A 56,379-nucleotide genomic window follows, 5' to 3' on the forward strand; every position below is an offset into this window, starting at 1 on the left:
GGGTCATGCCGCTGCGTGCGAGGTCGAGGATCACCTCCAGCACTTCCTTGACCATCTCCGGGTCAAGGGCAGCGGTCACTTCATCGAACAGCATGACTTTGGGGTTCATGCACAGCGCGCGCACGATGGCGATGCGCTGTTGCTGACCACCGGACAGCTCGCGGGGAAAGGCATCGCGCTTGTCCAGCAAACCGATGCGCGCCAACAGGGATTCCGCCTGCTGACGGGCCTGAGCTTTGGGACGTTTTTGCACGCTAACCGGGCCCAGCAGAATGTTGTCGAGCACGCTCATGTGCGGGAACAGGTGGTAACTCTGGAAGACCATGCCGACCTGCTGGCGAACGACGCGCCAATCAGTGTTGGCCGCAAGCTCCCGACCCTCGAAGCGGTAGTGCCCGGCGTGGCCGGTTTCCAGCCCGTTGAGGCAGCGCAGCAATGTGCTCTTGCCGCAGCCGCTGGGGCCGAGAATGACCAACACTTCGCCCTCCCTGACCTTGAGGTCGACCTCGTGCAGCACCGGAACTTCGCCAAATCGTTTACTGAAACCGGACAGCTCTATCAATGCGCTCATGAGTGACTCCAGCGTCGCTCAAGCACACGGGAGGCGGCCGACAACGGGTAGCAGACGAGAAAGAAAAACAGGAACAGAAAGCCGTAGATCAGCACAGACTCATAGGTTCGTTCGATGATTTGCTGGCCGATCTTGATCACCTCGACCACGCCGATCAGCACCGCGAGCGAACTGGTTTTAATCAGCCGGGTGAACACGTTGATCATCGGCGGCGTCATGCGTTGCAGCGCCTGAGGCAACAGGACCCGGCCATACAGCCCCGGCAACCCCAGACCGATGGCAAGCCCCGCTTCGCGCTGACCGCGAGGGATGGAACGCAGCGCACCGCGCACCACTTCACCCACCTCGCTGATGCCCCACAGGGACAGCACCAGCACCGCGCACCAGAACCCGGGAATGCTCCAGCCGAAGAAGATCGGCAACCCGAAGAAGAACAGGTACAGCCAGACCAGCACCGGAATCGCCCGGAAGGCTTCCAGATAGATCAGCAATATCGTGTCCAGCCAGCCAATGCCCAGATTGCGCAGCACCCCGTACGCCAGGCCGCCGATGCTGCTGAAAACGATGGCAAGCAAGGAAATCCCCAGCGTGCGCCCCATACCCGTCAGCAATTGCGGCGCAGACACCCACAGCAACTCAAGACCCGAACTGGCCATGCTGGAGCCTCCTTTCGACAACCCGCAGCAACAGCGAAAGCGGGACGAACAGCAGCACGCAAAGCCCGGTCATGACTGCCAACATTTCGTAGGTTTTGTAGTACAGGGCGATGTAGCTCTTGGTGGTGTAGAGGATTTCCGGCACTGCGACGGCAGAGACCACGGTGGTCTCCTTGAGCAGGAACACGAAGTTGGCGAACAGCGCAGGCAGGCTGAGGATTCCTGCCTGAGGCAGGATCACGTAACGCAGCAACTGCCAGCGCGACAGCCCGATGGACAGCCCCGATTCGATCTGCGATTTGGGCACCGCAGCGACGCCCGCACGCAGGATCTCCGTCAGGTAAGCCCCGCCGAGAAAGGTCATGGCAATGATCGCCGAGGCGAACCCTGAAATCCGGATGCCGATGCCCGGCAGCGCGAAGTAGATGAAAAACAGCTGGATCAGCAGCGGCGTATTACGCGCCAGTTCGACGTAGACCCGCACCAGCCGCTGCAAAACGGGCACCTCGAACGCAGCGATGGCGGCGTTGATCACAGCCACGCAAAGCGATGTTGCAATGGCGATCAGGCCTACTTGCAGAGTGACACCCACAGCGACGAGAAACGCCGGCAATGTGGAAAGCGCAAAATCGACATCGAAGTTCATGTCGACGCGCGTCCTGGCAAATGGCCCTGTGGACGATGGGTTGTGAACACTGAAACTCCTGAACGATCGGGTGTGCTGCTCGTACATGAGCGCCACTGGCCACTTGAAGGTTCAGGAGCGATTGCAGGCTTTGTGCCACACCTCGACGTCAGCGTTTGCGCTGCCCAGCAGGCGAAAGCCTAGTCGTAACTGTTTGTTTTCAGGCGGTTTTGCAGGTCCGTTGTTGCTCCAGCAACAGCGATTCGGTCGGGCTCGGGCATCTCGGTTTTCAGCCACTCCAGAAAGGCCCGGGTCTCTGGAGTCTTCTCCCTTCCCGCTGCGCACAAGAAGTAGTAACCCGTCGTGGTCGCCAGTTCGTCCATCACCGGCTTTTGCAGTGCACCTGACTCCAGCTCATCGAAAATATGCGACGTTCGCGCCATGGCCACACCCAGGCCGCGAAGCGCCGCCTGCACGGCAACGCTGGTGTGCGGCACCGTCAGCGCGCAATCGAACGCCTCGCCGGACAGGCCATGCTTGTCCAGCCAATAATCCCACGACGGCGACGCCACCCGTTGACCACTGAGCGTGCTGCGTGAGCGCACGATCAGGGGATACTTCAGAATCTCGGCAGGCGTAGCAGCGACACCCAGGGCCTCGACCAGCGCAGGGCTACACACTGGAAAGATCCGCTCCTGCAGGATCAGTTCGGCATACAGGCCCGACCAACTGGCACCCTGCTCCGCGAGCCGGATCGCAACCTGGGCATTGGGATTGCCGAAGCGGGAAAACTCGTCGGTGTTGAGCTTGAGCCTGATGTCCGGTCGAGCGTGGTAAAACTTCGACAGACGTGGAATCAGCCAGGTCTGGGCAAACGAGTCATGCACAAATACCTCGAGTACCGAACCTTGATCCCGGCTGTGCTCGAAGCGATCGACCAGACGGCCCATGTCCTTGAGAAACACCCGCACCACCGGTAATAGTTCGGTGCCGTGGGGCGTGAGCTTCATGGTCCCTGCCGTGCGCTCGAAAAGCGCCACGCCCAACAATTCTTCCACTTGCCTGATCTGGTGACTGATCGCGCTCTGAGTGACATGCAGTTCGGTCGCCGCCTGAGAGAAATTCAGGTGCCTGACGCAGGCTTCGAATCCTCTCAGCGCAGCAACCGATGGAAATCGTTTAAACGCCATGCGGTGCTCTCTCAAACATGCTCATAGGGGATGAAATGCTTTCATTGGCGACTGTTTCAAAGGGTACGCCACAATGGCCGCAACTCCTTTGCGTTGCAAATCCATGACACCCTCCACGACCCTGAACAAAAAACTCGCTGCCCCTGACGCCACAGCGAAAAAGAAGACCCTGATCGCGGCCTGCACTGCACACGCCACCCATGATGGCCTGAGCGATCTGGTGTATGTCCTGCTGCCGGTCTGGCAGGAGATGTTCATGCTCAGCTATGTGTGGCTCAGCGTCCTGAGAAGCGCCTACGCCCTGACCCTTGCGGCGTTGCAAATCCCGGCGTCGAGCTTGTCCGGTCGCATGAAACCCGCTTATGTACTGTCGATTGCTACAGCCATGACCGGCCTCGGCTGGCTGGCAGCGGGGTTTACCGGCAGCGCACTGGCGTTGGGCGCTGCGCTTGTTTTCGCTGGCATGGGTGCCAGCGCCCAACACCCCATCGCCTCGGCCATGGTCTCGAGAGCCTATACCGGCAATGCCAAGCGTCCCTTGGGGGTGTACAACTTCGCCGGCGACATCGGCAAATCGCTGCTGCCGGCGAGCGCAGCGTTTCTTTTGACCTTTACCACCTTCCACGTCACCGCTACGGTATTCGCGATCGTCGGCCTGCTGGCTGCCGTACTGATCTGGGCATTGCTCAAAGATGTCCCGACCCACATCGAAACCGAGCCCAGGGCATCAGCTTCGCGCCCTGTAGAAACAGTCGTCAACGGCAGTTCCGGCGCGTTTCGCGTGCTGTTGTGTACCGCGGTGCTCGACAGCGCGGTGCGCATGGGCTTGCTCACGTTTCTGCCGTTCATCATCAAAGGCAACGGCGGCTCGCTGCCACAGGCAGGTCTGGCGTTGACGCTGGTGTTCATCGGAGGGGCCGTCGGCAAGTTCGCGTGTGGCTGGATGTCGGACAGATTTGGCACGCTCAACACCATCATCGTCACCGAACTGGCCACCGCCTTGCTGATCGCGGTGGTGCTGGTTTCGCCGTTGCCTGTCGGCTTGGCAGCGTTACCGTTCCTCGGGGCGGTGCTGAACGGGACATCGTCGGTGCTTTATGGCGCAGTAACCGATGTGGTTGAATCCACCCGCCTGGAAAAGGCGTTCTCGGTGTTTTACACCGGTACCATCGGGTCGGGTGCGCTGGCACCAGTGTTGTACGGGTTTGCGGGTGACCATGCCGGCGTAACGTCGGCCGCCATGATCGTGGTAGCCACGGCAGCGTTGTCGGTAGTACCTGTATGGCTCTACGCGCTACGCCATCCTGGTACGTTCAACGATTGATTCGAGGTTTGGCGGGCGCCTGCGCACCGCTTGCAGAGCGCCGAACAATCTTGATCGAGTACTTCAGATTCGGCTTGCGTGTGACGCTGATCGGTCGTTGGGTCACCGTATCGATGGTGATGTTCCAGAACCCGCTGTCAGGCGCCATGATCCTGGCCGGAAACCGGTCAAAGGCCCCGCCGTGATACGTGTGCCGTCCGCCATTCTTGAAACTGCGGAAATTCGCATCGCTCATCAGGCGGATATTGCAGGTGTTTGAAGATTCGATAACGACGATGTCACCCTCGTTGAGATGCTCGCGCTGATGGATGAACTTCATGGGTTCTCAAGGGCTGGACAGAAAAACGCGAGGATATCACGGCGCCGGACAGGCGATGGATCTGCAACCCGAGCATTGCAGATCAACACACAACCCGCAGGCTTAACATGAGGAAACAGCGCAACGGCGTAGCAGCATGATCTACCAACGCAGACCTTATCAACGTCTGATCGAACGCGAATCTGCACCCTCGTCCCGGACCATGAGCATGATCGCGTCGCGCTTCTCCAGTAGATGATGACGCAGGATACTGCTCAGCCGTTTGCCGTCGCGGGCTTCAAGCGCCTCGATCATCTGTTGGTGATCATGCAGTGCGCGTTCCCATTTGGGCGCCTGTTGGTTGGAAAGAAAACGTAGGGCCTGAATGCGTCGATTGAGCGTCAGATAGACCTGACGCAGAGCGGTATTGCGCGCCGCTTGGTTGATCAGCTCATGAATGGCGCGATTGCGCTGATAGTAGCCGGGTAGATCCTGTTGGTTCTTGCACACCACCATCGCGTAATGCAGGGCTTTGATCTCGTCGATTTCTTCGGCCGTAATGCGTTCGCATGCCAACTCCCCGGCGAATGCTTCCATACCGCTCATCAGTTCGAAGGTCTCGCGGATGTCCAGTTCCGACATACGCGCCACCGTGGCGCCGCGATTAGGGTTGATCTCGATCAGGCCCTCTACCGCCAGCACTTTGAGCGCCTCGCGCAGTGGCGTGCGTGAAATGCCGAGGGTTTCGCACAGCTCGCGCTCATTGAGCTTTATGCCAGGCGCCAGCACCCCTTCGGTAATGAAAGTGCGCAAGTGTTCGACCACCACGTCGTGCAGCCGCTGACGCTCGACCTTAAGCATTGGCGCGGCATTGCGCTGCTCAGGTTGCGCTACGAAATTTTGCATGCAAGATCCTCTAATACGGCAGCCAAATGCCAATTCCTTGTGCTTCAAATATTCACCTGATGCCGGATATTAGCCCAGTTCAGCCGTTTGACACGGTCGGACCGAGTGCTACTGTATTTTGCATTCAAAGTACAAAAACAATAAATGGAGACACCGAATGCTCAAGCTCGATTACCACCCGGCTGGCCGGCACTTCCTGCAGATCCCCGGCCCAAGCCCGGTCCCGGATCGTATTCTTCGCGCCATGAGCTACCCCACCATCGATCACCGTGGCCCTGAATTCGGTGAGCTGGGGCTCAAGGTTCTCTCAGGCATCCAGCAGATCTTCAAGACCCGACATCCAGTGATCATCTATCCGGCTTCCGGGACCGGAGCCTGGGAGGCGGCGCTGTGCAACACCCTGAGCGCCGGGGACGAGGTGCTGATGTTCGAGACCGGTCACTTCGCGACCCTCTGGCAGAAGATGGCGCAGAGCCTTGGCCTCAAGCCGCAGTTTATTGGCAAGCCAGGCATCGAAGGCTGGCGCGCAGGGATCGATGCCCAGATGATCGAGTCGCACCTGCGTAGCGACAGCGCCCACCGCATCAAGGCCGTGTGCGTGGTGCATAACGAGACCAGTACCGGCGTGACCTCGGATATCGCTGCGGTGCGCAAAGCGATCGATGCAGCGGGCCACCCTGCACTGCTGTTGGTGGATACCATTTCCGGGCTGGCGTCGGCTGACTATCGTCACGACGAGTGGGGCGTGGACGTTACTGTCTCCGGTTCGCAGAAAGGTCTGATGCTGCCTCCCGGGATCAGCTTCAACGCACTCTCGCCCAAGGCCATCGAGGCGAGTAAATCGGCCCGCCTGCCGCGCAGCTTCTGGGCCTGGGACGACATTATCGAAATGAACAAGACCGGCTACTGGCCCTATACCCCCAACACCAATCTGCTGTATGGCCTGTCCGAAGCGCTGGACATGATCCTGGACGAAGGTCTGGATAACGTGTTCAGTCGTCACAATCGTCTGGCTCGGGCCTGTCGCACGGCGGTCAATGCTTGGGGCCTGCCTATCCAGTGCGCCGACCCTGCGGTCTACAGCCCGGTGCTGACCGGGGTGATGATGCCTGAAGGCATCGATGCTGACGCCGTGCGCAAGACCATCTATGAACGCTTCGACATGTCGCTGGGCACAGGCCTGGGCAAGATGAAAGGGCGCATGTTCCGCATCGGCCATTTGGGCGACTGCAACGATCTGATGCTGATGGCGACCCTGACCGGCTGCGAAATGGGCCTGCAGATGGCCGGGATCAAATTGCAATCCAGCGGTGTTCTGGCGGCCATGGACTATCTGGGAAGCCAATCCGTACCCCTGCGCCGCGACTGATCCGAAAGGCACTGCGCCGCTGCAGTGCCTTGCAGCACACACGCACTATCCCGACTCAATCGCCAGCCCCGGCGTGAACAATAAGAAACTGGAGATAGAACATGAAGCGGTTACGTCTGCGCCCCCCTGCGGTGGTGCTCTTCATGCTGTGCGCCATGTATTTCATCACCTACCTGGATCGCGTCAACGTCAGCACTGCCGCAGTCGGTTTCGGTGCCGAATTCAACCTCAGCAAAACCCAGATCGGATTGGCATTTTCCGCCTTCGCCTATCCCTACCTGGTGTTCCAGATCATCGGGGGCTGGGTCAGCGACCGCTTTGGCGCCAAACGCACGCTGGTGTTCTGCGGCCTGATCTGGGCGGCAGCCACGGTATTGACCGGCCTTGCGGCAGGCTTCGCTTCCCTGCTCGTGGCCCGCGTGCTGCTGGGGCTGGGTGAGGGAGCGACCTTTCCTGCAGCGACCGCAGCGATGTCGCGCTGGGTCGCCAAGGATCAACGCGGTTTCGCCCAAGGCATTACCCACGCATTTGCGCGGCTGGGCAATGCCCTGGCTCCGGCGGCGATGATCGCAGTCATGGCGGCGTATGGCTGGCGGGAATCGTTCTATGTGTGCGCAGGGATCAGCTTCGTCTGGGTCATGTTGTGGATGCGGGTATTCAACGAACACCCGAAGGATCACCCACGCATCACCGCACGGGAGCTTAACGTGTTGCCGCCCCCCAAGCCCAAGAGCAGAACCGGCCTGTCCTGGGGGCGTCTGTTCAAGCGCATGGTCCCGGTCACCGTCGTGTACTTCTGCTACGGCTGGACCCTGTGGCTGTTGCTCAGTTGGGTCCCGATGTACTTCATGAACATGGGACTGGACCTGAAAAACACAGCCATTTTCTCCTCGACCGTATTCTTCGGCGGCGTGGTCGGTGACACCCTCGGAGGGGTGATCAGCGACCGGATCTATAAACGCACGGGCGACCTGAACAAGGCCCGCAGCCGCATGGTTGCCACATGCCTGGCGCTGACCCTGGTCGCGCTGGTGCCGTTGATGTTCACCCACGACATGTACGTGTCGCTCGGTTGCCTGGCAGTGGCGTTCTTCTTCTCGGAAATGACCATTGGGCCGATGTGGGCCATCCCCATGGACATCGCTGCGGACCACTGCGGCACCGCCAGCGGCATGATGAACACCGGGTCCGCGATGGCCGCCATCGTCAGCCCGGTGGTGGCTGGGCTGTTGATCGACCGGTTCGGTAACTGGCAGCTGCCGTTTCTGGTCAGCATCGTGCTGCTGGCGATCGGCGTGATGCTGTCGTTCCGCATGCGCCCACAGAACAAGTTCAACTGCGGCGACGCCGTCAGTACTCAGCTGCCTGAACCGCCTGTGGCCGTCGTTGCCATCAAGTAAACGAACCGTTGGCGCCGCAGCCGCTGGCACGCTGTGCGGCTACGCGCGTTACGCGTCCCCATCCCGCTTCCGAACCAGCCCCTCCAGTGTAAATCGCGCCTGGGTCAGCACCACGTCCCGCACCAGCTCCATTTCCTTTTGATCAATCGCGGTCCACCCCAGCGCCTCCAGCAGCTTGAGTTTCTGTACCCTGAACGCGAGGCCCTGGGTGAACAGTGCCATTGAGTGAATCACCGTGCGCTCGTCGTGGATCGCCAGTCCGGCCAGACGTGCGATCAGTTGGCGAACCACGTTGCCAATGCGTTTTTTGAATCGATCCTCGAAGGCGGTGGTGGCGCTTTCAGGACACAGGCCCGCCTGGTGCCGGTCGAGGAATGCGCGCCAGGCGGTGGTCTGCGGGCTGTCCTGGATGGTCGCGACCACCGCGCCCAGTATGCCCAATGAAGCCGTTATCAACGCCTGATCAACGCTATCGGCGTCGTCCAGGGCTTGCTCCGCCGCTTCCACGGCTTCGCCCATTTTCTGCCACAGCAATGCGATCAGGTGCTCGACGCACGCCAGATAGATGCCTTCCTTGCCGTCGAAGTAGTACTGCAACGCAGGTGAATTGACCCCGGCGGCGTTGGCGATGTCGCGGGTCGATGCGCCGTCGTAGCCTCGTTCGCCGAATACCGTTACGGCCGCTTCGATCAGTCGGGCGCGGGTTTCTTCACCGCGCTGATAACCACCTTCGGCGGCAGGTTTGTGTCGTGCCATGTGCAGCTCCCTTTTAGTACCCGGGCAAAAATATACCCGTTGACAAAAATTCGCCAAAAAAGGAATTTATTCCGCCTGATATAAATTTGGAGCGACCTGATGTCCGCTGCACACCCCTCCCCTCAGGTCCAGCCTGAAGAAACCGTTAACGGCCAGCGCGGCAAGGCTCGCCGGATATTGCTGATACTGGGCGTGGCTGCATTGCTGATTGGCCTGGGCTGGGGCATGTGGTGGTGGCTTACCGGCCGCTTCATCGAAACCACCGACGACGCTTATCTGCAGGCCGACAGCATCAGCGTCGCGCCGAAGATCAGCGGCTATGTCGGTGAGGTACTGGTGGCCGACAACCAGAGTGTCAAGCGTGGCGCCATTCTGGTTCGACTCGACGCCCGCAAATACCAGGCGGTCAGCGACGAAGCATCGGCGACCATCGCGGCGCGCAATGCTGATGTGTCCAAGGCCGAAGCCGACCTGGTGCAGCAGGATTCAACGATTGCCCAAGCGCGGGCGCAACTGCAAGGCGCACAAGCCGACGCCCGACACGCACAGGCTGAAGTGGCGCGCTATGCGCCGCTGGCTCGCTCTGGCGCCGAACCGGAAGAACGCCTGGCGCAACTGAACAACGAACTGGCTCAGGCCAGCAGCACCGTGGCGGCAAAACAGGCTGCCTTGCGCTCCAGCCAGACGCGTTACGGCACCTTGCAAGCGCAGCTCAAGCAAGCACAGGCGCAATTGGGCGTGGCGAAGGCCAGCGAGGCGCAGCGCCAGCTGGATGTCGACGATGCGGTGATCCGCAGCCCGCTCGATGGCCGTATCGCCGACCGTGGGGTGCGGGTAGGTCAGTACGTCCAGCCTGGCACCCGGCTATTGACCGTGGTGCCGGTGAGCGCGATTTATCTGACGGCCAATTACAAGGAAACCCAGATCGGCGACATGCGCGCTGGCCAGAAGGTGACCGTGCATGTCGATGCACTGCCGGGGCGCGACCTGCAGGGTCACGTCGACAGCTTGGCGCCTGGCACTGGTGCCCAGTTCGCCCTTCTTCCGCCATCCAATGCCACCGGCAACTTCACCAAGATCGTGCAACGCGTGCCGGTGCGCATCGCCCTGGACATCAACGACGACGTTCGTCAGGCGCTGGTTCCCGGCCTCTCTGCAACGGTGGACGTCGACGTGCGCAGCGGTGCGACGGATGCCAGCCATGGCTGAAGCGATGCTCAATGACGCACCCGCCGGCACGCCGCGCAATGCCTCGGTGACTGACTGGATCGCGGTCGCCGCAGGCTCATTGGGGGCCTTGCTGGCGACGCTGGATGTTTCGATTACCAACTCGGCGCTGCCGCAGATTCAGGGGCAAATCGGCGCGACGGGCACCGAGGGCACCTGGATCGCTACCGGTTACCTGATGTCGGAAATCGTCATGATCCCCCTCGCCGCCTGGCTAACCCGTGTGCTCGGCCTGCGCCGGTTTCTGATCGGCACCGCGCTGATGTTCACCTTTTTCTCACTGTTCTGCGGGTTATCGTCGAGCCTGGGGGCCATGATTGCCGGCCGCATCGGTCAGGGATTTGCCGGCGGCGCGATGATTCCCACCGCGCAGACCATCGTTCGCACACGGCTTCCTCCTCATCAGCTGGCGATCGGCACCACCCTCTTCGGCATGACGGCGATTCTGGGGCCACTGATGGGGCCGGTGGTCGGCGGCTGGCTAACGGAGAACATCAACTGGCGCTGGTGCTTCTTTTTGAACCTGCCGGTCAGCGTCGCACTGATCACCCTGCTGCTTACGGGGCTTGCCCCCGAGCGGATGAATCTTGAGCGTTTCATCAAGGCCGACTGGCTCGGGATTATCGGGTTGGCGATGGGACTCAGTTCGCTGACGGTAGTGCTCGAAGAAGGTCAGCGCGAACACTGGTTCGACTCGCTGCTGATCATCTGGCTAAGCATCGCCATGCTGATCGGCTTCTTTCTCATCGCGCTCGGTCAGGTCCGCTCAAGCACGCCCATCCTGCGCCTGCAACTGGTGCTCAACAGCAGTTTTGGCAGTGTCTTGCTGATTGCCACCGCAGTGGGTGCGGGACTGTACGGCACGGCCTATCTGGTGCCGCAGTTCCTGGGCATCCTCTCTGGCTACAACGCCGAACAGTCGGGTTCGATCATGTTGCTGTCGGGTATTCCGGCGTTTCTGTTGATGCCGATCCTGCCGAAAATGCTGAGCCGCATTGACCTGAGGCTGATGGTCGGCGTGGGACTGCTGCTATATTGGGCCAGCTGCGTGCTGGACACCGAACTGACCGCTCAGAGCGTGGGCCATGATTTCGTGGCGTCGCAGTTGTTGCGTGGCGTCGCACAGATTCTGGTGATGATGCCGCTGAGCCAATTGTCCATGCGCGCGGTTCAGACCAAAGATGCAGGGGATGCTTCCGGGCTATACAACATGTCTCGCAACCTGGGTGGCACGTTGGGCCTTGCGCTGCTCGGGGTGCTGATGGACCGGCGCAGCCACTTCCACGACGACGTATTGCGCGAAGGCATCCTGGCCAACAGTCAATTGGCACAGGATCACATGGCGAGCAGTACCGCGAGTTACCTGGCGCAGACTGGCGACCCCTCCACCGCGCAGTTGCAGGCCTTTACGCAACTGGCCAGCGATATTGCGCAGCAAGCCTCGGTGCTGGCCTACAACGACGCGTTCCATGTGCTGGGACTGGCCATGCTGGTGTGCCTTCCCCTGATCTTCATCCTGAAAACGCGCGCAGCGCAGGCAGGCTCACGAAAATGATTGCTCGCTCATTCCCGCTCTTTCTGCTGACCGCCGCTTTGCTATCGGCCTGTACCCTCGGCCCGGATTACCGGGGTGCACCCGACGTCGCGCCAACGACCCTGGCTGCCGGGCGTTTGCCCCATGCCGACGAGGCCGCGTCGAAGGCACCGGCAGTCGCGCAATGGTGGCAGTCGCTGGACGACGTGCAGCTCAACGAACTGGTCAGCCAGGCGATGCGCAACAGTCCGGATATCGCCACCGCGCAAGCACGGCTGAGGCAGTCGCGGACCAGTCTGAACAGCGCCAACGCCGACCTGATGCCCAAGATCAGCGGCGATTCAGCCATGCTCAAGCTTCGCTCCCCCGACACTTCTGCACTTGGCGGAAGCGGCGGCGGCCGTGGTCCATTGACGCTGTATCTGGCAGGCTTCGATGCCAGCTGGGAGGCCGATCTGTTCGGCGGCAACCGGCGCGCCATCGAAGCGGCGCAGGCAGAGGCGCAATCCTCTCAAGCCCGCTTGGCGGACGCGCAGGTTCAGCTGGCCGCCGAGGTGGTGCAGACCTATGCCGACCTGCGCGATCAGCAGGCGCGGCTGGCGCTGGTGGAGGCCAGTGTCGATATCGAAGAGCAGGCACTGGACCTTACTCAGCAACGTCGCAGTCGCGGCGTGGCCTCACAATTGCAGTTGGAGCAGGTGCTGACCCAGGCGGAAAACACCAGCGCCCAGCGCTTGCCGCTGCAAGCCTCCATTGTCGAATCGATGGACCAACTCGGGCTGCTGTGCGGTCTGGAGCCCGGCGAACTGGATGCCCGCCTGGAAACAGCGCGTCCCCTGCCGTCGATCCCTGCGCAGGTGCCGTTCGCCAACCCAACGGCGATTCTCAAGGCGCGCCCTGACATCCGCGTGGCCGAGCGCGCCCTGGCTTCCAGCAATGCGCAGATCGGTGAAAAGGAAGCCGACTGGTTCCCCAAACTCAGCCTCATGGGTGATTTGTCGTTTTCCGCTGGCGACCCGGGCCACCTTGCACGCAAAGATAACGGCACCTGGCTGCTGCTGCCGCGGCTGACCTGGAACATCCTGGATTTCGGGCGTGTAGCGGCCAGCGTCGAGGGCGCCGAGGCCGGACGAGACGAAGCATTGGCGCAGTACAAGAGTGTGGTCTTGAGTGCACTGCGCGATGCCGACGTCGCCCTTGCCCGCTATGGCCATCAGCGGCAAAACGTCGTGCTGCTGCGCAATGTCGAGGCGTCAGCAGTACGCGCCGCCGATCTGACCCGGCAACGCTATCGCGCGGGCACTGCCAGCACCCTGGACTGGCTGGACGCCGAACGCACCCGATATCAGGCGCAGGAAAGCCGGATTTCAGGCGATGCAGCGCTGCTCAAGGACTTCGCCTCACTGCACAAATCGCTGGGGCTGGGCTGGACGTTGTGACACTGCTCCTTGATTGCGCGCAAACAGAAGGCTGGCCCGAGCACCAAGTGGGAGATCCCAGCACTCCCTGAAGTTGTGAAACCTGTGGGAGGCATTCATTCGCGAAGCGGGGGTTCAACCGGTAAATATGCGTAAAAGTGCTGGTCTCTGGCGAGCCCAGCACTTGAGCCCCTTAACGCCGGTCCAGCCAGACCGTTTGTGCATTACAGAATTCGCGAATGCCGAAATGCGACAGTTCCCGACCGAAGCCACTCTTTTTCACCCCACCAATCGGCACACGTGCATCAGATGCGGTGTAGCCATTGATAAAGACTCCACCGGTCTCAAGCCGCGCCGCGACGTGACGGGCTTTTTCCACATCCGCGCTCCACACACTGCCCGCCAGACCAAACTCGCTGTCGTTGGCCAGTTCCACAGCATGTTCGGCGTTACGGGCGGCAATCAGGGAAGCCACCGGGCCAAACAGCTCTTCCTTGAACGACGTCATGCCCGGGCGCACATCGGCAAGAATCGTCGGCGCGTAGTAATTGCCCTCACCTTCAATTTTTTCGCCGCCGTACAACAAGGTCGCGCCTTCGCTGAGGGTTTTGCTGACCTGTTCGTGCAGCTCGTCACGTAGGTCGTAACGGGCCATCGGGCCGAGGTAATTTTCCTCGACGAGCGGATCGCCAATCTTGAGGGCCTTGACCGCCGCCACGAATTTCTCGGTGAACGCCGGCAGCACACTCTCTTCCACGATGATGCGCTTGGCCGCTACGCAGATCTGCCCGCTGTTCTGATAACGACCGACCGTGGCCGCTTTTACTGCTTCATCCAGATCAGCGTCAGCCAGGACGATGAATGGATCGGAGCCACCCAGCTCCAGTACGCATTTCTTCAAGGCTGCCCCCGCCTGAGCGGCGATGGCAGAACCGGCGCGCACACTGCCGGTGACTGCAACGGCGGCGATTCTTGGATCGGCGATGGCGCTGGAAACACCTTCGTTGCCCACGTTGATGACTTCGAACACGCCCTCCGGTAAGCCGGCTTCAGCCCAGGCATCGCGCAGCAGATAAGCGCTGCCCATCACATTAGGTGCGTGTTTGAGCACATAGGTGTTACCGGCGAGAATCATCGGGATCGCGCCGCGCATTACCTGCCAGATCGGAAAGTTCCACGGCATCACTGCCAGGATAGGCCCCAGTGGCAGGAAATCGATCCAGGCCTTGTCGTTCTCCACCGAAGTCTTTTCCGAAGCGAGCATGGCCGGCCCGTTCTCGGCGTACCACTCACAGGTCGCCGCGGTCTTTTCCACTTCCCCACGGGACTGGGCAATCGGCTTGCCCATCTCGGCGGTCATCATCTGTGCCAGCGATTCAGCATTTTTACGCAGCGTTTTCGCAACCCTGCGCAGTTGTTCGGCACGCACGCTGACAGGCTCTTTGCGCCAAACGTTGAAACCTGCAGCAGCACGGCTCAGCGACTGTTCCAGATCGGCGGCTTGCTCGAAAGGATATTGCGCAAACACCTTGCCGGTTGCAGGGTTAAGCGAGATGGCATGAGTAGGAGATGCGTGTGGTGACATGACGAAATGCCCTCGAAAGTGATTGACCCTCACCACCGGGCGGAGACCCGTTGCTGAAGTGATGTGTCCACGATAGGCTTTCTCCCGACTTTTCGATAATGAATAATTATCAACAATACATTCTCTATTCGTGAAAGACAGAGGCAAACCATGGACCTCACTCAACTTGAACTGTTTAGGGCCGTTGCCGAAGAAGGCAGCATCACCGCCGCCGCCCAGCGCCTGCATCGCGTGCCGTCGAACCTCACCACGCGGATCAAGCAGCTGGAGCAGGAATTGGGCGTCGATCTGTTCATCCGCGAAAAACTGCGTCTGCGCCTGTCGCCTACCGGCTGGACCTTCCTTGAGTACGCCCGACGCATTCTGGAACTGGTGGAGGAAGCCCGGCAGGCCACCTCCGGTTCCGAGCCACAGGGCGTGTTTTCCCTGGGTTCGATGGAAAGCACGGCAGCGGTGCGCATCCCTTCCCTGCTCGCCGAATTTCATCAGCGTTATCCCAAGGTCGAGTTGGACCTGTCGACCGGACCTTCCGGTGATATGATCGACGGCGTGCTCGCGGGACGGCTCAGCGCTGCGTTTGTCGATGGCCCGCTGCGCCATCCGGAGCTTGAGGGCATCGAACTGTTTGAAGAGGAAATGCTGCTGATCACCGCCGCCAGCCATGAGCCGGTGACCCGGGCCCAGGAAGTGAGCAGCAAGACGGTGTACGCCTTTCGTCAGAACTGCTCGTACAGGAAGCATTTCGAAGCCTGGTTCAAGGCCGACATGGCCACGCCCGGCAAGATTTTCGAAATGGAGTCGTACCATGGCATGCTCGCCTGCGTCACCGCAGGCGCCGGTGTGGCGATGGTGCCGCGCAGCATGCTTGAAAGCATGCCGGGCAGCCGGAATGTGCACGCCTATCCGCTGAGCGAAGACTTTCGCTACCTGAACATTTGGCTGACCTGGCGGCGCGGCGTGCGCTCACCGGCCCTCCATGCGTTCATCGATCTGGTGCAGACGGCGGCCAAGCGTGACGTCGCGCCACGCCTGACAGGGTCAGCGGTTTAGCGCTTTTTGTAGCGCAGCCAGACCGCACCGTCTTCCTGTACCTCGGCCGAGGACAGCGTCAGGTGGGCGGGTTGCTTCCAGGCCTGTGCCGGGACTTCAAAGGACGCTGGATGCTCGCCCCGCCCATCGATCAGCGGCAGGATCAGCACACTGACTTCGTCCACCAGGCCGGCGTTGACGAACGAACCACTGACATGAGGACCGCCTTCGACAATCAGTCGCTTGCAGCCCAATTCCTTGCCCAGGATATCGACCACTTGCTTGAGATCGATATCGGTTTTACCGGCGAAGATGTAAGAGACACCGACCGACTGCAGATAAGCGAGGTAATCGTCTGAAACACCCTCGGTCAGTACCTCGACCACATGGGAGTCCAACGCCTGGTTTTTCTTCCAGCCGACCTTGCCCTGTGGATCGATGGAAACCGCGTAGCTCTTGGCATTACGCTCGACGAAGTGATGGGTTCGCGCGATGGGCGTTTTAGCTAGACCTTTGGGATAACCCTCGTCGTGAGCGATTTCCTGCATGGTCACCCGGCCACAGATCCACGCATCGAACTCGAAAGTCTGGGCCAGCTTCTCGTAAAGATCCCCGGCGGCTTTTTTGAACGGGCGATCCCAGCCGTCAGTAAGGGCGTGGCCGTCCAGTGACGACATCATGTGGCAAATGACATAAGGCTGCATGCTTGACTCCAAAGATGGATGAGCGATGTAGAACCGACCGGACCTGAGCGTCTATAGTTCAGCGCTTTTCGACAGCCCCAGCACCAGTCGGCGCAAGCTCGACAAGCTTTTTCATCGCCAATGCAACTGTGACCTCCTGCGCATACCGGGTGACACCGTGACAGGAAGCCACCAGCGGCATGGCCACTTTGTTTATCCAAGTTCGACATCGCCGGCGTCGGTGGTTCTGTCACGCCGCCGCACATGATTGGCGTACTGCGCACGCAATGCCGCACCGGTGGTCACCACCACATTGTTGACACCGTGGGCAGCCGACTGCGCTACGGCCCTGGCGCCCTCCACGGTTTTGCTGCCGACTGCGGTCGCCGTTTGTGCTGCGACCCGCGCCCCTGCTGCAGTCTTGTTGCCTGCAACCACCGCCGCGTGCGCTGTCGCCTTGGCGCCTTCTACGGTCTTGTCACCGACGAATGTCGCCGAGCTCGACGCTGCGTCCTTCACTGTTTTCTGCAGAAAGTCTTCCGCAGCGCGGGTCGCCGGGTCGGTCACCACACTGGCGGTGGTCCAGCCAGCGAACACCGCTGCCGAGGCAGCAGTGTTGGTCAACTGGCTGACGGCACTCTTGGCATAGGGGTTGGTGAGATTTTTGGTCGCCAATTCCTGTAGCTTGCCCACACCGGCAAAGCCTCCGGCCAGCGCCAGGCCGTTCTGGGTCAGGCTGGTGGCCGAGAACAGACTGCGCACCGCTTTGCTGCTGTCGGTCAGGATGTCCAGCGGCATGCCGGCCACGCGCTTGCCGGCATTAAGTGCAGCGCTCGAATAAGTGGCGTTCTTGATGGCTTTGTAAGCATCGAGCCATTCGGTTTCGTCGTCCAGCGGTTTGGCCTCAGCGTCTTTGCGGCCGAACACATAGGCACCACCGCGCAAGTGATCGCGGTTCTCGGTAGTTTGCAGGCGGTTGCCGAAAATCGCATTGGCGCCCAACCCACCGAGCGTTGCGATAGAGGTATCGACCGCCGCCTGAGTCTTTGGACTTCCAGCCAGCGCCGTGCCCGCCACTGTGCGCACCGCGTTACGCGCGGTATAGCCCTGGATCGCTCCACCCATATCGACGCTCTGCTGAACAAGGCCCGGGGCGTGGCGTTTTTGCGACGCAGCCATGGCGTCATGCAGGTTGTCGGGGGAGGTTTTCAAAAACTGGTTATCGCCGGTGACGCGGTTCATCACGCCAGTGCCCACCTGATCCATGACTCCGGACACGATCCCGGGAATCAGCGGCGTCAGGGGTTTGAGCGGTGCAGGCAGCCAGACGCCCTTGTTGATCGCAGGTCGCATGTATTGCAACGCGGTGGCAGCGGCAAACGGCATGGCGCGGAAAGCACTTGAGGCACGGGTCGCCCCTCGGTCGAACTTTTCGCCTTTGGCCAGGGTTTCGGCGATATCGTCAGGGGTCTGATTCTCTCGCTGGAGCACGCGCGCGCGACTGTCAGCAATGGCGTCGAGCTGTTGATTGTTCCGAGTGACACCCTCGTTATGCTGATTGATTTCGTCCAGGTCGGCCTGACTGACGTCCCGGGGAACCGGCTTGAGAGTTTGATAATGGGCGTCGAATACATGTTGCTTCAGGAAGTCAGCAATCTGTCTGACTTGTGTCTGGATCTGTGGCGCAGACAGGGCGGCGGCCTGGGCAGGCGCATGACTGGCCCCGGCGCCCTGGGTCGTATCGGTCGGCAGGGTCGGCGCTGCCCCTTGAATGTGTCTTGGAAGGACGTTCATGCAAAACCTCGCGTCAAGATGCGACCGTCCCCCCTTCAGCGGGCGACGGCCGATAACCCTCCCGGCTGATGCACAACGGCGCACCGGGCGTTTATAAAACGGATGATCAGGCCGGCAACTCCCCCTGCCCACTCTCGATGATTTTTGCGAAGTTCATTACGTTCTTCACGTAGTCCGGATCGCCGATCCCGCCTGCGTTGGACAGGTCGCTTTTGTCCACTTTGTCGGGACCTGAGTTGTAGGCGCGCAAGGCCGAGCCCACATCGCCAAACTCTTTTTGCTGGTCGCGCATATAAAGCGCGCCCGCCATGATGTTGTCGTGGGCGTTGTTTACATCGGCATTGCCCAGCAGGTCGGGATTGTCTTTTTTAAGGCCGGCGAAGGTGTCAGCGTTGACCTGCATCAGACCCGCATCGGTCTTGCCGTTGACGTTGGTGGTGTCATCACCCAGCTTGCCACGCGACTCGGCCCAGATCTGCCCGGCCAGCACACTCGGCGAAACCCCGGTTGCCTTGGAGGCGTCCATGATGTCGGCGCGGTAAGGTTCGAGCTGCTGGGGCAGATGCAAATCACCGGATCCGCTTAGCGAAGTATCCCCCGACACGCCGCTGGCGGTATCGCTGGTGGGTGTACTCATCCCGGACTCACCGTCCGCCGAAGCCACGGCATCGCCACCACTACCCGCGCTGTCGACGCTGCCCTCTCCTGCGCCACCTGAGCTACCGACGCCGCCTCCACCGCCACCCTGAGTCGCCAGATTATTGGTGGCCGGTTGACTGCTGTTGGAATTGGACTGGTTGGGGTTGTTCTGCATGAGCATCTGCATCAGTTGCATCAACAGGCTCATGATCTGCTGGGCCACACCAGACTGATTCTGGGTGTTCTGGCTGTCGTTGCCCGACAGTGGATTGCTTGCATCCGTTTGCGAGTCCTGGCTGTTCGGGGGGGCGAAATTGACCTGCGATTGCGTGGAATTGGCAAACAACAGACTGCTCGGGTCAATGCTTTGATTGCCGCCGCCGTTCGACGCGTTTTGCTGCCCGGGTTTGCCACTTAGCGACGAAAAATCCGGGTGGCTGGCGAGATCCTGCTGCGGACGAACTGACGAAACACCAATATTCATGATCGTTTACCTCATTCAGGTCAGGTGGCTTCAATGGGCCTTGGGGATGCCGAACTGGTCCAGAACCGGATCGACGTTATGGTCGAAAGCTTTTTGCGCCTTGTGTTTCTTTACCGCCTCGATGATGGCCGAGATGCCGAAACCCAGGCTCATGGCGGCGTCGGCGATCCAGCCCACCACCGGGATCGAAGCACCGAGTGCAGCACCGGCGGCAAGACCGGCTGCTTCACCGGCGACCATGCCTGCGACACGTCCACCCACCTTGGCGGCAACCTCGCCCAGCCCGGCGCGACCTGCGGATTTGGCGACCGCGTCGTAGCCATGCTTGGCGGCCGAGAGCCCGGATTTGGTACTGTCGTAGATGCCCTTGGCGGCATCGGTCTTGTCGCCGCGGGCAAGCATGTCCGAAACGGAGGCGAAGCCTGCGACCGAGCGCAACGCCGCCGGGCCCATTTTCGAGGCGACCTGCGCGGCCATAGAAGGCGCGTGGTCCTTGTCTCCTTCAGCGTTTTCCAGCACTTTGCGACCGGCTTTCGAATCCTGAAGCTGAGCAAAAGTGGCCTGGACGTAATTCGATTGCTGGCCCTGCACGAAGTCCTCAGGCAACACACTGTCGTACGCCGCTTTCTGCGCATCGGCGCCGTTCAGTGCGTCTTCACCGTCGGCTTTTTTCTGGTGCAGCAACTGCTTGATGGCGCCGCCTTCGCTGAAGTTCTGCTGGTAGGAGTCCTGAACCTTGCTCTGCAGGTCCGGCCTTTGCCCCACAACCTGTTGCGCCGTCGGCACATTGGCATCGGCGCCGAGCAGATCCTTTTGCATCTGCAACTGCGCAGACAGTCCGCCCAAGGCGCTGCTGTAGTCGGCGTTGGGTTTGTCCTTGCTGGTCGCCTTGTCAGCGGTGCTCATATCGGTCTGCAGCGCTTCTGCGCTGTTGACCTTTTGCATCTGCTCGTTGACCGCCTTCTGCAAGCTTGGCGTGCTGTTGACCAAGGCGCGGGATTGCTCAGGGATCTGCTTGTCCAGAAATGCCTGTACATCCGGGTCGGCTTGCAACTGGCTTATTTTTTCGTTCAAGGCATCTTCGGTTTTTTCCGTTTTACGCAGGTCCTTCCCGGCCTCCACACTTAGCTGGGTCTGCTGCAACTTGACCATCACCGCGGCCTTCTGCTCGCCGCTGTATTTGGACGGGTTGTCGAACACGTCCTTACCCAGCTTGCTGATATCGGTGTTCGCGACGCAATTGAGGGTTGCTGCGTCGCTGAGCACGCTGGCAAATTCGCCGCCGTTGGTGGGCGCCTGTTTCTTGATCCAGTCGCTGATGTTGCTGGCGCTGAACTGCTTGTCGGGGCTGTGCGCGGCCAATGAACGCCCTTGCAGGCCACCCTGATCGATCTGGGTAAGAAAGCCCGGCTGCGACCAGGTCTTGGCTGCCTGTTTGAGCGGTCCGCCCAGTCCCGGATTGTCGTTCTGAATGGCTTTGAGGCCCTCGGCGTTGGTCAGGTTATTAACCTTGCTTTGGTCCTCGGCACCCTGGGCATGTTTCGGATCGGCGGCCCGGGTCATCGGCTCATTGGCGCGCATCAGCGCGGCACTGCGCACCAGTTCAAGGGACTGCGGATCGGCGTCCGGGTGATCTTTTTGGTAGCTCGCGATGTCCTTGTCGCCACTGTCGGCCGCTTTCTGCATGTTCTTGGCGAACGACTTGAGATCGCCGTCGGTGATCTTGCCGTCAGCCTTGCCGCCGTGCTTACCGGTGTCCACTGCGGCTTTGAGTGAAGGGTTAGCGTTGATGAACTCCATGGCCTTGGCCGCCTCGGGGCCTTTCTCGGCGGCCATGCGCGCGGCGGCGATGGGTCTGTTGAGCTCTTTTGCCGCCTGCTCGCGCTGATCGGCCGGCAAGTTGGCGACCATCGGCGCCCAGCGCTCCAGCTCCTTGGGTGATGAGTATTCGGAGTCATCGAGAAAACTGGCTTCGGTAGCCTTGGGCTGGTCGGCGGTTTTGGTGGCGTCGCTGGGAACGCTTGGCTGGGCCGAGTTGACGTCGTTGACCGCAGCGGGTTTCTGCGCAGGAGCCGGCGCTTGGGCAGGCGTCTGGGTCGGGACGTCCACCGCAGGGGTCTGAGTAGCGTCCGGTTGCGACTGCCCATTGCCTTTGAACAACTGCGCGAGCTGGTTCAGCAACAACAGCAGTTGTTTTTCCGTGGACTGCACATTGCCGGATGGCTGCGCCGTATTCGCACCGAACTGCACATTGCCAGCCGAGGCGCCCCCTTGGGCCAGCGCCTTCGCAGCGTCAGGTGCAGCCTTGGCGAGGGGCGATTGCTTGATCGAGTCGCTACCCTCCGATTGAGGTGCGATACCGCTGTAAGGGCTGTTCGAAATACGCATGGGAGTCGCCATCCGGGAATGAAGGATGGCAACTGTGTGGTCCGCAATGAAAGTCAGTTCCGGGAAATGTTTCTGTTTGTGTCCCCTGATCCCGTTTTCTGCCCATCAATCCTGTTGATGAGCACCATAAAGCCAATTGTCTTCAGCTTCTCAAGGGCGCGCGTACCATCACGCCATTGCTTGCAACATCCTCTCGCCGCGGACTACCTGCCATGACTTTCCACCTGATCAATGCTGCCGCCCTGACGGGGGCCACCGTCTTTTTGGTCAATCGCGCCTTTGCGCTCTACGACCTGATCAACGCGGCAACGGTTTCCGAGCACATCTGAAACGGTCCTGCCGTTTCGGCTGCGCTCGACTGCGCCTCAATCAACTTCAGGCGAACGGGTCCATCTGCCGCTTCAATTGCTCCCGTGCCCGGGACAAGCGTGAACGCACGGTGCCGATGGGCACGCCCAGCGACGTTGCCGTTTCCTGATAGTTGCCGTCCATTTCCAGCGACACTTCGATCACCCGCTGCATGTTGGAAGGCAACGCATCGATCGCCCTGGCCACCCGTACCAATTGCCGAAAACCGTCCACTTGATGGCCGATGTCGCCATGGCTGTCGAGCTCTGAGTGAGTATGGTCTTCCCAGCTCTCCTGATAAGGCTGGCGGTACATCTTGCGAAAGTGATTACGGATCAGGTTAAGCGCAATGCCGCACAGCCAGGTCTGCGGTTTGCTCGCGTTCTGGAACTTGTGCTCGCTGCGCAACGCTTCGAGAAAGGTGCATTGCAGGATGTCATCGACATCGTCCGGGTTCATCACCCGCTTCTGGATAAACGCACGAAGCATCTTGACCTGATCACTGGACAGCTGACGGATACCTGAAACCGGTTGACGGCGAGTGGACGGATCAATATCGAGTATCGCAAGGCTTGGAAACATCAGGGCTCTTCCTTGTTTGAAGTGTATTAGCCCTATAGCGAGATGCATGCCAGTTAATTTATATATTTAAGCCCTTGATTAATAAGGAAATTTATTTGATAACGCTTTCAGCTTGTGCAAAAACTTGCGCGAGGACACTGAATCGTCAGCAGTTTTTGGCACAGATGCATCTCTTGCCGGATTGATGGAACCGTAAACGCTGCACGACCCACTCAGAGCGCATGACCACGCTCAGAATCGTCCTATGAAGATCTCCGCTCCCGCCGTTACCCAAGCGATGCACGCTATCGAGACCGCTGCTGTCAATGCTGTGAAGAACGCGGCGATCCCGACTGCATCGCTGCGGCCCACAACTGCGAACCCGGGTGGGACCTCACCGCAACAGGTGTCGCGGTTCGCCTCTGCGCTGGTACAACAGAGTCGCAGCCTTGGTCAGCGCGAACTGATCGCCAGCAGCAATGCGCTGCAGTCGCGGGCAGTGAAGCTGGGTGAGTTGTATCAGCTGTTGATGGGCAGCCAGAACACCGGGCTGGACGATGCGGCGCGCAAGATGCGCAAGCAATTGCAGAGCCAGCGGGCGGCCAGCCTTGAACAGATTCTGAGCTTCTCGGAAGGCGATCCGGCTCAGGCTCATGTGGTGCTGCAGGCGGCCAGAAAGCAGGCGCAGGCCGACGGTGCCACCGGTGAACACGTGGTCCTGACCCAACAGCTGAAGCTGCTGCGGCGCAAATACGGAAAACGCGCCCGGGCCGGCATCAACAGCGCCAAGGCGTTCGCCAGGTCGGGCATCGACAGCAAGCGCCGCGGTGCGCTGCGCGGTCTGTACGACGTTGCCATTGCCGGCCAGCAAAACATCACCGGGCTGATCGACGCCTTGCTCAGTGAACAAGAGGAAGTCGGCCAATTCGAGCTCAACCTGCGTGACATGCGTTGCGCCATTGCCGACGACCTGTCGGCACTCACACCGTCCACCTCGCCCCAGCAACTGCGCACGTTGATGCACGGCCTCAATACCGCGCGTCACGTCGCCACCCTGCTGCAGAGCTGCGAACACCTGCTGGGGCGCATGCGCAACAAGAACCCGGGACTGCAAGTGGACACGGCGTCATTTCTCAAACACCTGCTGGCCCTGTCCGGCAAGGGCATGAGCCTTAATGAAACCCTGCAATTGACCCAGCACATCGGCGGGAAAAAGCTCAAGCATCAGCTGGCCTTCCTTAACGGGCTGCGGCCCATGCTGCAGCAACTGCCGATTCTGCTGTGGCGCGACATTAAAAGCCGACAAAGCGCTTTGGGCAACCTGCTCATCCTTATGGCCGAACTGACTCGGCTGGAACAGAACCAGCTGCACGGGAGCCTCGCCTGATGGATCGTGTCATCAACCTGCTCAACCAGCTCGCTCTGGCCGCGATGCGGCGTTCGGAAATCGTCGGTGCCTTCGTGGTCATCGCCATTGTCTTCATGATGATCACGCCGCTGCCCACGGGTCTGGTGGATGTGTTGATCGCCATCAACATCTGCATCTCCTGCCTGTTGATCATGCTTGCCATGCACCTGCCCAGGCCGCTGGCATTTTCGACCTTCCCGGCGGTGTTGCTGCTGACGACCATGTTCCGGCTGGCGCTGTCGATTTCAACCACACGCCTGATCCTGCTCAATCAGGACGCCGGGCATATCGTCGAAGCGTTCGGGCAGTTCGTGGTAGGCGGCAATCTGGCCGTGGGTATGGTGATCTTCCTGATCCTTACCGTGGTCAACTTTCTGGTGATCACCAAGGGGTCGGAGCGGGTTGCCGAAGTGGGTGCGCGCTTCACGCTGGATGCCATGCCCGGCAAGCAGATGTCCATCGACAGTGATTTGCGGGCCAACCTGATCAGCGTTCATGAAGCCCGTAAGCGCCGTTCAGAACTGGGCAAGGAAAGCCAGCTGTTCGGGGCCATGGACGGGGCCATGAAGTTCGTCAACGGCGACGCCATCGCCAGCCTGATCATCGTTGCGATCAACATGATCGGCGGCATCGCCATTGGCGTGGTGCAGCACAACATGAGCGCAGGCGATGCGCTGCAGGTCTATACCGTACTGACCATCGGTGACGGCCTTATCGCGCAGATCCCGGCGCTGCTGATCTCGGTGACCTGCGGCATGATCATCACTCGGGTGCCGGACGAGGAGCGCGCCGAAGCCAATATCGGCCGGCAGATCGCCGAGCAGATCACCAGCCAGCCCAAGGCCTGGATCATTGCTGCCGTGGCGATGCTCGGTTTCGCCGCCCTGCCCGGCATGCCGACCGCTGTGTTCATCGTCATCGCGGTCGTCTGCGGCACCGGCGGTTTCCTGCAATTGCATCGGGCCAAGCCCCAGGCTGAACAGGGTCAGGCGATCGCGGTAGCCCCCGAGATGAATGGCCGTGAAGACCTGCGCACATTCTCCCCCAGCCGTCAGTTCGTGCTGCAGTTTCACCCCAGTCAGAGTCCGGCACTCATCGAAGCGCTGGTCAGCGAAATCCGCCAGCGCCGCAACCGTCTGGTGGTGCAGTACGGCTTGACCCTGCCCTCCTTCATCATTGAACAGGTCGAGCACCTGTCGCCGGACGAATTCCGCTTTACGGTCTACGAAGTTCCATTGCTCAAGGCGACGCTCACTCAGAGCCACGTAGCGGTGGAGGCGCGCCTGCTCGAGGAGTCGCCCGACACTGGTGTGTACGGCAGTGTCGAGCGTCAGGAAGGCCAATGGGTATGGCTGCCGGCCGACGATCCGCAGCTGCATGAGCATGTCGAACGGGTCGACGCCATGACCCTGATCATCGAGCGCATGGAACGCGCGCTGCAGTCCTGCGGCCCACAATTCATCGGGCTTCAGGAGACCAAGGCGATTCTCGGCTGGCTGGAAAACGAACAGCCGGAGCTCGCACAGGAAATGCAGCGGGTGCTGCCACTGGCCCGGTTTTCTGCGGTGTTGCAGCGTCTGGCATCGGAATGCGTGCCGCTGCGAGCGATCCGCGTGATCGCCGAAACCCTGATCGAACATGGTCAGCACGAACGTGAAGTGACCGTGCTGGCCGACTACGTGCGCATTGCGCTGAAGTCGCAGATTTATCACCAGTATTGCGGTGCCGAAGGCCTGTTGGTCTGGGTGCTGACCCCGGAGAGCGAAGGCATTCTGCGCGACGGCCTGCGCCAGACCCAGACTGAAACCTTCTTCGCCCTGGACAACGAAACCAGCCAGTTACTGGTGCAACAACTGCACATCGCTTTCCCGGTGCGTACCGCCGACCGAGCCGTGCTGTTGGTCGCACAGGATCTGCGCAGCCCGCTGCGCACCTTGTTGCAGGAAGAGTTCTACCACGTGCCGGTGCTGTCCTTCGCCGAGATCAGCAACGCGGCGCAGGTCAAGGTGCTTGGCCGCTTCGATCTGGAAGATGACCTGGATGAGCTGGATAACGAGTACGCCGCTTGAGTTCCTGGAGAGCTTCGCATGTTTGAATTACGGGTATTGACCGGCCTGCACCAGGGCGCCGCGTTGCCGCTGGTCGGTGAGCAATGGGCAATCGGGTCAGATGCCGAACAGGACTTGGCCCTGCTTGATCCGGGCGTCGAGCAACTGCACTGCCGTTTGCAACGCCAGGGCGAGCACTGGTTGCTCAATGCCGCCGATGGCCGTATCGGCGATCAGGAAGGCCACCGTCATGAAGCGGCCGAACTGACCACCAACACGGCCTTCGTGCTCGGCTCGGTATGGCTGTGCGTATCAGCGGCAGAAGATGCATGGCCTTCCGTGCCCGTGGTAATTCAGCCACCGCCGACCGAGCCACAGGCACAGCCCGAACCGCAGTCCCAAGCCCAGTCCAGTGCGCCGCCGCTGGAGAAAGTCACCTCCCGTTCCCGGGTACTCAATCGCACCACTGGGGTAATCGTCGGCGTTCTGCTGGGCATCGCCGGCAGCGCCTGGAGCCTGACGCGCAGCAGCGCGCCTGACTCAATGGCCGCAACCGTCGCCGTCCACCCTTCTGCACAAACCGCACAGACCGCGCAGAAGTCGAAACCGGCAGCCGAACCGGCGCACAAACGTATTCAGCTGAGCAACGTCGAGGATACCCGACGCCAGCTCAACACCATGCTCAGCGAGCGCCTGCTCAGTGGCATCAATGTGCAGCAGACACCTGAAGGCCTGGCACTGAGTGGCAACCTTAAGGCTGAATCGCAAGTGGTGTATCAGCGCATGCTGCAGCGCTTCAAGGATCGCTACGATTCACCGGTAGCCTTGATCGACAACGTGACCACTTCGAACAACGGCTTGCCCTTCACCATCGTACAAATCATGTCCGGGCCACACGCGCATCTGGTCACCGCCGACGGGCGTCGCCTGTACGTCGGCGATGAGCTGGCGGGATTGCGCCTGACCCGCATCGACGATAATCGCATCCAGTTCGATGGCGAGCGGCATTACGAGGTGAACTGGTGAACGCCGCACTCGACCAGTGGAAAGCCGGTCATGCCAGGCGCCTGAGCAGCTTTTCGGCGGTGCAGGTCAGTGGCCGGGTGAGCGCGGTCAACGGTATCTTGCTGGAGTGCCAGATTCCGGCCGCCAAGGTCGGCGATCTGTGCGAGGTGAGCAAGGCTGATGGCAGCACCATGCTGGCCGAAATCGTCGGTTTCACTCGCGACTGCACGCTGCTCAGCGCGCTGGGTACACCCGATGGCGTGCAGGTGGGCGCGCATATCCGGCCATTGGGTATGGCTCACCGCATCGGCGTCGACGACAGCCTGCTGGGCAGCGTGCTCGACGGCTTCGGCAGACCGCTGCTGGGGGATTCACAAGGTGCGTTTGCCGGCCCGGGTGATCGACGAGTGACGTTGCCAGTGATCGCCGATGCTCTGCCGCCCACCCAGCGCCCGCGCATCAGTAATGCACTGCCCACCGGCGTGCGCGCCATCGACAGCGCGATTTTGCTGGGCGAAGGCCAGCGGGTCGGGTTGTTCGCCGGTGCCGGTTGCGGCAAGACCACGCTGATGGCAGAACTGGCGCGCAACATGGCATGCGATGTGATTGTTTTCGGCCTGATCGGCGAACGGGGCCGTGAGCTGCGAGAGTTTCTCGACCACGAACTGGACGCCACCCTGCGCAGCCGCTCGGTGCTGGTCTGCGCCACGTCGGACCGTTCGAGCATGGAGCGCGCCCGCGCTGCCTTCACCGCCACCGCCATTGCCGAGGCCTATCGGGCCCGCGGCATGAAGGTGCTGTTGTTGTTGGACTCCCTGACCCGCTTCGCCCGAGCGCAGCGCGAAATCGGCATCGCAGCTGGCGAGCCCCTGGGCCGCGGCGGGCTGCCGCCGTCGGTCTATACCCTGCTGCCGCGCCTGGTCGAGCGTGCGGGGATGAGCGAAACCGGCTCGATCACCGCGCTTTATACGGTACTGATCGAGCAGGATTCGATGAACGACCCGGTGGCCGATGAAGTGCGCTCGCTGCTGGACGGCCATATCGTGCTGTCTCGCAAACTGGCCGAACGCGGCCACTACCCGGCCATCGACGTGCAAGCCAGCATCAGCCGGATTATCAGCAACGTCACAGGCCGCGAGCACCAGCAAGCGAACAACCGACTGCGGCGGCTCATGGCGGCTTACAAACAGGTGGAAATGCTCCTGCGGCTGGGCGAGTACCAGCCCGGCGGCGATCCAGTGACCGACTGCGCGGTACAGCTCAACGAGCCGATCAATGCTTTTCTGCGTCAGGACCTGCGCGAGCCAGTGCCGCTGGAGGAAACCCTGGACGCCTTGATGCGCTTGACCTCGCAATTGCCGGAGTGACGTGTCGGTCATGACGCCTGCGAACGTTAGCGGGGTTGCCAACGGGCTATGAAGCTTGCAAATGCATTCCCGTTGGACCTGCAGGAGCTGTGCGACAGCCGCGAGGCGGCGAGTCGGTCACCTTATGCAGTGGCTGGAATAATACCTGCGCGTAAAGGTGCGAAGTCGTCGGCTAACAAGGGGCCTGTCTGATGGAAGAAGAACTGGAAGTCGATCCGCAACAGCTGGCCATGGAACAGGTGATCGGCGTGCTAACGCCGCTGCGCCAGCACCGCCAGGCCAGTGCCGAGCGTGCGCAGCGCAAGGCTCAGCAAGCGCTTTTGGACATGCAGGCGCATCTGCAGGAAACCCGTGAAGCCTTAAGCCAGGAGCGAGTCAACCAGCGCGAACGACGCCAGGTTCTGAGCGAGGCGAATCTGTGCAAAACCATGTCGCTCAATGACCTTGATCGCTGGCATGAAAAGGAAAATCGCATGCTTGATCGCTTGGCCTACATCCGCCAGGACGTCGAGCAGCAACGGCTGGGTATCGATGACCAGCAACAGCGTCTGGAGCAGGCAAGGGCGGCCGCCAAAGCCTCGCTGCGTGCCGTGGAAAAGCTGGCCTGCCTGGCCGAAGCCCTCAATGAACAAGGTTGAGTTCCGATGAATACGCCGATCAAAGCACCACCCCGCCCACCTGCCCAGCCTGCGCAACGCCCGGTACCTGCCGAGCCGGCAGCACCGAGCGCCAACCGTCCGGGTCTGGGTACCCTGCGTCGTGGCGACGTCGAGCGCTTGCGTTCGGCCTTCAGTCAACCCGATCAGCACGAGACGCTAAGCGCAGACGGCATGTTTTTTTCTCAGCTACTGGTGCCTGCGGTCGGCGAACAGCCCGACCAATCCGGCTTCGGCGGCAGTGGTGTGAACCTGTTGCCGCCTGGCGACGGCGTACCTGCCGGTTTGATCGATGAGCTGGCGGAGCGCCTGCCCTCGCAACCTGAGGGGCCGTTCAGCGTGACGCTGCTGATGCCCAACCTGGGTCGGGTCCAGGTCAATGCCAACAAGCGCGATAACCAGTGGAACGTTGAATTGGGGTTTGCCCGGCGCGGCGTGCTCTCACGGTTGAGGCCGCATCAGCGTGCCTGTGAAAGTGCCCTGGCCGATGCCTTGGGCCATGACGTCGGCCTGTCTTTTCATGAGGAGTACGCAGCATGAGTGCATTGGCGTTGCGCAAAGTTGATCCGATGACAGCCCGCTTCAGTCGCCGACTGGGTGCCGGGGCGAGCCTGGCATTCGAGGCCCAGGGGATGCGTGGAGAACTGAGTCTGCGCCCGTTGACACCCGACAGTGCCTGGGAGCCCCCCGTGTACTGGTTCAACAGCAGCATCGGTGTGTTTGGCCTGAGCGACGCCGAAGCGATGCTCAGTCTGATGGGGGAATTGCCCGTCACGCTCTCAGGCCAATCCCAGCCCTGGTATTGGCAAATGCTCAATCAGCGATTCAGCCCAGCCATTGCGGAACTGCTTTCGCCCCTTGAGCCACTCAGCGATATGACTGCACTGTCTGCCACTGCGCTGACCTGCCGGATTCAACTGCGTCTTGGCGAAGAATCGCTACATGGGTTGATCCGTGCCGATGCCCAGGTGCTGCTGCGATTGCTCGAAGGGCCTCAATGGGAATTCCGTTTGCAGGCGCTCGATGAGCAATTACCGCTCGCTCAGCCACTGGAGCTTGGTCAGCTGTCGTTGAGCCTTGAGCAACTGGCCTCACTGCAACCGGGTGATGTGCTGCTGCCGCCGCACTGCAACTTCGGCAGCGACGGCAATGGCCGCCTGCAACTGGGTGGACGGCAATGGGCAGTGCAGACCGACAGCCACGAACGACAGCTGTATGTACGGCTCAGCCACGAGGAATACCTGGAACATGGCCAATGAAGCGCTCTATGACGAAGAGCTGGACACCTCGGACGACGATGACTACCAAGAGTCGCCCCCAGGCTATGACGCCTACTCGGATGCCGAGCAGCCTGCAGCCGATGAGGCTCAATGGCTGCAACCTGAGTCGCCACCCGAATCCACATTCGAAGAAGGTCTTGCCGCAGCCGATGCTCAGCCTCTGCAAGGTCTCGATCAGCTGCCAATGGCGCTCACGCTGCGCTGTGGCAGCCTCAATCTGACCCTGGGTGACCTGCGTCGGATAGCGGCCGGTACGGTGCTCGAAGTCAGCGGCGTCACCCCGGGTTTTGCCACCCTCTGCCACGGCGATCGTGTCGTTGCCGAAGGTGAACTGGTGGACGTCGACGGTCGGCTGGGCCTGCAAATCACCCGAATGGCGTCGCCCGCATGATGACCGACGGGATGAACCCGGTATTCCTGGCGCTGTTTCTCGGCGCTTTGTCGTTGATTCCGTTTCTGCTGATTGTCTGCACGGCTTTTTTGAAAATTGCCATGACGCTGCTGATCACCCGTAATGCCATCGGTGTGCAGCAGGTGCCCCCGAACATGGCCATGTACGGTATCGCCCTGGCGGCGACCATGTTCGTCATGGCACCGGTGGCCCACGAAATTCAGCAGCGGGTGCATGACCGTCCGCTGGAAATGGGCAGCACCGAAAAGCTGCAAGCCAGCGCCAATACCGTCATCGAGCCCCTGCAACGCTTCATGACCCGCAACACCGATCCCGATGTCAGCGCCCACCTGCTGGAAAACACGCAACGCATGTGGCCCAAGGAGATGGCCGATCAGGCGAGCAAGAGCGACCTGCTGCTGGCGGTTCCGGCGTTCGTCCTGTCGGAGTTGCAGGCCGGTTTCCAGATCGGCTTTCTGATTTACATTCCGTTCATCGTCATCGACCTGATCGTCTCCAACCTGCTGCTGGCGCTGGGCATGCAGATGGTCTCGCCCATGACCATTTCCCTGCCGCTCAAGCTACTGCTTTTCGTGCTGGTGCAAGGCTGGACGCGACTGCTCGATAGCCTTTTCTATTCGTATATGTGAGGCGGCGATGGAAGCGTTGGCGTTGTTCAAGCAGGGCATGTTTCTGGTGGTGATCCTGACCGCCCCACCACTGGGTGTCGCGGTGCTGGTGGGCGTCATCACCTCGCTGATTCAGGCATTGATGCAGATTCAGGATCAGACGCTGCCCTTCGGTATCAAACTGGCAGCGGTCGGCCTGACCCTGGCGATGACGGGGCGCTGGATCGGCGTCGAACTAATTCAGTTCATCAACATGGCGTTCGACCTGATCGCGCGCTCCGGGGGCGCCCACTAGATGCCGTTCGACGCCCAGGGGCTGTTCGAGCTGATGCTGGGCATGGGTCTGGCCGCTGCACGTCTGCTGCCGTGCATGATTCTGGTGCCGGCATTCTGCTTCAAATACCTCAAGGGCCCGTTGCGTTATGCCGTCGTGCTGGTGGTGGCCATGGTGCCCGCACCGGCCATCAGTCGGGCGCTGTCTTCGTTCGAAAATGACTGGTTTTCCATCGGTGCGCTGCTGCTCAAGGAGGCCGTGCTCGGGACACTGCTGGGGCTGTTGCTGTATGCGCCCTTCTGGATGTTCGCCTCGGTGGGCGCGCTGCTCGACAGCCAGCGTGGCGCTTTGAGTGGGGGCCAGCTCAACCCCGCGCTGGGGCCTGATGCCACCCCGCTGGGCGAGCTGTTTCAGGAAACCCTGATCATGCTGGTGATCCTCTCCGGCGGCCTGTCGTTGATCACTCAGGTGATCTGGGACAGCTATCAGGTATGGCCACCCACTGCTTGGCTGCCGGGCATGACCGTGGAAGGTCTGGATGTATTTCTGGAACAATTGAACCAGACCCTGCAGCACATGATGCTCTACGCGGCGCCCTTCATTGGTCTGCTGCTGCTGATCGAAGCGGCGCTGGCGATCATCGGGCTGTATGCGCAACAACTGAACGTATCGATTCTGGCCATGCCTGCGAAAAGCATGGCCGGCATTGCGTTTCTCTTGATCTATCTGCCGACGCTGCTGGAGCTGGGCAATGGTCAGATCATGCAACTGGCTGATCTCAAGCACCTGTTGACGCAACTGGTGCCAACGCCATGAGCGAGAAAACAGAAAAGGCCACACCCAAACAGCTGCGCGATGCGCGCGAGAAAGGTCAGGTCGGGCAAAGTCAGGACCTGAGCAAACTGCTGGTCCTGATGGTCGTCAGTGAGGTCACGCTGGGGCTGGCCGATGAAAGCGTGGCGCGTTTGCTGAGCTTGCTGTCGCTGTCGTTTCAGGGCATCGGCAAGCCGTACATGCACACCATCGAGCAGGTGGCCAGCGAAGGCGCCACGGTGCTGGTTGGCTTTATTCTGAGCAGCGTCGGGGTGGCCATGCTGATGCGCCTGGTCGGCAGCTGGATGCAGATCGGGTTTCTGTTCGCGCCCAAGGCGTTGAAGATCGACATCAACAAGCTCAACCCTTTTGCGCATGCCAAGCAGATGTTTTCCGCACAGAACCTCACTACGCTTTTGTTGAGCGTGCTCAAGGCGATGGCGATAGCGGTGACGCTGTATGTGGTGGTCAAGCCGTCGCTGGGGGCGTTGATCCTGCTGTCCAATACCGACCTGACGACGTATTGGCATTCGCTCTTGCAATTGTTCCGCCACATCCTCAGGGCGACCCTGGGCCTGTTGCTGGTGATCGGCGCTGTTGACTTTGCGCTGCAGAAGTACTTTCACGCCAAAAAACTGCGCATGAGTCACGAGGACATCAAGAAGGAATACAAGCAGTCCGAAGGAGATCCACACGTCAAAGGCCACCGTAGACAATTGGCGCATGAGCTGTTGAATCAAGCGCCGAGCGCACCTCCCAAGCCGGTGGAAGACGCTGACATGGTGGTGGTCAACCCGACCCACTACGCTGTTGCGCTGTATTACCGGCCAGGACAGACGCCCTTGCCGCTGATTCACTGCAAGGGTGAAGACGACGACGCTCTGGCGCTTATCGCTCGGGCGAAAAAAGCCGGAATCCCGGTGGTGCAAAGCATCTGGCTGGCGCGCACCCTGTACAAGGTCAAAGCGGGCAAGCACATTCCTCGCCCGACCCTGTTGGCGGTGGCGCATATTTATCAGGTGGTGCGGCAATTGGAAGAAGTCACCGATGAGGTGATCCGCATCGAGGAGCAATAACGCCATGGGTGCAGCAGAAGCGGCGTGGAGTGAGTTTGCTTACCGAAGCGCCAAATCCGAGAATGGCGCCGCGCGTGCGCTGCCGTCGTTACCTGCGACGTCTCCTGCAAGGCGAACGGTGCCTCTCCAAACGTTTGCAGAGGCACCGTTCAGGACGCGGGCCGTGCTTTCAGGTCACGTAATAGCTGTTACTCGCTTTCCAGCAACGAGCGCAGCATCCACGCCGCCTTTTCGTGCACCTGCATGCGTTGGGTCAGCAAATCGGCGGTAGGTTCGTCGCTGACCTTTTCCAGCAGCGCAAACATGCCGCGCGCCGTACGGACCACCGCTTCCTGCCCTTCCACCAACTGCCGGATCATGTCCGTAGCGGCAGGCACACCGGGTTCCTCTTTGATCGACGACAGGCGCGCATAGGTCGAATAGGTGCCGGGTGCCGGAAAACCCAATGCGCGAATGCGCTCGGCCACGGAATCCACGGCCGTTGCCAACTCCGTGTACTGTTCCTCGAACAACAGATGCAGCGTGCGGAACATCGGTCCGGTCACGTTCCAGTGGAAATTGTGGGTTTTGAGATAGAGCACGTAGGTGTCTGAGATCAAGCGCGACAGCCCTTCCACGATTTCTGCGCGATCCTGTTCGTTGATGCCGATTTCAATAGTCATGTGAATCTCCCTCTGGTCTTTCTGACTTTTTACGAAGGCCTAGTGTAAGAAGCCATCCAGGCCAGCGGAAATCATCCCTGACAATCACGCCCATCGACGCTGACTATTGCTTGGGCAATACCGCCTGCGCGGTCTGCTGATCGACCGGTAATGCAAACCTGAACGTCGCGCCCTGCCCCGGCACATCCACCAGCTTGATCCTGTGCCCGTGCAGTTGCAGGATCTGATGCACGATCCGCAGGCCCAGACCGCCATCGCGGCGTGCCCACCGATATTGAACGGACGCAGGAACAGGCCTTCGCGCAATGGGGCAGCGATTGCCGGTCCGCTGTCGCTCATCGTCACCTCGACAAAGCGGCCTTTGGGTAACAGCGACACCGTCCACTAGATAGGCCTCGACGCTGGGGTTGACCAGCATCAGTTGGCTGAACAGCTCGCGCACTGCATCGGGCTTCAGCCCATTGGCGTCCATCAGTTGGATATCACGGGCGATGTGCTGGGCGAGGTTGCGAGACAGCCCCTGCACCACTTCCAGCTCGTGCATCTTGTTCGGGCGCACCTGTGGCAATACCGAGGTACAGCTCATTGCCTAGACATCCAGTTCTTTCATCCGGTGATACAAGGTTCGACGAGGGATCTCCAACTCCTGACTCACCGCATCAATGCTGTTGTTGTGCCGCTTCAGGGCGGCCTGGATCAAGACTTTCTCGATCACCCGCAATTGAGACTTCAAGCCGGTTGAGGATTCTCGTTCATCGCCCGGCTCCTCCCCCAATAGCGGGAAGCCCAACACAAAGCGCTTGGCAGCGGATTTGAGCTCCCGGATATTGCCCGGCCACTGATGGTTCAACAACACGTGACGCAGCACCCCGCTGACATCGGGCAGCGTCAGTCCGGACTCTTGGGCTGAGACCATGGCAAAGCGCTGGAACAATGGAAGGATGCGCTCTCGTTGAGCGCGCAGCGGGGGCAGTTTCAACGTCAGGACATTGAGCCGGAAATACAGATCCCGGCGAAACCGCCCCTGCTCTACCAATTCGTCAAGTGCGTGCTGGGCCGAGGCAATTACACAGACATCCAGAGCGATAGGCGTTGTCGAACCCAGACGTTCCAGTTCGCGGGTTTCCAGCACCCGCAGAAGCTTGGCTTGAAGGCTCAGCGGCATGCTGTCGATCTCATCCAGGTACAAGGTGCCGCCCTGCGCCGCTTCGATGTACCCAACCCGGGAACGGTCCGCACCGGTGTAGGCACCGCTGACCACGCCGAACAACTCACTCTCAGCCAGCGACTCCGGTATGGCCGCGCAATTCATCGCCACAAGACGGCCCTGGCGACCAGACAACTCGTGAATACGCGCCGCTACGGTATCCTTACCCGTACCGGTCTCACCCGACAACAACACATCGATGCCCAATTGCGAAATGCTTTGGGCGATCACCGTCAGGTTGGGCACATGGCTGTCATCGGCCAACTGATCTTCAAACACATCGTACACACTCATCCACGACCTCTGGAGTTTCAGGGCTGCGAGACAACAGCGATTCAGGCGTCAGGAAAGCAGCGGATCGGTGGTGCCAAGGCAGCTCAGGCCCAGCGCTTTCATGCGGTGATACAGGGTACGTCTGGGAATCTCCAGTTCCTGAATAACAGCGTCCAGGCTGTGCTTGTGGCGCTTGAGGGCATCCTCGATCAGCATTCTTTCGATCACCCGCAGCTGGGTTTTCAGCCCCGTTTCAGGATCACGGTCAGGCTCGATATCGGCACCCAGCAACGGAAAGCCGAGCACACAACGTTTGGCCGCCGATTTAAGCTCGCGGATGTTTCCAGGCCAGGCATGACTGAGCAACACCTGCACCAGGCCGTTATCCAGCGAGGGAACCGGACGATCGAAATCGCTGGCAATGGTCTGGGTGAACTGGTCGAACAACGGCAGGATCTGCTCGCGACGATTGCGCAAGGCTGGCATCTGGATGGTCAGCACATTGAGACGAAAAAACAGGTCGCGGCGGAAAAGCCCTTGTTCCACGAGTTCATCCAGAGGTCTTTGCGCCGAGGCGATCACCCTGAGATCTACCGGAATGAATTCAGTTGAGCCGAGCCGTTCGATGCCTCGGGTTTCCAGAATGCGCAACAGCTTGGCCTGAAGGCTCAACGGCATGCTGTCGATTTCGTCGAGGTACAACGTCCCGCCGCACGCAGCCTCGATATAGCCCTGTCGAGACCGGTTGACCCCTGTATACGCACCGTTTACTACGCCGAATAACTGGCTTTCGGCCAGCGATTCAGGAATGGCAGCGCAATTCATCCCGACAAAGGCGCCTGTCCGGCCGGACAGCTCATGGATGCGCTTTGCCAGCGTGTCCTTACCGGTTCCTGTCTCCCCGCACAGGAGTAGATCCATGCTGAGGTTCGCGGTGTTCACCGCAATCTGGTGAATATCCAGTGTTGCGTTTCCTTGCAAAGACGAACGGCCGCTTACATCGATTTCTTCTTTCATCGATACCTCTCAAATTGGGTGCAAGCGATTTATTAGTACCACGCATTACAAAGGCAGCAATAATTAATTTTAGTTCCCGCATGGCTTGAGAACAGGATCACAAAGTTTCCGCCATGATATCAATGTGACTCCACTCTAGGAGAGCAACTAAAGGCACGAGGATGCGTTTCAAACACGTATTTAAATTCTTGTCTTGCGTCCAGCAGACTAATGTTTTATCGCCCCGTCTTCAGAAGGGAATCATTCTCACCCACTATCGCATTACATTGATAATCAACAGGTTATGCTCTATTTCAGTGCGTTTCGGTGAGCGGCAGAGCAACCCATGCCGGCGTAATCGACTCAAGGCTTAGCTATCCCGTGGTGCCTTTATGTTTCTTGTTCAAGGTTCTCCATGTAAAACTGACTAGTCACTCACTTCTTGCGTAAGAGCCTTTAGCAACCTTATTAGAAAAAGCAAATAACCCGCTATAACTTAAATGATAGTTTAGTTGCTGCGCTCTTTTTCACTCAACTCTCAATACCTATAATGTAGAAACCCCTGATTCATAATAACGGTATCGTTGATTTTAAAATCCGATCCGTTCGGAAAACCAACTAACGACATTCGGTTTACCGAACACAGCTTTATCAATTCAGCTACCCGCTCGCTACCCCCCTGTTTTCCGGGCTCTGCGCTGGCACTACGCTTGTATTTTTTGTTCAGGCCGCTATTCGACAACCAGAGTCCGGGCATATGTTTAAGATTTGGATCCAACTAAACAGCGTGCGGATGAGCCTCGATAAAAAGGCCTGTGATGGTGCAGCATTCGCGAGGTTAATAGTGGTGGGATGTTTCAGAATATGTCACAGGCCCAATGCTGATTGTGTATCAGCGGGGTTACGGGGATGTGAGAAGTTCACATTGTAGAAATTATTAAAAGCCACGGGTGTGCCTGAGGCCGTCGCTGGACTGCGGTAATAACCCAGCTATCGGTACCAGAAGATTTGTATCGGCTCGGTTACCCGCGCACCGATGCAGGTCATGAAGGGGCAGCAGGGTGCGTACCCCAACGGCTCGTCAGGGCACCAACCTGACAGACGGCGACAAGGGCGTCGTCGTAATGGCCAGCGCCTCGCCTGCCGTTGGAGCGGCGTAAGGCGCCAGTTTCGCCAAACTTGCAGACAGCTGTCGCGCCTGATCCCGGGGCACCAGCAGATGAGTCGGCCCGTCGAGGGTTTTCTTGCGCAGGAAAGCCGGATTCAGCCCCAGCAGTACCGCTTCGTCGATCCCTGCGCTGGCTGCCAACTGACTCAGATCCACCGCTCGGGTCAATTCAATTGACGTGAAATAAGGTGCGTTCGCCACCGGGTTGAGTTGCACGCCATACGTTTCGGGCTCGCGCACCAACAGTGACAACGCCAGCAGGCGCGGCACGTAATCCTGGGTTTCCCGGGGCAGGTTCAGGTGCCAGTAGTCAGTCGGCATGCCACGCTGCCGGTTGGCTTCCACTGCGCGGCTGACTGTGCCTTCGCCCGCGTTGTAGGCAGCCATGGCCAGCAACCAGTCGCCGTTGAACTGAGTATGCAACCGGGTGAGGTAATCCATCGCCGCTTTGCTCGAGGCCACCACATCGCGACGTCCGTCGTACCAGGCTGTCTGGCGCAGATTGAAGTCGCGCCCCGTTGCGGCCATGAATTGCCAGAGGCCGGCGGCATCGCGAATCGAATTGGCTTTGGGGTTATAGGCGCTTTCGACGATCGGCAAGAGCGCCAGCTCAGACGGCATCCCGCGCTGATCCAGACTCTCGGCAATGAAGTGCAGGTAAGGGCTGGCGCGCAGGCTGGCATTGCGCAGGAAACCCGGGTTGCCCAGCAACCAGTCGCGCTGCCGGACGATGCGCTGGTTCACGCCCGTGTCGTCCACCAGACTGAAGCCCTGCCCCAGTCGCCCCCAGATGTCGCTGCCGTCATAAGGCACAGCCGCTAGTGGCGGATGCGCATCGGGGATGACTTCCGTGCTTCGGTTCAGACCGGCTATCAGGCGTGGCGTGCGCTCTACCGCAGGTTGCGGAGGATAGCCAAACGCCTGGTAATCGATGGATTGGCACCCTGCACATAACAGCGCCAGGGTGAGTGTACCGAGGCGAAGCTGACGAGCGAATGTCATGGGCCCCATGGGTGGGGTCAAGGCAGGCGGCATGGGGGCGGGTCCTGAGAGCGATTACCCTAGGTGGCCCGCGAGCCCGAGTGGTTCCATGGCTGATGCAATGATTCACTCAGCCGTTGAGTCGATCAGAAATTGCCTTTCAGAGCCTGCAGCCCGCTTTGATAAACCTCAAGAAAAATGGCTTCGGCTTGCGCGTCGGAAATGCCCTCGGGCGTGAAGGTACCCGACCACTCAACCCGCGCTGCCTGATCGCCATCGGCAACCACCTTGAGGATTGCCAGGTAGTCGGTGACGGGAAACGGGCCTTGCACAATCGAATAACTGTAAGTGCGGCCCTGGTCGTCGAACGAGCGCAGACGCTCGATAATCTGCGTCCCGTCCTGAGTGGTGAGGTGACGAACCCGCCCGCCTTCGCCGGATTCGCTTTTGGCAATCAGTGGCAACCATTCAGGCAAGCTGTTGAAACCTCCCACCCGCTGCCAGATGTCATCGGCCGGGACCGGGATATGAATGAATGCAGATGCTTTAGCCATGATGACCTCCAGTAATGTGAGGCGAAGCTTAAAGCCGGGTCGGAACGGGTACAAGCTGCGATACCGGTTGAACCACTGAAATTGCGGCCACCGCGTCAATTGCTGTCCTGTGCCTGCCCCTTGCGCTCCATGATCATCCGCTCACCGCTTTGCTGGCGCTCCTGTTGCAACGCATCGCCGCCTGCGCTGGTAGCAGGCTCCGAAGACGAACCGCCCCCCGCACCCTGGCTCGATCCCGGATGGGTGGCCCCCGTATTTGCACCGTTCACGCCACGCTGAACGTTGGTGGTGTTGACGCCGTTGCTATCAGCAGCGGTGGTGTTATTGCTGTTGCTGCCGTTGGTATGGGTCGCATCAGTGCCGTTGGTGTTTGTGCCATTGGTGCCAGTAGCGTTGGTATTGCTGCTGTTGCTGCCATTGCTATGCGTGGCATCGGTGCTGTTGGTGTTCGTACCATTGGTGCCAGTGGCATTGGTATTGCCGCTATTGCTGCCGTTGGTGCCCATGGCGTTGGTACCGCTGCTATTAGTGCCGGTTGCACCGGTACCCGCAGCCGCGCCTCCTCCGGCGCCTGCCGCGCCCACCGAACCACCACCGCCGATGCCCGAGGCGGCGAGCATGACAGGCGAGGCATGGGGAGCCTGCGCCATGGCGCCGTACGGGACGGCAGCTACAGCAGCAAAAAGCAGAGGCATCCATCTCTTGCAAGAACTGATCATCTTCGTCTCTCCAGAATGACCGCAGAAGGTATTTTCCTTGGAGGTCAGACGGACCTCAGCGTTCGTTCTTTTCACCTCGCAGCTTTTTATAGAGAAGCGTGGCGGATCACAGCAGGCAGTCCATGTGCGTGGTCTGCCAAAGGGGGTCATCCTCGACGTCCAGGATGGAAAAGCCCTGTCGCTGCCAGAAGGCAATGGCGCCGGGCAGGAATGGGTGAGTATGGAGATACAACACCTGGACCCGCTGACTCAGCGCTGCGGTTTTCAACGCAGCGAACATACGCGCTGCCAGGCCGCCGCGCCTGACCTGGGGGTCGATGAACAGACGCACGATCTCCACCACGCGCCGATTGCCGTAATCCAGTTGAGGAAAACGCCCGTTATAGGGCATGAAGCCAAGGATGCCGATCAGTTTTCCGGCTTGCCGGGCGATGACGAATTGGCCACATTGCGCGTCCAGATACGTGCTCTGGAAGTGCTGCAAATCGTAGGGAAGCGCGTTCGAATCCAGCATGGGAAACATTTCTGTCCGCGCTCGCATGGCAAAACCCACGACCTGGGGAATGTCTTCAGGACGGACCTGAGTAATCTGGATAGCAGGCAATGAAGGGGTCATCAGGGCAAGGTTTGCGCAAAGTGCCCATCGTAGCAGTGATAGGTGACCGCTGGAGATACTCGCCGAACTTACATCCACAAGCGATGGATCTTGTGAGAGCGAATTCATTTGCCAGACGCACTGCTGGTGTGCAGCCACCCGGTCTGTCTGTGCTTGGGACCGAGGCAGTCCAGGCGCCCATCGCGGGCTTTCACTTCCGTGAAAAGTGGCTGCGTGCCCAAGTGCGGCAAGGGCAACAAACGGCTGTGAATCCCCAGAGGGCATCGCTATGATCAGAGCCCATGACCCCCACTCTGCCCATCCGCTTACCTTGCCCGCCCGGCGCCTGCGTCTGTGACCGCGAGCGCCTGCTGCAAACCGCCGGGACGGACCAGCGCATCCTGTGCCTGACCCGTCAGGAGGAAAAACGGCTGACAGAGCGCTTGGCGAACATTGCCAGTCTGAGTGATCTGCAGTACCTGCAGCAGCGCATGTTCGAGCAACTGGGCATACGTCTTGAAATCGCACCGGGGTTCAACGAGGTACGCAGCATGCGTGGCATTGCCATCGACATCGCCGAGCTGCCCGGCATGTGCCGCAAGACCCGCACCGCTATCCCCGCGGCCATCCGTCGAGGGCTGGAGAAACGACCGCAAATCGCTTGGGATCTGCTCAACGCCCATGACTTGTTGCGCGATGCCTGAGCACGTCTGTGGCGCGCTGACAGGTCGCCGGGCCAGCCGCTCTCAAAAACCGCAAACACGTTTGAGACTGAAGCTCAGCAGAACCTGACTTCATTCTCCCAATCCGCTCTGGGAATTTTTAGCCCATGCAGGCCGTTGTACTCGACGCGTTGGGGTTGCTCCCATCCCTCCAGCAATGCCGCAGCGAGGTCATAGATCTCCACCCCCCAGCGGTCGACACACACTCAGCGGATCTCGCGCCTCGGGCCCCCACATCGGCAGCGACAGATTGCCGCCAGGACAGGTCGACAATGCGCACAGCAGATCGGTTTCCGCGAAAAACTCCAGGTAATCGCCCTTCTGTGCCGGACAGGCTTTCATGAAGTACATGTCGTCATGATTCAGCCCCGTGCATTGAAAGATGTTCAGCACCTCGTGCACGTCGAATGCGGTCAGGCCGTGGGGCAGCACGGCGCGGATCAGGTTGGAATGGCAGTGATGGTGAAAATCCTCACCGGTCAGCATTTTGTTGACGTAGGGATCGCAGCGGGTGCCGAGCAAATCGTGTAGACGTGCGCCGTGCATCGTCGATGCCATAGCTGGCCAGGCTGTCGTCGGTGATCGTGACCAGCGGACGCAGAAACGGCAGGTTTGACCCCAGTCGGTCATGGGTGGTGACGTGCGCGCCTTGCAGCTGGCGAGTGCGCGCCGCCCACAGGCGTTCGCGCGGAGTGCACTCAGCGCCTTATGGTCAGAATCGTGACCTGGCTGGCTGTGGCCTCTCCCTGATCGAGGTTGCCTAACAGCCGATTCCTATCACGCAGCACAGGGCATGCCAATTTTCGCCAGCACCGGACCCGGCGTAAGGTGGGCCTGGCTGCTAAGGGTTTGCCGTACAGTCGGACCAGAGTTGCCGCGCGAGGTCCCTCATCAGCAATGATTCTTCCCAGCGATCGGTTATGTCCCGGCCAGCCCGGTCGGTAATGGCATAAGGCGCGGGACCCAGCTCGCAGGTGAACGACAGACTGCCCGGCACCTCGGTACGCGCCAGCCAATCTTCGATCCCGAACCGCCACCAAGCGCTGAACAACTCAACCCAGGGTTGGTGCTGCGCGAAGCTGATGGGCACTTGCACCTGCTCGCAGGTTGCCACGCGGCCATGAAACCCCCAGCTGTTGCGCAGAATGGCCTGGAGCTGCTGCTGATCGTCTTCGCCGGGGGGCAGTGGAATTTCGCGGCCCACCACGTAATGCGACAGGTCCGCCAGCAGCCTGAGATCAGGCAGTTCCTTGAGCAGGTCGAGGGTGAAATGCAGATCGTTGGTCAGCCGATAACGATGGGTTTCCACCAGCACCGGAAAGTCCACCTGCTCCGCCAGACGCTGCCAGCCCTCCAGCAGAGCCACCGCCTGTTGCAAGGTACGGGGCCGACTGTCGGCCTGGATCGTCAGGTGATGACAGCCGTAATGACTGGCGATTTCCAGCACAGGCTGCAGGTCGTCGATGGTGCGGGGAAACAATTGACCCTCGATTTGCAGGCCAAGGCCATTGGCCAGACGGGACAGCTCCTGCGCCGCCAGCGGTTCATGGAAGTGATCGGTGATGCCGTCGAACCCGGCCTCGGCGATTTTCGTCAGTTGCGATTCAAGACACGATGGCAGCACCCCCTGCTCGTTCTGCATGGCCCACATCGACTGGAACACCACAAATTCTCGACTCATCGTTTTGTCAGACATGGGCGCCTCGCAACAGTCCCTTTAATGAAACGCTGGCGTCGGACAGCTGTTCGACGGGCAGCACCGCCCGGCTCTCTATCAGTCGCTCGCACAGTTTCATGTCCTTGGCGATGCTGTTGCCGGCACCCCAGCCGCTGGCGCCCGCCAGCCTGGATTGCCGGTCCAGATAAAGAAGCAGGAATCCGCCATCCACGCCCGCGCGCTCGATGATCTGCGCCTCAGCTGCCAGCGTGCCCACCGTTTGCAAGCCGAATTCGTAATGGTCGGACCAGAAGCCCGGTACAGCGTCGAACAGCTGCTGCTGGCCGAGCATATTCAACGCGGCCACCCGCCCCTGCGCCTCGGCGTTGCGCCAGGTCTCCTGCCGATGAAACGCGCCGTCGCCACGGGTGAATTCACACACGTCGCCTGCGGCGTAGACGTCCTCTGCACTGGTTTGCAGAAAGGCGTCAACCTTGATGCCGCTGCCCGTCTCAAGCCCCGCCTGGCGGGCCAGTTGCAGATTTGGCTGCATGCCGATACCCACCAGCAAAATATCGCAGGGCACCTGCTCGCCGCTGGCCAGTTGCACTGATTGCACCCGGTCTTCGCCGCGGAATGCTTCGATCTGTGCACCGAGCCGCACTACCACACCCTTGCGCCGATGCAAGGTCAACAAGGCCTCGGACACGCGCTCGGGCAAGGCACGTGCAGCCAGTCGCTGCCCGGCCTCCAGCACCGTGACTTCGCAGCCCCGGTCGCGTGCGCTGCAGGCCACTTCCAGCCCGATGAAACCGCCTCCGACCACCACCAGCCGCGTGTCAGGCTTGAGGCTCTTTTCCAGTTCGACTGCCTCGTCGAAGGTGCGCAAGTAACGCACGTTGCCAAGCTGCCCCGGCGCCAGATCAAGGCGACGGGACGTGCCGCCGATTGCCAGCAGCAGTTTGCTGTAAACCAGCGATGCCCCCGTATCCAGCGCTACGCAATGCCGGGCCGTATCGATACCGGTCACCCGAACCTGGCTCAGATGCTCGATCCCGGAGGCGAGGAAGCTGGCCTCACTGAACAGGCTGCACGACGCCAAAGAGGACTCCCCTTTGAGCAACGCCTTGGACAACGGCGGGCGCTCATAGGGCAGGTGCGCCTCGTCACCGATCAGCACGATGCGTCCGGCGAAACCCGCCTCGCGCAAGGTCAGCGCAGCGCGCCCGCCAGCGTGCCCGGCGCCGACGATTACCAGCGTGTCTGAAGGGCTCATGCTTCGCCCTGCCCTTGCGTATCGAGCAACACCTTGCCGCCTTCGATCTTCACCGGATAAGTCTTCAGGTTGACGCAGACCGGAGCGTTCAGCGCCTTGCCGTTGCGATAGTCAAAGCGGCCGTTGTGCTTGGGGCACTCGATCACGAAGTCCATCACCAGACCGTCGGCCAGATGGATCTTTTCGTGGGTGCACAGGCCGTCGGTGGCAAAATATTCGCTGTTCTGCGAACGGTACACCGCATAGGTTTTCTGCTGGTGATCGAAGCGGATGACATCCTCTTCATCGATGTCATCGACGTCACAGACTTCTACCCATTGATTGCTCATGGCAGTGTTCTCTTGTTATTGGCGGTGGATACGTAAGTGATCTTCAGCTGAATGCCGACTCCTGAGGCGCGGGAGTCTCTGTCGCGGCAGGCGTCGCGGATTCGCGAACCGGACGATGGATGTAATACGTGGGGTCCTTGCGCTGCCTGAGCAGGGTCGGAATAATCTCGCGATACGCTTGGATGATGCTTTTATAGGGCGGTGGGCAATCGTCTTTTATTTCTTCATGAAGCCTGGCCAGCGCGTGGTAAGGCACCATCGGAAACATGTGATGTTCCAGGTGGTAATTCATGTCCGAGTAGAAAAAACGGAACAGCGGATTCATGTAGATCGTGCGGCAGTTCTTGCGATGGTCCAGTTCATCTTCGGCCAGCCCCACATGCTGGGTCAGACCGAACACATAACTCAACCAGCCGCCATAGATCGTCGGCAACAGCACATACATCATGGGCAGCCAGGAATTAAGGTACAGCGCCAGGGCAATCACCGCAGCGTGCAGGGTCAGCCAGATCCGTGCGGTGCGGTACACCTTGGGGTATTCGGATTCGGGAACGAAGGTCTTCTCCTCTGCACTCATCTGCCCGGTTGCGTGCAGCAACAACGAGCCGAAAATGTTGTAGACATGGGGCAGTGAGAAGAACTTGAGGAACATCAAGTTCAAGCGTGGCGGCCGAGGCTCGACGATCTCCGGGTCGCGACCGACGATGATGGTATCGGTGTGATGCCGCGCGTGGCTCCAGCGCCAGACTTGAGGCTCGTACATGACCATGAAACAGGCGATCTGATAGACCACATCGTTCATCCAGCGGGTCTTGAATGCCGTGCCATGGCCGGTTTCATGCCAGCGTGAGTTCGCAGCCGAGCCATACAGCACACCGTAGACCAGAAAGAACGGCACGCAGGCAGCACTGCCCCAGAACACGTAGCCGCCCCAACCACTCAGAACCATCGCGCCAAGCCAGAGGGCGGTGTCGCGAATCGCCCGCCCGTCACTGCGCTGCATCAGCTCTTTCATGCGTTTACGCGGGACCGGGGACTGATACCAGACCGCCGATACCAGGCCCGCCTCCTCGGCCCGCCGCGCCTGTTCGCCGGTGAGGCTGTAGTCTTTGCCACGCTGTGGGTCGGGGCGTTCGGGATCTAGGAATATCTGGGACATTGTTATTGTTCTCCGGAGTATGGATATCGCATCGATTAACCATTTCGCTGATCCAAACTATAGAGATCGCAGAGTCCGCAACAAGCGCTTGAAAGTATTCTCTCTCAAGCTATCATCCAGTCCTTATTGCCCTTGATAGTTTTCTATCAAGGCTGGAAAAATCGGTGCCTCGGGTGGCCACAGCTTCGTGTAGAAGAGGCCTCATGCATAATAAAAAACGTCCCACCATCGCGACGGTCGCGCACCATGCTCACCTAAGCGTCGCGACCGTTGACCGCGTGCTCAATGCCCGTGCACCGGTCAATCCGCAGACGGCGGAAAAGGTCCATGCCGCCGCCGAAGCCGTGGGCTATTTCGCCGCTCGGCTGATCTCGCAACGCATCAATGAAAAGAAGCCTGCCTACCACTTCGGCATCCTGCTGCTGGGCACCTCGCCAACCTTTTATAAAACCCTTAGCGATGCCATCGTCGAGCAGGCGCGCGATTGCCGGGCGGCGAACATCGTCTGCCACGTCGAGCTGATTCACAATCGCTCGCCGCAGTCGATCGTCGGGCAGATCCATCAATTGGCAGAGCAATGCGATTGCCTGGCGCTGGTCAGCTTCGAACACCCGCTGATCATTGAAGCGATCGAGCAGGTGCGTCGCAATGGCGTGCATGTCGTGTCACTGTTGACCGAATTGCAGACGCTTGCGCCCAGCGCTTACGTGGGCACGGATAACCATGAAGTGGGCCGCACCGCGGGCTGGTTGATTGCTCACGGCTCCCCTGTTTCGGGCGGCACAGTGGCGGTGATGCTCGGCGGTCACCGGTTTCTCGGGCATGAGCAGCGGGAAGTGGGCCTGCGCAGTTTTTTTGATGAAAAAGCCCCGCAGTTTCGTGTGCTACCTGCCATCGTCACGCTGGACAACGGCGCGATCACCGAGGAAGCGACCCTCGATCTGTTGGCCCGTCATCCTGACCTGCGCGGCATCTACGTGGCCGGTGGCGGCGTCGAAGGCGTGATCAGCGCCTTGGCAGCGACCCCACAACGTCCGCAGCTTTGCGTGATCCTGAACGAGACGACGGTGGAATCACGTCAGGCCATGCGCAAGGGTCTGGTGACGTTGGTCATCGACTCACAACCGCAGTTGATCGCCAAGGAGCTGATCCGGCTGATGGTGGAACTGCCCATGGCTCCGGAGATCGATCCGCAACGGCATCGGGTGTGCGTGCCTTTGCAGATCGTGACGCCGGAGAATATCTAGCGAGCCGGGCAACGCATGGAACGGTGGCGAACTTCATTAGCGAATGGATGGACCAGGTGCTGCACCTGCGCGGCGTGAAGCATTTTTCGCGAATGAATTCGCTCTCACAGGGGTAAGAGATAAGCCAGCGGATCCAGTCTTGCGCCCAAGCCCCATCGTTACGCCAGGCGCTTGGCCCTCAGCGCTTCTACCGCTTGGGTAAACCTTGCCAACGGCCAACGTTCCTGCACAGCCTGCTCCAGCAACTGCTGCCCGGTCTGCGGCGCCATGCCATGCAGCGGCGGATCGGTGTCCAGGTTGGTCGGAAACGAATACCCGTCGGCGCTCATGGCGATCACCGCCTCAAGCCCCTCTTGATCCAGCTCGCCCTGCTCTACCCGCTTTAAAAGCAACGGATACAGCGCGAGGACCAGCCGCTCGCGATTGACGGTTTCCATGGGTTTACCGAACGCCGAGGAAATTTGCAGCAGATTGGCCATGCGGTATTGATCGGTCGTCCGGTTGGTGCCCGCTGCATGAAACAGGCCCGGGTTGAAGAACAACAGGTCGCCCTTCTGAAGTGGCAATTGAGTCGCATGGCTGGCGAAGTAATCGATGAAGTCTTGATCACGCCATGCCAGATACCCTGGCTCATACAACTGCGAGAACGGCAACAGCAGGGTCGGCCCGGTTTCCAGTGGCATGTAGGTATGCGCGACTGCGCCTTGCAGCGTCAGGTTCTGCGACAGGCGATGCAACGGCAGCGGGAAACGCGCAACCACCTCATCACTTTGAAACCCCAGGTGATAATCGCGATGGGGCTGCTGCGCCTGGCCGCCCGGCGTCACCACGTTGACCTGCGCTGTGCTCTGGAAATACGGCCCCAGCCAAGCCTCGGCCAGCAACCCGAGCAATGGATTGGCGTAGTACTCGATGAACGAATCCGGCGAGCATTCAGCGGCTTTCTGCAACGCATTCCAGATCCGCTGATTGGCCCCGGGCCTGGCGAAATGATCGGCACGCACCACGCGCGCCGACTCCTCGGCAATGATCTGCCGGAAGACCTCACTGTGGCGATCAATCACGTCCGTATCGGGGTAGGCATTGCGCACCACCAGCACCCCGGGGCCGTCGCGAAACAGCCCATGCAGCTCACTCATCAGCGCCCTGCGCTCGTGGCGCATGGCGCTGCGCAGGGACTCTGCGTGATAGATCACCACGCGGTTGAGCACTTGCTGAGCATGGGGGTAATCGGCAAGGTTCACCGGCTGTTCGCACAGCGCGGCGAAGGCTTGAACGTCAATCTCTGCCGCGCTGGCGAACAGGCTCACTGGCCTGCTCCGGCGACCCCATCCAGCGTCAGCGGCGCATCGGGGCGCGGGGTCGAGCCGTCGCCGCAGCCCATGATGCCCTGCTCCATGTCGATCACGGCCCCGGTGGTCAAACCGGACTGATCGGACAGCAAATAGGCGACGCTGTTGGCCACTTCCTGAGGTTTGAGCAAACGGCCGAAAGGCGCCTGCGCTTCAGCACGTTGCAGCCAGCCGTCCTCGGCGCCGTGGTACTCACGCTGAATCTGATCTTCATGCGGCGTGTCCATCCAGCCGATGTTGAGGCCGTTGACGCGGATCCGGTTGCGCAAGGTGCTGAACGCCACGTTCTTGGTCAGGATGGCCAAGGCGCCCTTGGACGCGGCATACGCGGTGAGGAATGACTGACCGCCGTGCCCTGAAACACTGAGGATGCTGACGATCGAGCCTTCGACTTGCGTGGCGATCATCAGCTTGATGCATTCCTGCATCAGGAAGAAAGGCGCCTTGACGTTGACGGCGAAGATTCGGTCGAACAACTCCGGTGATGTGTCGATGATGCTGCCCCGGTCAGACATTCCCGCGCAATTGACCAAACCGTGCACGGTGCCGAAGTGCGCCTTTGCCGCTGCGACAACGCGACGGCAATCGTCGACGTTCTCCATGTCGGCCTCGACGAAAAAAGCCTGGCAGTCCAGTTCGGCCAGTTGCAGAACCTGCTGCTCGCCCTTGTCCCGACTGCGTCCGCAGATGATCAGGCCTGCAGCGCCGCGCCGGGCCAACGTGTGCGCCACCGCGGCACCCAGGCCCTGAGTGCTGCCAGTGACGACGAAATATTGGCCCGTGAATGAGGTGCAAAGATTGGATTCAGACATGCCCTTCTCCTGCTTTTGTTGTTTTTGGCTGCGGATAATCGCCATCACAATAGAATTTAAATTCCATCTGTACAACGAATGGAACTGAGACTAGCATTGCGTTCACCTCATAGAGACCCGAATCGACCTCAACAAGACCTCAGGCAGAGGCTAAGGGGATTGGATGCTCGACCGCGCCAGACGTTTTTCCATCAAGCAGATCGCCACTCAGGCGGGGGTTAGCAAAGCGACGGTCGACCGTGTCCTGCACGAGCGCGGCAGCGTGCATTACCAGACGAGCCGACGTATCCGGCAAGCCCTGGAAGAGCTCGAAGCGCAAGAGAAATCCGGCCCGGCCATGGGTCGTACCTTTCACATCGATATCATCCTGCACACCCCGAAACGCTTCAGCGATGCGGTGCAGCAAGCCATTCATGCGCAACTGGGAAGCCTGGCGCCTTTCCGGATTTTTCCGCGCTTTCACCTGTATCAGGAAATCGACACCCGGCAGATGAGCGAGCTGATCCTGCGCTGCATTGGCAAAGGCAGCCAGGGGCTGATCCTCAAGGCCGCCGACGAACCACAGATCAACGAAGCGGTAAATCAGCTCACCGCAGCGGGCATCCCGGTGGTGACCCTGGTTTCCGATCTCCCGCAAAGCGAGCGTATCGGTTACATCGGCATGGACAACCGCACCGCCGGACAGACCGCTGCTTACCTGATGTCGTGCTGGCTGGATAACGCGGCGCAGGATGTCGCGGTCGTGATCAGCAGCGAGCTGTTTCGTGGCGAGGAAGAACGCGAGATGGGCTTTCGCACCTGGCTGCGCAGCCGTGCGCCACATCTGCACGTGGTCGACATCAGCGGCGGCCTCGGCGTGTACCAGCCCACTCGCGAGCGAGTCACCCAAGCGCTGCAGGACAATCCTTCGATCAAGGCCATTTACAGTGTCGGCGGCGGCAATCGCGCCATCGTCGATGCGTTCGCGGCGCTGGGGCGGCCGTTGACCGTGTTCATCGGTCACGACCTGGATCAGGAAAACCGCCAGTTGCTGGCCGAAGAAAAGATCGCCGCCGTCATCGACCACAACCTGCAGGTCGACGCCCGCCATGCGTTCCTGCATATCCTGCAATTTCATCGGCTGTGGAAGGTCGATCCGATTCCTTCATCGCCCGTGCAGATCGTCACGCCCTTCAATCTGGCGCACTGAGCTGCACGTGTTTTGCTGTTCAACCGATCAACCCGACAACAACAATCCAGGAGATCCAACATGCTACGCATCGCAGTCCTCGGCGCAGGCCGCATTGCTAACATCCACGCCGCTAATGTCGCGGCCAATCCCGATGTGCAACTGTCGGTTATCGCCGACCCCTGGCGCGAAGGCGTCGATAAACTGGCAGCCAGACTTGGCTGCGCTGCGGCCTATGACTGCGCCGAAGCCATCGCCCGGGACGACGTCGACGCGATCGTCATCGGCACGCCCACCGATACTCATATCGATCTGATGCTGCGGGCGGTAAAGCTGGGCAAGCCTGTGTTGTGCGAAAAACCCATCGATCTGGATTTCGCCAAGGCTGCTCAAGCGGTGCAAGACATCGAGCGTTTGAACGGCAAGGTGATGCTGGGTTTCAACCGCCGCTTTGACCCCGACACCCTGCAGATGCGCAAGGCGATTGCCAGCGGCAGCATCGGTGAGGTGCGTCAGGTGGTGATCACCAGCCGCGACCCTGGCCTGGCTCCCGTGGAATACCTCACGCATTCCGGGGGCATCTTTCGTGACATGACCATTCACGACTTCGACACCGCGCGCACCCTGCTCGGCGAAGAGCCTGTGGAAGTCATTGCCATCGCCAGCCGCCTGGTGGAACCGGCCCTGGCACAGATCGATGATTACGACAGCGTGATGGTGTTGCTGCGCACCGCGTCCGGCAAGCAGTGCCACATCAACTGCTGCCGCGAGGCGGTCTATGGTTATGACCAGCGTCTGGAAGTGTTCGGTTCCAAGGGCATGATCCTCAACGACAACCATCGCCCCAGCACCGTGCGCAGCTACAGCGCGACGCAAACCGAAGTGCGCGAACCGCTGGAGAATTTCTTCCTGCAACGTTATGCCGACTCATACCGCAACGAACTGAACCAGTTCATCGACGCGGTGAACGCCGGTCAGCCACTGCCCACCAACGCACGCGACGGGTTGAAGGCATTGCATCTGGCCAACTGCGCACTGGAGTCGATCAAGACTGGCCGGGCGGTAAAGGTCGAGCTGTAAGCGAAGACCGCTTCTGGCGCGATCGATTTGCTTGGCGTATGCGGTCTGTAGTGCAAAAAAATCGGGCTTGAGGCGTTCTGTCATACGCCTTGTGCCTGATTTTTTTATCTAGTGTCAGCCATCGATTGAGGGGAAACCGGAACCCTCTGGACTGGTAGTGTCACTTCGGCATCGTGAGTGCGACACATTGTTGATACACACACCCATGAGGAGGCTGGCCATGACGAGACCTCCACACACGGACACTTCCGAGCAGACGTCTGCCGCCAGTGAGGAAATCGCTGCGTCCAGCGTCGAACTGGTGCGGCTTGGCATGCATCTGCACGGGTTGGTCAGTGCTTTCAAGGTCTGATCGCAGAAGCCGAGCGCAGCCATACACCGGTATGGCTGCACCATGCAGATGCTCACCGGAAATCCCGACTACGCACATCAAGACCTGTGAGCAGTGGGGTCAGGTCGAACAGGCGTTGCGCGATGATATGGCGCACGCCTTTCTGGTACTCGAACTTGCCGAACACCTGCATCAGTTGCGAACCCACCAACACCTTGCGCTGGCGCTCGGCCAGGTCGCGCCAGACCACGACGTTGATCATGCCATGTTCGTCCTCCAGGGTGACGAAAGTGACGCCACTTGCGGTGCCGGGCCGTTGTCTGCCGACCACCAGTCCGGCGACGCTGAAATTGCGTCCGTGCTCTTCATCCAGCAAATCCTTTGAGCTGCGAAAGCGCTTGGCTGCCAGCTTGTTGCGCAATAAAGCCAGGGGATGCGGGCCCAACGTGGTGCCCAGGGTGTCATAATCGGCCATCAGATCCTGGGCCACGCTGGGCAGCGGCAAAGGGACCTGTGCTTCTTCGCCAAAGCAGTCATCATCGAACAATGGCCGTTGCACCTCGACCCCGGCCATTTCCCATCGCGCACGATGACGATGGCCCACCAGCCCGCGCAAGGCACCGGAATCGGCCAGCGACGCCCGCGCCCGGTTGTCCAGGTCGGCGCGTATGCACAGGTCGGTCACGTCCTTGAATTCGCGTTGCTGGCGGGCGTGTTCGATGCGTCGCGCATCCTCCTCGCGAAACCCGCGAATCATGCGCATGCCCATGCGAATCGCCAGGTTCTGGGTGTAATCGCGGCCCGCTACCGGTTCCAGCGAGCAGTCCCAGTCGCTGTAACGTATGTCGACCGGATGCACATCGATTTGGTGGCGGCGGGCATCCTGCAGCAACTGGTCAGGGCTGTAGAAACCCATGGGCCAGCTGTTGATCAGGGCGCACGTGAAGGCTGCCGGTTCGTGGCATTTGAGCCAGCAACTGGCGTAGGTCAGCAAGGCGAAACTGGCAGCGTGGGATTCGGGGAAACCATAGCTGCCGAATCCTTTGATCTGTTCGAAGATGCGCGTGATGAAGTCTTGGGGATAACCATTGGCCTTCATGCGGGTCGCCAACCGTTCCTTGTGCGGCTCCAGCCCGCCGTGGCGTTTCCAGGCAGCCATCGAGCGGCGCAACTGATCCGCTTCGCCCGGCGTGTAGTTCGCCGCGAGGATGGCCACCTCCATCACCTGTTCCTGAAACAGCGGCACGCCCAGGGTTCGCTCGAATACCTCTTTGAGGCGGGGCGGGTACGTGATGGGCTCCTCTGCGTTCCTGCGGCGCAGATACGGATGCACCATGTCGCCCTGGATCGGCCCCGGTCGGACGATGGCGACTTCGATCACCAGGTCATAAAACGTCTGGGGTTTGAGCCGTGGCAGCATCGACATCTGCGCCCGCGACTCGATCTGGAACACACCAACGGTGTCGGCGCGGCTGATCATGTCGTAGGTGGCTTTGTCTTCGCTGGGGATGCTGGCAATGGTCAGGTCATAGCCGCGATATCGGGTCACCAGATCGAAGGTCCGGCGCAGGGCACTGAGCATTCCAAGGGCCAGAATATCGACCTTGAGCAGGCCCACCAGATCCAGGTCATCCTTGTCCCACTGAATGATGGTGCGGTCGGCCATGGCTGCGTTTTCCACCGGTACCAAGGTTTCCAATGGGTGTTCGGAAATCACGAACCCGCCGGGGTGCTGCGACAGGTGCCGAGGGAAACCGATCAACTCCCCGGCCAGGGTCAAGACCCGGCGCAATACCGGACTGTCGGGCTCGAAGCCACACTCACGCAAGCGCTCGGCGGGCGGCAGATTGTCGGTCCAGCGTCCACAGGCATCAGCCAGCGCGTTGATCTGATCCGGCGGCAAACCGAGCACTCGCGCCACATCCCGTATGGCACCGGCGCCGTGGTAGGTGCTGGCTACGGCGGTGAGCGCTGCCCTGCCCCGGCCGTACCTGCGGAACACATACTGCAGGACTTCCTCGCGCCGCTCGTGCTCGAAATCGACGTCGATGTCCGGTGGTTCGTTGCGCTCCTCGGAGATGAAACGGGCGAACAGCAGCTTGCCCTTGCCTTTGGAGGGGTCCAGTTCGGTGATGCCCAAGGCGAAACACACGGTCGAATTGGCCGCCGAACCGCGTCCCTGACACAGGATCGCCTGTTCTCTGGCAAAGCGAACGATGTCGTGCACGGTGAGGAAGTAACTCTCGTATTCCTTTTTGGCAATGATCCCCAACTCACACTCGATGTTCTTCCGAGCTATTTCGGGGATGCCGTCCGGCCAGCGTTTACGCGCGCCCTCCTCGGTCAGGTGACGCAACCAGCTGCTCGGTGTATGGGCAGCGGGTACCAGTTCCCGGGGGTACTCGTAACGCAACTGGTTCAGCTCGAAGGTGCAGCGCCGGGCGATGGTCAGGGTTTCCTTGAGTAAGTCTGCCGGGTAGAGATCGGCCAGTAGCGCACGCGAGCGCAGATGCCGCTCGCCATTGGCAAACAGTCGGTGCCCGGCCTCGGCCACGGTGGTGTGATGCCGGATTGCAGTCATGGTGTCCTGCAAGGCACGCCGACCGCGAGCGTGCATGTGCACATCGCCGCTGGCCACGGGACGGATGTCCAGTTGTCGAGCCAGCGCCAGCAGCTTCATGAGGCGTTTCTGATCGTTAGGACCACAATGCAGCTGCACGCTTAACCAAAGAGCCGGGCTGAAGATTTCCCGCAGCCACCGGCCCTGCTCGAGCAGAACTTCGTCGGGCTGCTGCAGATCAGGCACCCATAACGCCAACAGTCCGGCGACAGGTTGCTGGAAGTCTTCGCGCAACAGGCGGTACTCGCCCTTCTTGCTGCGCCTTCGACCCTGGGTGATCAAACGGCACAAGGCCTGATAGCCGGCCAGATTCTCCACCAGCAGGATCAGCTTCGGCCCGTCTTCGAGGGTCATTTCACTGCCAATGATCAAGGGCAGTTCGCATTCCCTGGCAGCCTGCCACGCACGCACGATGCCCGCCAGCGTGCATTCATCGGTGACCGCTAAGGCCTGATAGCCATGCAGTTTTGCCCGCTCGAACAGCTCCTTGGCGCTGGATGCGCCGCGTTGAAAACTGAAATTGGACAGGCAGTGCAGCTCGGCGTAGTCACCATTCATGCGAACCAGCCATGCAGCAACAGGCCGCTGTCGTCACCCACACTACGATAGGCCCAGCCACGCTGGCCGTTGCGGGTTTCGATCAGGTAATAGTCGCGGCGCACATCCCCGCCGTCCCACCAGCCGGACTCGATACGTTCGGGACCGGCCAGCACGCGCAATCCCGGGTCCGCCAGTGGCTCGGGCTCGCGCAGCAGCCAGCCGGGACGCGGCGTCGGGCTCAAATCTGTTGCTGCCTTGCCGAGGGTAGTCGGCTGCCACGCACATTCGGGTCGATGATCGGCACAGAAACTCAAACCGCTGACGGCTTCGTCGCCCAGGCGGGCCCTTAGCCGTTCGCGCAGCTGCTCCCAGGGCATGCTCTGCTGAGGGCGCTCATCAAACAGTTCGCGATGGGACGGCACGAACGCCGGCAGGTCTTTGGCTTGCAGCTTCAGGGCACGTACCGGCGAAGGCACGAGCACTTGCTCCAACCGTCCACGAGCCAGTTCGAAGAGCATGTGGGCCTCGCGCTCGGCGCTAAGCAGGCCCACAGGAATCAGGGTATCCGGGGCTGTGCTGCCAACACTGGGCACATGCTCCAGGTGAATGACGAATCGCTGCACGCCGCTGTCTCGCCCGCCGAGGAACAAGGCCAGGTCAGCGATCATGCGCTTGAGGGGAAACAGCAGCGCCTGATGGGATTCCACATCAAAATTCAGCTCGATCCGGGCCTCGAAATGATCCGGCGGCACATAACACTTCAACGCCATGGATCTGCGCCCGAGCAAGGTGTCCAGATGCTGCAGGACCTGGGCAGGAAAGCGTCGGGCCAGCGTATCGCGGGGCAAGGCCAGCACCTGTCGCAAGCGTTGCAGGCCCATGCGCGCAAAAGCGGTCGAGACCTCTTGCGATAAACCGAGGCGATTGACCGGCATCTGTTCCAGGCTCTGCAGCAGGCTATCGTTGCAGGTCACTGCCACGCCATCGTAGGCGTTGGCCAGCATGCGCGCCGCCAACGGGTTGGGCGCCACGACGATCCGATGACTGAAACCCATGGCGCTCAACTCTTGGCGCAGACGGGCTTCGAATACTGGCCAGGGCCCGAACAGACCGAAGCTCGATTCGACTTCCATCAGCAAGACCCGCGGGTATTTCAGGCTGACCTGAGAGCTGAAGCGGTAGGCCCACGCGGCCAGTAA

51 protein-coding genes and 4 pseudogenes (2 of these 55 only partly in view) are annotated in these 56,379 nt (G+C 60.3%); 24 read left to right on the forward strand and 31 right to left on the reverse strand.

Translation table 11 applies throughout. The annotated features are described in order from the left end of the window. The 4 genes from EC915_RS04335 to EC915_RS04350 all read right to left on the reverse strand — a co-directional run. Positions 1-571, reverse strand: partial view of an amino acid ABC transporter ATP-binding protein gene (locus EC915_RS04335; protein WP_133749266.1) — the 5' portion only. 191 nt of this gene lie to the left of the window's left edge; 571 of the gene's 762 nt are visible here — the first part of the coding sequence; its start codon is at positions 569-571; the stop codon falls past the left edge of the window. Next, complete coding sequence (locus EC915_RS04340; RefSeq protein ID WP_133749267.1) at positions 568-1,227, reverse strand: amino acid ABC transporter permease; 660 nt, start codon at positions 1,225-1,227, stop codon at positions 568-570. The genes EC915_RS04335 and EC915_RS04340 overlap by 4 nt, the downstream gene beginning before the upstream one ends. Beyond that, positions 1,208-1,873 carry an amino acid ABC transporter permease gene (locus EC915_RS04345; protein ID WP_133749268.1) on the reverse strand — a complete coding sequence of 222 codons (666 nt, stop codon included), beginning with the start codon at positions 1,871-1,873 and terminating at the stop codon, positions 1,208-1,210. Before EC915_RS04345 ends, EC915_RS04340 begins: the two co-directional genes overlap by 20 nt. A gap of 179 nt (positions 1,874-2,052) precedes the next feature. Next, positions 2,053-3,042: a LysR substrate-binding domain-containing protein gene (locus EC915_RS04350; protein WP_133749269.1), complete on the reverse strand. Its 990-nt coding sequence runs from the start codon at positions 3,040-3,042 to the stop codon at positions 2,053-2,055. 73 nt (positions 3,043-3,115) lie between these two features. Between EC915_RS04350 and EC915_RS04355 the strand changes: the two genes are divergently transcribed. Continuing rightward, positions 3,116-4,366, forward strand: a complete 1,251-nt coding sequence (locus EC915_RS04355; protein ID WP_133749270.1) for an MFS transporter — start codon at positions 3,116-3,118, stop codon at positions 4,364-4,366. On the opposite strand, the gene EC915_RS04360 is transcribed toward EC915_RS04355, so the two are convergent. Together EC915_RS04360 and EC915_RS04365 are read right to left on the reverse strand one after the other, a co-directional pair. After that, entirely contained in the window at positions 4,356-4,685 is a 330-nt protein-coding gene (locus EC915_RS04360) for a DUF1883 domain-containing protein (RefSeq protein ID WP_133749271.1), read from the reverse strand. The genes EC915_RS04355 and EC915_RS04360 overlap by 11 nt on opposite strands. 159 nt (positions 4,686-4,844) lie before the next feature. Continuing rightward, complete coding sequence (locus tag EC915_RS04365) at positions 4,845-5,570, reverse strand: GntR family transcriptional regulator (RefSeq protein ID WP_133749272.1); 726 nt, start codon at positions 5,568-5,570, stop codon at positions 4,845-4,847. 157 nt (positions 5,571-5,727) lie between these two features. Here EC915_RS04365 and EC915_RS04370 point away from each other — a divergent pair, with 157 nt between their 5' ends. Together EC915_RS04370 and EC915_RS04375 are read left to right on the forward strand one after the other, a co-directional pair. Next, positions 5,728-6,939, forward strand: a complete 1,212-nt coding sequence (locus EC915_RS04370; RefSeq protein WP_133749273.1) for an alanine--glyoxylate aminotransferase family protein — start codon at positions 5,728-5,730, stop codon at positions 6,937-6,939. Positions 6,940-7,040: 101 nt separating this feature from the next. After that, entirely contained in the window at positions 7,041-8,339 is a 1,299-nt protein-coding gene (locus tag EC915_RS04375) for an MFS transporter (RefSeq protein ID WP_133749274.1), read from the forward strand. A 48-nt stretch (positions 8,340-8,387) separates the two neighbouring features. Here the strand turns inward: EC915_RS04375 and EC915_RS04380 are convergent, their stop codons facing one another. After that, positions 8,388-9,095: a CerR family C-terminal domain-containing protein gene (locus tag EC915_RS04380; RefSeq protein WP_133749275.1), complete on the reverse strand. Its 708-nt coding sequence runs from the start codon at positions 9,093-9,095 to the stop codon at positions 8,388-8,390. Positions 9,096-9,194: 99 nt separating this feature from the next. Between EC915_RS04380 and EC915_RS04385 the strand changes: the two genes are divergently transcribed. From EC915_RS04385 to EC915_RS04395, 3 genes are read left to right on the forward strand one after another with little or no spacing between them, the layout of a single operon-like run. After that, positions 9,195-10,304 (forward strand): HlyD family secretion protein, encoded by a 1,110-nt coding sequence (locus EC915_RS04385; RefSeq protein WP_133749276.1) that lies wholly within the window; start codon positions 9,195-9,197, stop codon positions 10,302-10,304. Then, positions 10,297-11,877, forward strand: a complete 1,581-nt coding sequence (locus tag EC915_RS04390; protein ID WP_133749277.1) for a DHA2 family efflux MFS transporter permease subunit — start codon at positions 10,297-10,299, stop codon at positions 11,875-11,877. Before EC915_RS04385 ends, EC915_RS04390 begins: the two co-directional genes overlap by 8 nt. Continuing rightward, entirely contained in the window at positions 11,874-13,295 is a 1,422-nt protein-coding gene (locus EC915_RS04395; RefSeq protein WP_133749278.1) for an efflux transporter outer membrane subunit, read from the forward strand. Before EC915_RS04390 ends, EC915_RS04395 begins: the two co-directional genes overlap by 4 nt. A gap of 172 nt (positions 13,296-13,467) precedes the next feature. Here EC915_RS04395 and EC915_RS04400 read toward each other — a convergent pair whose 3' ends face one another. After that, complete coding sequence (locus EC915_RS04400; RefSeq protein WP_133749279.1) at positions 13,468-14,859, reverse strand: aldehyde dehydrogenase family protein; 1,392 nt, start codon at positions 14,857-14,859, stop codon at positions 13,468-13,470. A gap of 150 nt (positions 14,860-15,009) precedes the next feature. Between EC915_RS04400 and EC915_RS04405 the strand changes: the two genes are divergently transcribed. Further along, positions 15,010-15,909 (forward strand): LysR family transcriptional regulator, encoded by a 900-nt coding sequence (locus EC915_RS04405; protein WP_133749280.1) that lies wholly within the window; start codon positions 15,010-15,012, stop codon positions 15,907-15,909. Here EC915_RS04405 and EC915_RS04410 read toward each other — a convergent pair. The 5 genes from EC915_RS04410 to EC915_RS04430 all read right to left on the reverse strand — a co-directional run bounded on the left by EC915_RS04410 (position 15,906) and on the right by EC915_RS04430 (position 22,806). Beyond that, complete coding sequence (locus EC915_RS04410; RefSeq protein WP_133749281.1) at positions 15,906-16,592, reverse strand: dihydrofolate reductase family protein; 687 nt, start codon at positions 16,590-16,592, stop codon at positions 15,906-15,908. The genes EC915_RS04405 and EC915_RS04410 overlap by 4 nt on opposite strands. 192 nt (positions 16,593-16,784) lie before the next feature. Further along, complete coding sequence (locus EC915_RS04415; RefSeq protein WP_133749282.1) at positions 16,785-18,365, reverse strand: type III effector; 1,581 nt, start codon at positions 18,363-18,365, stop codon at positions 16,785-16,787. A gap of 106 nt (positions 18,366-18,471) precedes the next feature. Next, on the reverse strand, positions 18,472-19,353 hold the full coding sequence (locus tag EC915_RS04420; protein WP_166650924.1) for a lytic transglycosylase domain-containing protein: 882 nt from the start codon (positions 19,351-19,353) through the stop codon (positions 18,472-18,474). A 165-nt stretch (positions 19,354-19,518) separates the two neighbouring features. Beyond that, complete coding sequence (locus EC915_RS04425; RefSeq protein ID WP_133749284.1) at positions 19,519-21,876, reverse strand: type III effector HrpK domain-containing protein; 2,358 nt, start codon at positions 21,874-21,876, stop codon at positions 19,519-19,521. Between the two features lie 375 nt (positions 21,877-22,251). Further along, positions 22,252-22,806, reverse strand: coding sequence for an RNA polymerase sigma factor (locus tag EC915_RS04430; protein ID WP_133749285.1), 555 nt, complete (start codon positions 22,804-22,806; stop codon positions 22,252-22,254). A gap of 244 nt (positions 22,807-23,050) precedes the next feature. On the opposite strand from EC915_RS04430, the gene sctW reads away from it, so the two are divergent. The 12 genes from sctW (at position 23,051) to sctU (ending at position 33,732) form a co-directional block, all read left to right on the forward strand. Next, positions 23,051-24,172 (forward strand): type III secretion system gatekeeper subunit SctW, encoded by a 1,122-nt coding sequence (gene sctW / locus EC915_RS04435; protein ID WP_305955372.1) that lies wholly within the window; start codon positions 23,051-23,053, stop codon positions 24,170-24,172. Beyond that, on the forward strand, positions 24,172-26,262 hold the full coding sequence (sctV, locus tag EC915_RS04440) for a type III secretion system export apparatus subunit SctV (RefSeq protein WP_133749286.1): 2,091 nt from the start codon (positions 24,172-24,174) through the stop codon (positions 26,260-26,262). The genes sctW and sctV overlap by 1 nt, the downstream gene beginning before the upstream one ends. 18 nt (positions 26,263-26,280) lie before the next feature. Beyond that, a complete protein-coding gene (sctD, locus tag EC915_RS04445; protein ID WP_133749287.1) occupies positions 26,281-27,267 on the forward strand; it encodes a type III secretion system inner membrane ring subunit SctD in 987 nt (328 codons plus the stop codon). Continuing rightward, positions 27,264-28,613 (forward strand): FliI/YscN family ATPase, encoded by a 1,350-nt coding sequence (locus EC915_RS04450; RefSeq protein ID WP_133749288.1) that lies wholly within the window; start codon positions 27,264-27,266, stop codon positions 28,611-28,613. Before sctD ends, EC915_RS04450 begins: the two co-directional genes overlap by 4 nt. A gap of 191 nt (positions 28,614-28,804) precedes the next feature. Beyond that, entirely contained in the window at positions 28,805-29,251 is a 447-nt protein-coding gene (locus EC915_RS04455; protein WP_133749289.1) for a YscO family type III secretion system apparatus protein, read from the forward strand. A 6-nt stretch (positions 29,252-29,257) separates the two neighbouring features. Continuing rightward, positions 29,258-29,809, forward strand: coding sequence for a type III secretion system HrpP C-terminal domain-containing protein (locus EC915_RS04460; protein WP_133749290.1), 552 nt, complete (start codon positions 29,258-29,260; stop codon positions 29,807-29,809). Next, positions 29,806-30,528, forward strand: a complete 723-nt coding sequence (locus EC915_RS04465; RefSeq protein ID WP_133749291.1) for a type III secretion system protein — start codon at positions 29,806-29,808, stop codon at positions 30,526-30,528. The genes EC915_RS04460 and EC915_RS04465 overlap by 4 nt, the downstream gene beginning before the upstream one ends. Beyond that, on the forward strand, positions 30,518-30,940 hold the full coding sequence (locus tag EC915_RS04470) for a FliM/FliN family flagellar motor switch protein (RefSeq protein ID WP_133749292.1): 423 nt from the start codon (positions 30,518-30,520) through the stop codon (positions 30,938-30,940). Before EC915_RS04465 ends, EC915_RS04470 begins: the two co-directional genes overlap by 11 nt. After that, the gene (gene sctR / locus EC915_RS04475) at positions 30,937-31,590 is read left to right on the forward strand and encodes a type III secretion system export apparatus subunit SctR (protein WP_133749293.1); all 654 of its coding nucleotides are present in this window, start codon (positions 30,937-30,939) and stop codon (positions 31,588-31,590) included. Before EC915_RS04470 ends, sctR begins: the two co-directional genes overlap by 4 nt. Before the next feature lie 7 nt (positions 31,591-31,597). Further along, the gene (gene sctS / locus EC915_RS04480; RefSeq protein ID WP_133749294.1) at positions 31,598-31,864 is read left to right on the forward strand and encodes a type III secretion system export apparatus subunit SctS; all 267 of its coding nucleotides are present in this window, start codon (positions 31,598-31,600) and stop codon (positions 31,862-31,864) included. After that, complete coding sequence (sctT, locus tag EC915_RS04485; protein ID WP_133749295.1) at positions 31,865-32,659, forward strand: type III secretion system export apparatus subunit SctT; 795 nt, start codon at positions 31,865-31,867, stop codon at positions 32,657-32,659. Continuing rightward, positions 32,656-33,732, forward strand: a complete 1,077-nt coding sequence (gene sctU, locus EC915_RS04490; RefSeq protein ID WP_133749296.1) for a type III secretion system export apparatus subunit SctU — start codon at positions 32,656-32,658, stop codon at positions 33,730-33,732. The genes sctT and sctU overlap by 4 nt, the downstream gene beginning before the upstream one ends. 188 nt (positions 33,733-33,920) lie before the next feature. Here the strand turns inward: sctU and EC915_RS04495 are convergent, their stop codons facing one another. The 9 genes and pseudogenes from EC915_RS04495 to EC915_RS04535 all read right to left on the reverse strand — a co-directional run bounded on the left by EC915_RS04495 (position 33,921) and on the right by EC915_RS04535 (position 40,908). Next, a complete protein-coding gene (locus tag EC915_RS04495; RefSeq protein ID WP_133749297.1) occupies positions 33,921-34,394 on the reverse strand; it encodes a Dps family protein in 474 nt (157 codons plus the stop codon). Positions 34,395-34,497: 103 nt separating this feature from the next. Continuing rightward, positions 34,498-34,772: pseudogene (locus EC915_RS04500) on the reverse strand (ATP-binding protein); the annotation flags it as partial. Position 34,773: 1 nt separating this feature from the next. Continuing rightward, positions 34,774-34,980 (reverse strand): annotated as a pseudogene (locus EC915_RS25545) (two-component sensor histidine kinase); the annotation flags it as partial. Between the two features lie 3 nt (positions 34,981-34,983). After that, positions 34,984-35,895, reverse strand: a complete 912-nt coding sequence (locus EC915_RS04510; protein ID WP_133749298.1) for a sigma 54-interacting transcriptional regulator — start codon at positions 35,893-35,895, stop codon at positions 34,984-34,986. Between the two features lie 48 nt (positions 35,896-35,943). Next, complete coding sequence (locus EC915_RS04515; RefSeq protein ID WP_133749299.1) at positions 35,944-36,891, reverse strand: sigma 54-interacting transcriptional regulator; 948 nt, start codon at positions 36,889-36,891, stop codon at positions 35,944-35,946. A 1,066-nt stretch (positions 36,892-37,957) separates the two neighbouring features. Next, positions 37,958-39,073: pseudogene (locus EC915_RS04520) on the reverse strand (transglycosylase SLT domain-containing protein); the annotation flags it as partial. Between the two features lie 92 nt (positions 39,074-39,165). Continuing rightward, a complete protein-coding gene (locus EC915_RS04525; protein WP_133749301.1) occupies positions 39,166-39,573 on the reverse strand; it encodes an SRPBCC family protein in 408 nt (135 codons plus the stop codon). 95 nt (positions 39,574-39,668) lie between these two features. After that, entirely contained in the window at positions 39,669-40,268 is a 600-nt protein-coding gene (locus tag EC915_RS04530; RefSeq protein ID WP_133749302.1) for a hypothetical protein, read from the reverse strand. Positions 40,269-40,398: 130 nt separating this feature from the next. Beyond that, entirely contained in the window at positions 40,399-40,908 is a 510-nt protein-coding gene (locus EC915_RS04535) for a GNAT family N-acetyltransferase (RefSeq protein ID WP_133749303.1), read from the reverse strand. Between the two features lie 281 nt (positions 40,909-41,189). On the opposite strand from EC915_RS04535, the gene EC915_RS04540 reads away from it, so the two are divergent. Beyond that, complete coding sequence (locus tag EC915_RS04540) at positions 41,190-41,591, forward strand: hypothetical protein (protein WP_133749304.1); 402 nt, start codon at positions 41,190-41,192, stop codon at positions 41,589-41,591. 74 nt (positions 41,592-41,665) lie between these two features. On the opposite strand, the pseudogene EC915_RS04545 reads toward EC915_RS04540, so the two are convergent. The 5 genes and pseudogenes from EC915_RS04545 to EC915_RS04565 form a co-directional block, all read right to left on the reverse strand. Next, a pseudogene (locus EC915_RS04545) lies at positions 41,666-42,300 on the reverse strand (urea carboxylase-associated family protein); the annotation flags it as partial. A gap of 150 nt (positions 42,301-42,450) precedes the next feature. Beyond that, complete coding sequence (locus EC915_RS04550; protein WP_256658648.1) at positions 42,451-43,305, reverse strand: sugar phosphate isomerase/epimerase; 855 nt, start codon at positions 43,303-43,305, stop codon at positions 42,451-42,453. Next, positions 43,298-44,542: an NAD(P)/FAD-dependent oxidoreductase gene (locus EC915_RS04555; protein WP_133749305.1), complete on the reverse strand. Its 1,245-nt coding sequence runs from the start codon at positions 44,540-44,542 to the stop codon at positions 43,298-43,300. Before EC915_RS04555 ends, EC915_RS04550 begins: the two co-directional genes overlap by 8 nt. Next, on the reverse strand, positions 44,539-44,871 hold the full coding sequence (locus EC915_RS04560; protein WP_133749306.1) for a MocE family 2Fe-2S type ferredoxin: 333 nt from the start codon (positions 44,869-44,871) through the stop codon (positions 44,539-44,541). The genes EC915_RS04555 and EC915_RS04560 overlap by 4 nt, the downstream gene beginning before the upstream one ends. A 43-nt stretch (positions 44,872-44,914) precedes the next feature. After that, positions 44,915-46,030, reverse strand: coding sequence for a fatty acid desaturase family protein (locus EC915_RS04565; RefSeq protein ID WP_133749307.1), 1,116 nt, complete (start codon positions 46,028-46,030; stop codon positions 44,915-44,917). 203 nt (positions 46,031-46,233) lie between these two features. On the opposite strand from EC915_RS04565, the gene EC915_RS04570 reads away from it, so the two are divergent. Continuing rightward, on the forward strand, positions 46,234-47,277 hold the full coding sequence (locus EC915_RS04570; RefSeq protein WP_133749308.1) for a LacI family DNA-binding transcriptional regulator: 1,044 nt from the start codon (positions 46,234-46,236) through the stop codon (positions 47,275-47,277). Between the two features lie 158 nt (positions 47,278-47,435). On the opposite strand, the gene EC915_RS04575 is transcribed toward EC915_RS04570, so the two are convergent. Together EC915_RS04575 and EC915_RS04580 are read right to left on the reverse strand one after the other, a co-directional pair. Further along, complete coding sequence (locus EC915_RS04575; RefSeq protein ID WP_133749309.1) at positions 47,436-48,587, reverse strand: phytanoyl-CoA dioxygenase family protein; 1,152 nt, start codon at positions 48,585-48,587, stop codon at positions 47,436-47,438. Next, a complete protein-coding gene (locus tag EC915_RS04580) occupies positions 48,584-49,441 on the reverse strand; it encodes an SDR family oxidoreductase (RefSeq protein ID WP_133749310.1) in 858 nt (285 codons plus the stop codon). Before EC915_RS04580 ends, EC915_RS04575 begins: the two co-directional genes overlap by 4 nt. 163 nt (positions 49,442-49,604) lie before the next feature. Between EC915_RS04580 and EC915_RS04585 the strand changes: the two genes are divergently transcribed. The 3 genes from EC915_RS04585 to EC915_RS25125 all read left to right on the forward strand — a co-directional run bounded on the left by EC915_RS04585 (position 49,605) and on the right by EC915_RS25125 (position 52,041). Next, positions 49,605-50,630, forward strand: coding sequence for a LacI family DNA-binding transcriptional regulator (locus tag EC915_RS04585; protein WP_133749311.1), 1,026 nt, complete (start codon positions 49,605-49,607; stop codon positions 50,628-50,630). 60 nt (positions 50,631-50,690) lie between these two features. Continuing rightward, positions 50,691-51,689, forward strand: coding sequence for an inositol 2-dehydrogenase (gene iolG / locus EC915_RS04590; protein ID WP_133749312.1), 999 nt, complete (start codon positions 50,691-50,693; stop codon positions 51,687-51,689). 220 nt (positions 51,690-51,909) lie between these two features. Then, entirely contained in the window at positions 51,910-52,041 is a 132-nt protein-coding gene (locus EC915_RS25125; RefSeq protein ID WP_256658664.1) for a hypothetical protein, read from the forward strand. A 52-nt stretch (positions 52,042-52,093) separates the two neighbouring features. Here EC915_RS25125 and EC915_RS04595 read toward each other — a convergent pair whose 3' ends face one another. Together EC915_RS04595 and EC915_RS04600 are read right to left on the reverse strand one after the other, a co-directional pair. Then, the gene (locus EC915_RS04595; RefSeq protein ID WP_133749313.1) at positions 52,094-55,198 is read right to left on the reverse strand and encodes an error-prone DNA polymerase; all 3,105 of its coding nucleotides are present in this window, start codon (positions 55,196-55,198) and stop codon (positions 52,094-52,096) included. Further along, positions 55,195-56,379: the 3' portion of a DNA polymerase Y family protein gene (locus tag EC915_RS04600; protein ID WP_133749314.1), read on the reverse strand. The gene runs 246 nt beyond the window's last position; 1,185 of the gene's 1,431 nt are visible here — the last part of the coding sequence; its start codon lies off the right edge, out of view; it ends in the stop codon at positions 55,195-55,197. The genes EC915_RS04595 and EC915_RS04600 overlap by 4 nt, the downstream gene beginning before the upstream one ends.

The organism is Pseudomonas sp. LP_7_YM (genome assembly GCF_004364435.1).
Lineage (GTDB): Bacteria > Pseudomonadota > Gammaproteobacteria > Pseudomonadales > Pseudomonadaceae > Aquipseudomonas.

What these genes read in the sequence shown, in the direction of transcription:
- EC915_RS04340 (WP_133749267.1), bottom strand. Translation starts at nt 1,227, where the DNA reads ATGGCCAGTTCGGGTCTTGAGTTGCTGTGGGTGTCTGCGCCGCAATTG.
- EC915_RS04345 (WP_133749268.1), bottom strand. Translation starts at nt 1,873, where the DNA reads ATGAACTTCGATGTCGATTTTGCGCTTTCCACATTGCCGGCGTTTCTC.
- EC915_RS04350 (WP_133749269.1), bottom strand. Translation starts at nt 3,042, where the DNA reads ATGGCGTTTAAACGATTTCCATCGGTTGCTGCGCTGAGAGGATTCGAA.
- EC915_RS04355 (WP_133749270.1), top strand. Translation starts at nt 3,116, where the DNA reads ATGGCCGCAACTCCTTTGCGTTGCAAATCCATGACACCCTCCACGACC.
- EC915_RS04360 (WP_133749271.1), bottom strand. Translation starts at nt 4,685, where the DNA reads ATGAAGTTCATCCATCAGCGCGAGCATCTCAACGAGGGTGACATCGTC.
- EC915_RS04365 (WP_133749272.1), bottom strand. Translation starts at nt 5,570, where the DNA reads ATGCAAAATTTCGTAGCGCAACCTGAGCAGCGCAATGCCGCGCCAATG.
- EC915_RS04370 (WP_133749273.1), top strand. Translation starts at nt 5,728, where the DNA reads ATGCTCAAGCTCGATTACCACCCGGCTGGCCGGCACTTCCTGCAGATC.
- EC915_RS04375 (WP_133749274.1), top strand. Translation starts at nt 7,041, where the DNA reads ATGAAGCGGTTACGTCTGCGCCCCCCTGCGGTGGTGCTCTTCATGCTG.
- EC915_RS04380 (WP_133749275.1), bottom strand. Translation starts at nt 9,095, where the DNA reads ATGGCACGACACAAACCTGCCGCCGAAGGTGGTTATCAGCGCGGTGAA.
- EC915_RS04385 (WP_133749276.1), top strand. Translation starts at nt 9,195, where the DNA reads ATGTCCGCTGCACACCCCTCCCCTCAGGTCCAGCCTGAAGAAACCGTT.
- EC915_RS04390 (WP_133749277.1), top strand. Translation starts at nt 10,297, where the DNA reads ATGGCTGAAGCGATGCTCAATGACGCACCCGCCGGCACGCCGCGCAAT.
- EC915_RS04395 (WP_133749278.1), top strand. Translation starts at nt 11,874, where the DNA reads ATGATTGCTCGCTCATTCCCGCTCTTTCTGCTGACCGCCGCTTTGCTA.
- EC915_RS04400 (WP_133749279.1), bottom strand. Translation starts at nt 14,859, where the DNA reads ATGTCACCACACGCATCTCCTACTCATGCCATCTCGCTTAACCCTGCA.
- EC915_RS04405 (WP_133749280.1), top strand. Translation starts at nt 15,010, where the DNA reads ATGGACCTCACTCAACTTGAACTGTTTAGGGCCGTTGCCGAAGAAGGC.
- EC915_RS04410 (WP_133749281.1), bottom strand. Translation starts at nt 16,592, where the DNA reads ATGCAGCCTTATGTCATTTGCCACATGATGTCGTCACTGGACGGCCAC.
- EC915_RS04415 (WP_133749282.1), bottom strand. Translation starts at nt 18,365, where the DNA reads ATGAACGTCCTTCCAAGACACATTCAAGGGGCAGCGCCGACCCTGCCG.
- EC915_RS04425 (WP_133749284.1), bottom strand. Translation starts at nt 21,876, where the DNA reads ATGCGTATTTCGAACAGCCCTTACAGCGGTATCGCACCTCAATCGGAG.
- EC915_RS04430 (WP_133749285.1), bottom strand. Translation starts at nt 22,806, where the DNA reads ATGTTTCCAAGCCTTGCGATACTCGATATTGATCCGTCCACTCGCCGT.
- sctW (WP_305955372.1), top strand. Translation starts at nt 23,051, where the DNA reads ATGAAGATCTCCGCTCCCGCCGTTACCCAAGCGATGCACGCTATCGAG.
- sctV (WP_133749286.1), top strand. Translation starts at nt 24,172, where the DNA reads ATGGATCGTGTCATCAACCTGCTCAACCAGCTCGCTCTGGCCGCGATG.
- sctD (WP_133749287.1), top strand. Translation starts at nt 26,281, where the DNA reads ATGTTTGAATTACGGGTATTGACCGGCCTGCACCAGGGCGCCGCGTTG.
- EC915_RS04455 (WP_133749289.1), top strand. Translation starts at nt 28,805, where the DNA reads ATGGAAGAAGAACTGGAAGTCGATCCGCAACAGCTGGCCATGGAACAG.
- EC915_RS04460 (WP_133749290.1), top strand. Translation starts at nt 29,258, where the DNA reads ATGAATACGCCGATCAAAGCACCACCCCGCCCACCTGCCCAGCCTGCG.
- EC915_RS04465 (WP_133749291.1), top strand. Translation starts at nt 29,806, where the DNA reads ATGAGTGCATTGGCGTTGCGCAAAGTTGATCCGATGACAGCCCGCTTC.
- EC915_RS04470 (WP_133749292.1), top strand. Translation starts at nt 30,518, where the DNA reads ATGGCCAATGAAGCGCTCTATGACGAAGAGCTGGACACCTCGGACGAC.
- sctR (WP_133749293.1), top strand. Translation starts at nt 30,937, where the DNA reads ATGATGACCGACGGGATGAACCCGGTATTCCTGGCGCTGTTTCTCGGC.
- sctS (WP_133749294.1), top strand. Translation starts at nt 31,598, where the DNA reads ATGGAAGCGTTGGCGTTGTTCAAGCAGGGCATGTTTCTGGTGGTGATC.
- sctT (WP_133749295.1), top strand. Translation starts at nt 31,865, where the DNA reads ATGCCGTTCGACGCCCAGGGGCTGTTCGAGCTGATGCTGGGCATGGGT.
- sctU (WP_133749296.1), top strand. Translation starts at nt 32,656, where the DNA reads ATGAGCGAGAAAACAGAAAAGGCCACACCCAAACAGCTGCGCGATGCG.
- EC915_RS04495 (WP_133749297.1), bottom strand. Translation starts at nt 34,394, where the DNA reads ATGACTATTGAAATCGGCATCAACGAACAGGATCGCGCAGAAATCGTG.
- EC915_RS04510 (WP_133749298.1), bottom strand. Translation starts at nt 35,895, where the DNA reads ATGAGTGTGTACGATGTGTTTGAAGATCAGTTGGCCGATGACAGCCAT.
- EC915_RS04515 (WP_133749299.1), bottom strand. Translation starts at nt 36,891, where the DNA reads ATGAAAGAAGAAATCGATGTAAGCGGCCGTTCGTCTTTGCAAGGAAAC.
- EC915_RS04525 (WP_133749301.1), bottom strand. Translation starts at nt 39,573, where the DNA reads ATGGCTAAAGCATCTGCATTCATTCATATCCCGGTCCCGGCCGATGAC.
- EC915_RS04530 (WP_133749302.1), bottom strand. Translation starts at nt 40,268, where the DNA reads ATGCCTCTGCTTTTTGCTGCTGTAGCTGCCGTCCCGTACGGCGCCATG.
- EC915_RS04535 (WP_133749303.1), bottom strand. Translation starts at nt 40,908, where the DNA reads ATGACCCCTTCATTGCCTGCTATCCAGATTACTCAGGTCCGTCCTGAA.
- EC915_RS04540 (WP_133749304.1), top strand. Translation starts at nt 41,190, where the DNA reads ATGACCCCCACTCTGCCCATCCGCTTACCTTGCCCGCCCGGCGCCTGC.
- EC915_RS04550 (WP_256658648.1), bottom strand. Translation starts at nt 43,305, where the DNA reads ATGTCTGACAAAACGATGAGTCGAGAATTTGTGGTGTTCCAGTCGATG.
- EC915_RS04555 (WP_133749305.1), bottom strand. Translation starts at nt 44,542, where the DNA reads ATGAGCCCTTCAGACACGCTGGTAATCGTCGGCGCCGGGCACGCTGGC.
- EC915_RS04560 (WP_133749306.1), bottom strand. Translation starts at nt 44,871, where the DNA reads ATGAGCAATCAATGGGTAGAAGTCTGTGACGTCGATGACATCGATGAA.
- EC915_RS04565 (WP_133749307.1), bottom strand. Translation starts at nt 46,030, where the DNA reads ATGTCCCAGATATTCCTAGATCCCGAACGCCCCGACCCACAGCGTGGC.
- EC915_RS04570 (WP_133749308.1), top strand. Translation starts at nt 46,234, where the DNA reads ATGCATAATAAAAAACGTCCCACCATCGCGACGGTCGCGCACCATGCT.
- EC915_RS04580 (WP_133749310.1), bottom strand. Translation starts at nt 49,441, where the DNA reads ATGTCTGAATCCAATCTTTGCACCTCATTCACGGGCCAATATTTCGTC.
- EC915_RS04585 (WP_133749311.1), top strand. Translation starts at nt 49,605, where the DNA reads ATGCTCGACCGCGCCAGACGTTTTTCCATCAAGCAGATCGCCACTCAG.
- iolG (WP_133749312.1), top strand. Translation starts at nt 50,691, where the DNA reads ATGCTACGCATCGCAGTCCTCGGCGCAGGCCGCATTGCTAACATCCAC.
- EC915_RS25125 (WP_256658664.1), top strand. Translation starts at nt 51,910, where the DNA reads ATGACGAGACCTCCACACACGGACACTTCCGAGCAGACGTCTGCCGCC.
- EC915_RS04595 (WP_133749313.1), bottom strand. Translation starts at nt 55,198, where the DNA reads ATGAATGGTGACTACGCCGAGCTGCACTGCCTGTCCAATTTCAGTTTT.